This is a genomic window from Pantoea sp. NGS-ED-1003, from assembly GCF_000738765.1.
Classification (GTDB): Bacteria; Pseudomonadota; Gammaproteobacteria; order Enterobacterales; family Enterobacteriaceae; genus Pantoea; species Pantoea septica.
This window is the reverse complement of sequence record NZ_JPQA01000007.1, coordinates 226311-283277: the sequence shown is the minus strand read 5'-3', so window position 1 is coordinate 283277 and position 56967 is coordinate 226311. Positions and strand designations below refer to the sequence as shown.

The window sequence follows — 56967 nt, the reverse complement described above, 5'->3', positions numbered from 1 at the left end:
TGGCGACCGGCAACCTGGTCGTGGCGGCGATCGCGCGGCAGAACCCGCAAAAAGCGCCGGTCGCGCAGTTTATGCTGAAGGATTCGCCCTGCTTTATCGGCCTGAAAAAAGATGAGCCGGCGCTGAAGGCAAAAGTGGACGCGCTGATTGAGCAGGGCATCAAAGACGGCACGCTTAACAAACTGTCGGAAGAGTGGCTGAAAGCGCCGCTGCCCGCCAGCCTCGGCGCATAAGGTCGCGCTATGCTCGGGCAACTTAACTTCCCTGCGCTCTGGCCTTACTGGCCGGAGCTGCTCGCCGGGCTGTGGGTCACGATTCAGCTGACGGTGCTGGCCACCGTCGGCGGCGTCGGGCTGGGGATCCTCGGCGCGGCGCTGCGCAGCGGCAAAGCGAGCTGGGCCAGCCGTCTCTGGGGCCTCTACGTTGAGATCATCCGCAACACGCCCTTTGTGGTGCAGCTCTTTTTTATCGTGTTCGGCCTGCCCAATCTGGGGCTGAAGCTGACGGCGGGCGAGGCGGCGCTGCTGGCGATGCTGATTAATCTCGGCGCCTACAGCACCGAAATTATCCGCGCCGGCATCCAGGTGACGCCGAAAGGGCAGTGGGAAGCGGGACGCGTGCTGGGCCTGACGCGCACGCAAACCTTTCTGCGCGTGGTGTTGCCGCCGTCGCTGCAGCGTATCTATCCGGCGCTGGTCAGCCAGTGCATTATCGTGATGCTCGGCTCGTCGGTGGTGTCGCAGGTCTCCTATGAAGAGCTGACCTTCGCCGCCAACCTGATCCAGTCGCGCACTTTTTTAAGCTTCGAGGTCTACCTGGTGACCACGCTGATCTATCTGCTGTTGTCGATCGCCATGCGCCAGGTGCTGCTGGCGCTGGGCCGTAAATGGTTAGGAGCGCAGGCATGATGACGACCTTTACCGACTGGGACATTCTGCGCAACCTGCTGCTGGCGGCGCGCTGGACCCTGCTGCTGTCGCTGACCGCCTTTGTCGGCGGCACGCTGGTGACGCTGCCGCTGCTTTTTTTGCGTCTGCTGCAGCGCAAGTGGCTGACGCGGCTGATCCGCTGCTACACCGAGCTGTTCCAGGGCACGCCGCTGCTGATGCAGCTTTTCCTCGCCTTCTTCGGCGTCGGGCTGTTCGGCATCGACGTCGCGCCCTGGACGGCGGCCTCGCTCGCGCTGACCTTCTATACCAGCGCCTTTCTGCTCGATATCTGGTTCGGCAGCATTCGCGCGCTGCCAAAAGGGCAGTGGGAGGCGTCGCGCTGCCTCGGCCTCAGCTTCGGCCAGACGCTGTACCGGGTGATCGCGCCGCAGGCGATCCGCATCGCCATCGCGCCGACGGTTGGCTTCGCCGTGCAGGTAATCAAGGGCACCGCGCTCGCCTCGATTATCGGCTTTATCGAACTCACCAAAGCCGGGACCATTTTGAACAACGTGACTTATCAGCCTTTTAAAGTGTTTGGGCTGGTCGCGCTGGGCTACTTCCTGATGTGTTATCCGCTGTCCCGCTACAGCCAGTATCTGGAGAAAAAATTCCATGCCGCTCATCACCATTAATCAGGTGCAGAAGTACTACGGCGACAACCACGTGCTGAAAGGCGTCGACCTCGATATCGAAATGGGCGAAGTGATCTCCATTATCGGCCGCAGCGGTTCAGGCAAAAGCACGCTGCTGCGCTGCATGAACGGCCTGGAAGGCTATCAGGAAGGGAGCATTAAGCTGGGCGGCATGACCATTACCGACCGCGACAGCCAGGCGCGCGACATCAGCCGCTCGGTCGGCATGGTGTTCCAGAACTTCAACCTCTTTCCGCATATGACCGCGCTGGAAAACGTCATGCTGGCGCCGCGCCGCGTGTTGAAAAAAAGCGAGGCGGAGTGCCGCGCGCTGGCCACTCAGATGCTGGAGAAAGTCGGCCTCGGCGAGCGTCTCGACTACTCGCCGGCCAACCTCTCCGGCGGCCAGCAGCAGCGCGTCGCCATCGCCCGCGCGCTGGCGATGAACCCGAAGGTACTGCTGTGCGACGAGATCACCTCGGCGCTTGACCCCGAGCTGGTGGGCGAGGTGCTGAAAGTGCTGGAGCAGCTCGCCGCCGAAGGCATGACGCTGATCCTGGTCACCCATGAAATGAACTTCGCGCGCGACGTCGGCGATCGCGTGGTCTTTATGCATCAGGGGCGCGTCTGGGAGCAGGGCAGCAGCAAAACCCTGTTCGCCGCGCCGCAGACGCCGGAGCTGAAGCAGTTTATCTCCTCGGTGCGACTCTAATTTAGTAAGGAAATCAACATGGAAAACCGCTATCCGCAAATCAATCCGCCGCAGCGCCTGCTGATGGGGCCCGGCCCGATCAACGCCGATCCGCGCGTGCTGCGCGCCATGTCGACCCAGCTGATCGGTCAGTACGATCCGGCGATGACCCATTATATGAATGAGGTGATGGAACTCTATCGCGGCGTCTTCCGCACCGAAAACCGCTGGACGCTGCTGATCGACGGCACTTCGCGCGCCGGGATCGAGGCGATCCTGCTGTCGGCGATCCGCCCTGGCGATCGGGTGCTGGTACCGGTATTCGGCCGCTTCGGCCATCTGCTGTGCGAGATCGCTCGCCGCTGTCGTGCCGAGGTGCACACCATCGAAGTGCCGTGGGGCGAGGTGTTTACCCCGGATCGGGTCGAGGACGCCATTAAGCGCGTGAAGCCGCGCCTGCTGCTGACGGTGCAGGGCGACACCTCGACCACCATGTTGCAGCCGCTGGCGGAGCTGGGCGCCATCTGCAAAAAGTACGGCGTGCTCTTCTATACCGACGCCACCGCGTCGCTCGGCGGCAACGCGCTGGAAACCGACGCGTGGGGGCTGGATGCAGTCTCGGCCGGGATGCAGAAATGCCTTGGCGGCCCCTCCGGCACCTCGCCGATCACCTTAAGCCCGCAGATGGAAGAGGCGATCCGCCGCCGCAAATGCGTCGAAGAGGGGATCCGCACCGCCGCGCATCAGGACGGCGATGAAGAGATGATCTACTCGAACTACTTCGATCTCGGCATGATCATGGATTACTGGGGGCCGGAGCGCCTTAACCACCATACCGAAGCGACCACCGCGCTGTTCGGCGCGCGCGAGTGCGCGCGGCTGATCCTGCAGGAAGGGCTGGATGAAGGCATCGCGCGTCACAAGCTGCACGGCGACGCGCTGCTGAAAGGCATTCAGGGCATGGGGCTGGAAACCTTCGGCGATTCAGATCACAAGATGAACAACGTGCTTGGCGTGGTGATTCCGCAGGGCGTGAACGGCGACCAGGTGCGTCAGCTGATGCTGGAGGATTTCGGCATCGAGATCGGCACCTCGTTCGGTCCGCTGCACGGCAAGGTATGGCGCATCGGCACCATGGGCTTCAACGCGCGCAAAGATTGCGTGATGACCACCCTGTCGGCGCTGGAGGCGGTGCTGACCCATCTCGGCTTCCGTGCGACTCAGGGCGCGGCGATGCAGGCGGCGTGGGACCACTACGGGAGCCGCGTATGATGATGAACGCCGCTGAGGCGCAGCTGGCCGCCGAACGCGTCATGGCGCGCTGCGACGCGCTGGCGGCGATCAGCGAATCGCCCGATCAGCTGACGCGCGTCTACCTCTCGCCGGAGCATCTGCGCGCCAACGCCCAGGTCGGCGAGTGGATGGAGCAGGCGGGCATGCGCGTCTGGCAGGACGAAGTCGGCAATATCTGCGGCCGCTACGAAGGGGCGAGCGACGGCGCGCCCGCGCTGCTGCTCGGCTCCCATCTCGATACGGTGCGCAACGCCGGCCGCTATGACGGCATGCTGGGCGTGCTGACCGCGATTGAGACCGTGCAGTGGCTGCATCAGCAGCGGCAGCGCCTGCCGCTGGCGATTGAGATAGTTGGCTTCGGCGATGAAGAGGGCACGCGCTTCGGCATTACGCTGCTCGGCAGCCGCGGCGTCGCCGGCAGCTGGCCGGAGAGCTGGAGCACCCATCCGGACGGTAACGGCATTACCGTTGCACAGGCGATGGCGGATGTGGGGCTGGACGCCGGAGCGATTCCGCGCGCCGCCCGCGATCTGAATGATATCGTCGCCTACCTTGAACTGCATATTGAGCAGGGGCCCTGCCTGGAGCAGGAGGGGCTGGCGCTGGGCGTGGTCACCGCCATCAACGGCGCACGCCGCCTTCGCTGCCGTTTTACCGGCGAGGCGGGCCATGCGGGCACGGTGCCGATGACCCACCGTAAAGACGCGCTGGCGGCGGCTGCGGAGTGGATGGTGTTTATCGAGGCGACCACGCGCGAGCAGGATCCGCAGCTGGTGGCGACGGTCGGCACCCTGAGCTGCGCGCCCGGCGCGGTCAACGTTATTCCCGGCGAGGTCACGCTGTCGCTGGACGTGCGCGGCCCGCAGGATCTGCCGCTGGAGCGGCTGCTGTCGAGCCTGCTGACTCAGGCCGAAGCGATCGCGCTGCGGCGCGGGCTGCGCTTCGAGTCGGAGGAGTATTACCGCATCAGCGCCACCGCCTGCGACAGCGCGCTGCAGCAGGCGCTGAGCAGCGCCGTCGAGACGGTGCAGGGCCGCACGCTGGCGCTGCCGAGCGGCGCGGGCCATGACGCTATCGCCATCGCCGAGCGCTGGCCGGTCGGCATGCTCTTCGTGCGCAATGAACGCGGCCTCAGCCACCATCCGGCTGAAGCGGTGATGGCCGAAGACGTGGCGCTGGCGGTGCGCGCTTACCTGCACGCCGTGTGCCAGCTGGCGCAGCGAGGCGCACCATGAACCTTGCGACGTTCAACGCGCTGCCAACGTCGGCGGCGCAGGCGGCCATCGCGCACTGCGTGGCGATCCCGCGCTGGCAGCAGGCGCTGGCGGCTGCGCGGCCTTTTGCCTCGCAGGCGGCGCTGCTGGCGGAGGCGGAGCGGCTGGCGCAAACGTGGAACAGCGACGATCTTGAACAGGCGCTGAGCGCGCATCCGCGCATCGGCGAACGTGCCAGCGGCGCGGACAAAGAGGCGGCGCTGTCGCGTCAGGAGCAGGTCGCAATGAGCGACGCCGATGCGGCGCTGAAGCGGGCGATGCAGGCAGGCAACCGGGCCTATGAAGCGCGCTTTGGCCGCGTCTTTTTAATCCGCGCCAAAGGGCGCAGCGGCGAAGAGATGCTGGCGCAGCTTCAGCGCCGCCTGACGAATGACGAACCCACCGAAGCGCGCGAAGCGCTGGAGCAACTGCGGGAGATCACCCTGTTGCGTCTGAAGGAGAGCCTGACATGAGCACCATCACCACCCATATTCTCGACACGGCGCTGGGCAAACCGGCAGTCGGCGTCGCTATCTCCCTGGAGCAGAATAGCCCCGAGGGCTGGTTGCCGGTTGCCGACGGCGAGACGGACAGCGATGGACGCATCGGCGACTTAACGCCGGAGCCGCTGACGCCGGGCCACTATCGGCTGACCGCTGAGATTGGCGACTATTTCGCGGCGGACGGGCGCGATGCGCTCTACGTCTCCGCGCAGATCGATTTCGTTATCGCCGAGGCGGGCAGCCATTTCCACCTGCCTTTTTTAATTTCGCCCTGGTCGTGGTCTACCTATCGCGGTAGCTAATTTTGAAAGCCTGCGGCTATCAAAACCGTCGGTTTAGCCAAATGGTATTCAGGCAAGCGTAACGCTATCGTAGCCGGGTAACCAAAAGCCAACGGAGCCGATAATGAGCACGCCCGAAGATAACAATAACGCCGCAGGTAAATGCCCTTTCCCGCACGGAGCATCGCAAGAGAAAAACCAGAATGAGAGCGGCGTCGATGCCGGTAAATGCCCGTTCAACCACGGCGCCTCTGAAGAGAAAAGCGTGCTGGCGCGCGGCGCCGGCAGCGGCACCACTAACCGCGACTGGTGGCCTAACATGCTGCGCGTCGACCTGTTAAATCAGCACTCCAGCCGTTCCAATCCCCTCAGCGCCGACTTCAACTACCGCGAAGAGTTCAGCAAGCTCGACTATTCGGCGCTGAAAGCGGACATCCGCGCGCTGCTCACCGATTCACAATCCTGGTGGCCGGCCGACTGGGGCAGCTATATCGGCCTGTTTATCCGTATGGCGTGGCACAGCGCGGGCACCTATCGCACCGTTGACGGTCGCGGCGGCTCTGGCCGTGGTCAGCAGCGTTTCGCGCCGCTCAACTCCTGGCCGGACAACGTCAGCCTCGATAAAGCGCGCCGCCTGCTGTGGCCGGTGAAACAGAAGTATGGACAGAAAATTTCCTGGGCCGATCTCTATATCCTGGCGGGCAACGTTTCGCTGGAGAACGCTGGCTTCCGCACCTTCGGCTTTGGCGCCGGACGTGAAGACGTGTGGGAACCGGATATGGATGTGGACTGGGGCCACGAAACCGAATGGCTGGCGCATCGTCATCCGGAAAGCCTCGCCAACGCGCCGCTCGGCGCGACGGAAATGGGTCTGATCTACGTTAACCCGGAAGGCCCGGAAGCGAGCGGCAACCCGGCCTCGGCCGCGCCAGCCATTCGCGCCACTTTCGGCAATATGGGCATGAACGACGAAGAGATCGTGGCGTTGATCGCCGGCGGCCATACGCTGGGTAAAACCCACGGCGCGGGCGCCGCCAGCCACCTCGACGTCGACCCGGAAGCCTCGCCGATTGAAGCCCAGGGCTTCGGCTGGCGCAGCAGCTACGGCAGCGGCGCGGGCGCAGACGCTATTACCTCCGGTCTGGAAGTCGTCTGGACGCAGACCCCGACCCAGTGGAGCAACTACTTCTTCGAGAACCTGTTCAAATATGAGTGGGTGCAGACGAAGAGCCCGGCGGGCGCCATCCAGTTTGAAGCCAGCAACGCCGACGCGATTATTCCCGATCCTTTCGATCCGGAGAAAAAGCGCAAGCCGACCATGCTGGTCACCGACCTGACGCTGCGTTTCGATCCCGAGTTCGAAAAGATCTCCCGTCGCTTCCTCAACGATCCGCAGGCGTTCAACGAAGCCTTCGCCCGCGCCTGGTACAAGCTGACCCACCGCGATATGGGGCCGAAAGCGCGCTATCTCGGTCCGGAAGTGCCGAAAGAAGATCTGCTGTGGCAGGATCCTTTGCCGGCGGCGATCCATCAGCCGGACGCCAGCGATATCAGCGAGCTGAAAGCGAAGATTGCGGCCTCTGGACTGAGCGTGAGCCAGCTGGTTTCCGCTGCCTGGGCATCCGCCTCGACCTTCCGCGGCGGCGACAAGCGCGGCGGCGCGAATGGCGCGCGTCTGGCGCTGGCGCCGCAGAATCAGTGGGCGGTTAACGCCAGCGTGATCCGCGACGTGCTGCCGGTATTGCAGGAGATTCAGCAGGCGTCGGGCAAAGCGTCGCTAGCGGACGTCATCGTGCTGGCGGGCAACGTCGGCATCGAAATGGCTGCTGCGGCGGCGGGCGTAGCGGTGCAGGTGCCCTTTACGGCGGGGCGCGTCGATGCGCGTCAGGACCAGACCGATGTCGAATCCTTTGACCTTCTGCAGCCGCTGGCTGACGGTTTCCGCAACTATCGCCGCGTGCAGGGCGGGTCGTCGACTGAAACGCTGCTGCTGGATAAAGCGCAGCAGCTCACGCTGAGCGCGCCGGAGCTGACGGTGCTGCTGGGCGGTCTACGCGTGCTGGGCACTAACTTCGACGGCAGCGATCGCGGCCTCTTTACCGATCGCCCTGGCGTGCTGAGCACCGACTTCTTCGTTAATCTGCTGGATATGCGCACCGCATGGCGCGCCACCGATGAGAGCGAGGAGCTGTTCGAAGGACGCGACCGTCAGAGCGGGGAAGTGAAATATCATGCGACCCGCGCCGATCTGGTCTTTGGCTCTAACGCCATCCTGCGTGCGCTGGCGGAAGTTTACGCCAGCAGCGATGCGCACCAGAAGTTCGTCACCGACTTCGTGGCCGTCTGGACTAAGGTAATGAACCTGGACCGCTTCGATATCTGATCGCGCGACGCGTAAAAACGAGAAAGCCGCAGCTTAACCGCTGCGGCTTTTTTTTGCCGGGCACAGACTACTGGCGCGCTAACTCAGGGTAAAGCCATCTGCGTCGCGCCAGGCAGGGAAGCGCTCGCGATAAGCGGTCAGCGTCTCCAGCGACAGCGTGGCGTCAAGCCGCGCCTGGGCAAACGGCTCCGCTTCGCTGAGGATCTCGCCCTGCGGCGAAATAATCCGGCTGTCGCCGCTGTACTGATGCTGGTTGCCGTCGCTGCCGACGCGATTGCAGCCCGCGACATAGGCCTGATTCTCTATGGCGCGCGCCAGCAGCAGCGCCTGCCAGTGCAGGGCGCGCGGCGCCGGCCAGTTCGCCACATAGAGCGCCAGGTCGTAGTCGTTGCGATTGCGGGAGAAGACCGGAAAGCGCAGGTCGTAACAGATCTGAGGCAGAATGCGCCAGCCGCGCCACACCAGCACCGCGCGCGTCTCGCCCGGCAGATAGTGGTGATGCTCGTCCGCCATGCGGAAAAGGTGGCGCTTGTCATACTGGTGCAGCGTGCCGTCTGGCTCCACCAGCAGAAAGCGATTTACCGCGCCTTTGTCCGTCTGTATCGCTGCGCTGCCGCCCACCAGCGCGTCGCTCGCCGCGGCGTGTTTGCGCAGCCACGCCACCACCTGCGCCTGCGGCAGCGAACGCTGGGCCGCCTCCATGGCGAAGCCGGTGGTGAACATCTCGGGCAGCAGAATCAGATCGCGGCCCGTCACGCCCTCAAGCACGGCGTCAAAATGGCGCAGGTTCGCTTCGCCATCCATCCAGTGCAGGGTTTCCTGCAGAACGGTAATCTTTAAATCTGACATAAGCGCTCCGCGGCGGCGTCGAGCGTCGCTTCCTGTTTGGCGAAGCAGAGGCGGATCAGCCTGTGCGGGAACGGGTCGGCGCAGAACACCGACAGCGGAATCGCCGCCACGCCCACCTCTTTGGTCAGCCACTGGCAGAAGCTGACGTCGTCGAGATCGGAGATGGCGCTATAATCCGCCAGCAGAAAGTAGGTGCCTTCGCACGGCAGCACTTTAAAGCGGCTCTTCTCCAGCGCCTGCGCCAGACGATCGCGGCGTGCGCGGTAGAACGCGGGCAGTTCGCGGTAGTGAGCAGGCTCGTGGCGCAGCATATCGGCGATCGCCAGCTGGGCAGGCGTATTCACCGCGAAGGTCAGATACTGATGTACCTTGCGGATCTCCGCGCTGATGGCGGCGGGCGCGACGCTGTAGCCTACCTTCCAGCCGGTCATATGAAAGGTCTTGCCGAAGGAGGAGACGGCGATGGCGCGCTCGCGCAGCTGCGGATGCGCCAGCACGCTAGCGTGGCCCGCCTCGTCGAAGCAGATATGCTCGTAAACTTCATCGCTCAGCACGTAAATTTCCCGATCGGCGATCGCCTGCCAGAGCGCCGCAAAATCCGCTTTACGCCAGACGGTGGCGGAAGGATTGTGCGGCGTGTTGAGGATCACCAGGCGGGTTTTGCTGGAGATCAGCGCGGCGAATGCCGTCCAGTCGACGCGAAAGCCCGGCGGCTGTAGCGCGATGCGTTTCAGCACGCCGCCCGACAGTTCGACGGCGGGCGCATAGCTGTCGTAGCTCGGATCGAAGCAGATCACCTCGTCGCCCGGGCGCACCAGCGCGGTGATCGCCGCATAGAGCGCTTCGGTCGCGCCGGCGGTCACGGTGATATCGCTGTTAACGTCGGGGCGGTAGCCATACAGCTCAGCGCTTTTCTCGGCGATCGCCTCGCGCAGCGGCAGCGCGCCGGTCATCGGCGCATACTGGTTGGCGCCCTCGCTGACGTGATGCGCCAGGCGCGCCTGTAAATAGCGCGGTCCGTCAAAGTCGGGAAAGCCCTGCGAAAGGTTGATGGCGTTATGCTGCTGCGCCAGCGCGCTCATCTGGGTAAAGATGGTGGTGCCGAGAGCGGGAAGTTTACTCTCCGGCGTCAGGTTGGGCTGCGTCATGGTTAATGGCCTTAAGCGCGAATGTCATTGCGGAGTAACCCTGTGTTGAAGCCACTATAAACAGGATGTTAATATTTGGCAATCGAGACGCTTAGACGTCTAAAACCTACCTTACAGGATGCCTGATACGCTATGTCTGAACTCTCTCCGCTCGACCAGCTGGTGGCGGCCTGCCACTGGATTGGCGCCAAAGGCTGGGCGCCCGCCACCGGCGGCAATATGTCAGTACGCGAAGATGCCCGCTTCTGCCTGCTCAGCGAGTCGGGCAAGGATAAAGGCAGCCTGACGCGCGACGACTTTATTCAGGTAGAGATCGCCACCAACCGCGCGCCGTCCGGGCGCAGGCCGTCGGCGGAAACCGGATTGCATACCCTGATCTACCGGCTGTTCCCCGAGGCGGGCGCAGTGCTGCATACCCATACGGTGAACGCGACGGTGCTGTCGCGCGTCGAGAAGGGCGCTGCGCTGCGGCTGGAAGGCTATGAGATGCAAAAATCGCTGGCGGGGCAGCGCACTCATCTTGCCAGCGTGGCGATCCCGCTGTTTGATAACGATCAGGATATCGACGCGCTGGCGGGGCGCATTGAGGCGTACGCCCGCAACGCTCCGCTGCGCTATGGCTTTCTGCTGCGCGGTCACGGCTTAACCTGCTGGGGCGAGGACGTCAACGAAGCGCGTCGTCATCTGGAAGGTCTGGAGTTTTTATTTGAATGCGAACGCCAACGTCGCCTGCTGGAGGCCCAATGATCCGCGCCATTGTTACCGATATAGAAGGCACCACCAGCGATATTCGCTTCGTGCATGATGTGCTCTTCCCTTATGCGCGTGAATATCTCGCCGCGTTTATCCGTGCGCAGCATGCGCATCCGGAAGTCCGCGCAGCGCTTGACGCGGTGCGCGCCGAAGCGGGCCAGCCTGAAGCCGATCCTGAGGCGCTCACCGCTATCCTGCTGAGCTTTATGGATGAAGATCGCAAATCCACCGGGCTAAAAGCGCTGCAGGGGATGATCTGGCGCGACGGCTATGTGAACGGCAGCTTTACCGGCCATCTCTATCCCGACGTCGTGCCGGCGCTGCGCGCCTGGCGGGAGCAGGGCCTTGAGCTCTACGTCTATTCTTCCGGCTCGGTTGCGGCGCAAAAACTGTTATTTGGCTACAGTGATGAAGGAGATATTACGGACCTGTTTAGCGGCTATTTCGACACGCGCGTCGGCGCTAAGCGAGAGGTCGCCTCCTACCGCAATATCGCCGAACAAACCGGCCTGCCCGCTGAGCAGCTGCTGTTCCTCTCCGACATTCGTCAGGAGCTGGATGCGGCAGCGGAAGCCGGATGGAATACCGTGCAGTTAATTCGCGGCCCCGCAGACAGCGAAAGCCGCCATCATCAGGTGAACACCTTTTCGGGAGTCGTTTTAGCATGAGCGCATTGACCATTTTTACCGATACCGAAGCCACGCTGCCGGTGTGGCACAGTACCGATGCGGAGATGATCCGCGAGCGGCTGAATGCAAAGAATGTGCGCTTCGAGCGCTGGGCGGCGGATCGCGATTTAGGCGAAAATCCACAGCCCGCCGACGTGATTGAGGCCTATCAGCACGCTATCGATCGGCTGGTGGCGGAGAAGGGCTATCAGAGCTGGGACGTGATCAGCATGCGCGCCGACAACCCGCAAAAAGAGACGCTGCGCCAGAAGTTTCTCTCTGAGCACACCCACGGCGAAGATGAGGTGCGCTTCTTTGTCGAGGGCGCGGGCCTTTTTTGCCTCCATCTCGACGGCCAGGTCTATCAGATCCTGTGTGAAAAGAACGACCTGATTTCAGTGCCGGCGGGCACGCCGCACTGGTTCGATATGGGCTCCTCGCCCAACTTCACCGCTATCCGCATCTTCGATAATCAGGAAGGCTGGGTGGCGCACTTCACCGGCGACGCCATCGCCGACGCCTATCCGCGCCTGCCTTAACCATGCCAGCCGGGCGCGCTCAGCGCGCCCGATCAGGGCTGAAAAATCCCCGCTTCTACCGCCTCCGGCGTCACCACGCCGGTATCCAGCACCCAGCCGCTAATTAGCGCCGCAGGCGTCACGTCGAACGCCGGGTTATAGACGTTTGCCGCTTCCGGCGCCCACTGCACGCTGCCGAAACTGCCCGCCGCGCCGGTTACTTCACTGGCGGCGCGCTGCTCGATAGGAATGTCGCGGCCGCTGACGCACTGGCGGTCCAGCGTGGTGTGCGGTGCGGCAACGTAGAAGGGGATCTGATGGTAATGCGCCAGTACTGCCAGGCTGTAGGTGCCGATTTTGTTCGCCACGTCGCCGTTGGCCGCGATGCGGTCCGCGCCGACCCAGACGGCGTCGACCTGGCCGTTCGCCATCAGGCTGGCCGCCATCGAATCGGTGATCAGCTGAAAGGGGATCGCCAGCTCGCCCAGTTCCCAGGCGGTAAGGCGTCCGCCCTGCAGCAGCGGGCGCGTTTCACCCACCCAGACGTTCGCCACCTTACCCTGCTGATGCGCGCGGGCGATGACGCCCAGCGCGGTGCCGACGCCCGCCGTCGCCAGCCCGCCGGTGTTGCAGTGCGTGATCAGACGGCTGTTCGGCTTCACCAGCGCGCTGCCCGCCTCTGCAATATTGTCGCATAGCTGGCGATCCTCCTCGACCAGACGCAGCGCTTCCTGACTCAGCGCGGCGGCGAAATCCGCCTGCGCCAGCGCCAGCTTCATTCGATCGAGATTATTCATCAGGTTGACCGCCGTGGGACGCGCGGCGCGCAACACCTCCAGCGCCTGCGCCAGCGCGTCGCGGCTGGCGCCCGTCTCGGCCAGCAGCGCCAGCAGCAGCGAGGCGGAGAGGCCGATCAGCGGCGCGCCGCGCACGCGCAGGGCGTGAATATGGCCAACCAGCTGCGCCACGTCGTGCGCCGGCAGCCAGTTTTTTTGCTGCGGCAGCGCCTGCTGATCGAGGATCCAGAGCTGATTGTCACGAACCTGTAAGCTGGTGGTGCGGAGTGTTTGCATTGTCTGTGAAATCCCTGTTGCGTTGTTGTCACGTATTGTGCCAACATGCGGAACGGATGTATAGACGTCTGCACGGCTTATTGTGCTGCCCTGGCGGGGTTTCGTTTCAGTTTGGTATAAGAGGAAAGGCAATGTCGCAATACCGTACCTTCACCGCGGCGGATGCCGTTGAGTATGCCCGGCAGTTTGGCGGCGTGGACGATCCCGCTTCGCTGGTCGAGGCGGAAGAGATTGGCGATGGCAACCTTAACCTGGTTTTCAAAATTTTCGACCGCCAGGGCAACAGCCGGGTTATCGTAAAACAGGCGCTGCCTTACGTGCGCTGCGTCGGCGAGTCCTGGCCGCTGACGCTGGACCGCGCGCGACTAGAGGCGCAAACCCTGATCGAGCACTACAAATATTGCCCTCAGCATACCGTCAGGGTGACGCACTATGACGAGACGCTGGCGGTGATGGTGATGGAGGATCTCTCCAGCCATCGCATCTGGCGCGGCGAGCTGGTGAAGGGCGCTTTCTACCCGCAGGCGGCGGCGCAGCTGGGCGAATATCTGGCGCAGACGCTGTTTCATACCTCTGATTTCGTGCTGCATCCCCATCAGAAAAAAGCGGAAGTGGCGCGCTTTATCAATCCAGAGATGTGCGAAATTACTGAAGATCTCTTCTTTAACGATCCCTATACCGATCACGCGCGCAACAGCTACCCGCAGGCGCTGGAGCCGCTGGTCGCCAGCCTGCGCGACGACGAGGCGTTGCGCATCGCCGTCGCCGGCTTGAAGCATCGCTTTTTCGCCCATGCCGAAGCGCTGCTGCACGGCGATATTCACAGCGGCTCGATTTTCGTCGCCGACAACAGCCTGAAGGCGATCGACGCGGAGTTCGGCTATTTTGGCCCGATCGGCTTTGACGTCGGCACGGCGCTGGGCAATCTGCTGATCAACTACTGCGGTCTGCCGGGGCTGCTCGCTCCGCGCGAGGCGGCGGAAGGGCGCGAGCTGCGTCTCAACGACGTGCGCGAGGTGTGGAATACTTTCGCCGCGCGCTTTCTGGCGCTGGCGCAAGAGAAAACAGCGGACGTGGCGCTGGCTTATCCGGGCTATGCGCAGGCGTTTCTGCGCAAGGTGTGGGCCGATACCATCGGCTACTGCGGCACCGAGCTGATTCGCCGCACCGTCGGCATGTCCCACGTGGCGGATATGAAGCTGATTAAGGATGAAGCGATGCGCACCGAGTGCATCCGCAGCTGCATTACGCTGGGACGCACGCTGATACTGGCGGCGGATCACATCGAGGACGCCGAGGCGCTGCTCGCGCGTATTCGGCAGGCGGGGTAAGGGCAGGCAGGCCGCACGTTAGTTTAGGCGCGGGTGGCAAGGCTCGAAGAGCAAAGCGTCCCACGCCAGGGATGGCGTGGGCCGAGCGAGCAGGGATGCCTTGAGCGACTTTGCGATCGAGCCTTGCCACCCGCGCATGCTCCATGCCTCATGCTCTTTCCACGTCAACCTTACTGTTATTACTGTTACGCCGCCTCGCTCTCCCGCGCCGCCTTCACCGCCGGCTGCTTCACCGGCACCGCCAGCGCATCCGCGGCAAACTCATCGACGTTAATGGCGCGCAGACGGCTCGCTTCGGCGCGCGTCAGCACCTCGGCCTCGGCGGCGTCAATCCAGCCCGCTTTTAATGCCCGCTGCGCCAGCGCGTCCAGCCGGGTGAAAGAGAAGTGCTCTTTCTGCTGTTTGCACAGACGATCGTGGATCACTTCCGCCGCCATCACCTCCTGCAACGCCTGCTCAAGCTGACCGGCCGGGTTATGCTCGCTCGGCGTCAGATACTGACCGCGTCCCAGCCTTGTCCGCGTGGCCGAAGGCACCTGCAGCAGCTTCGCCAGCTTATGATCGAGACGGTCGCTCGGCGCCGGGCAGTGCTTGCCGCCGGCGAAAATCATCATGCGCAGCGCGCCAGCCGCCAGCGGGCTGGGGAAGTTGCGCAGCAGCTCCTCTATCGCCTGCTCGGCCTGATGCAGCGCATCCTGCACGCCCCAGTGCAGCAGCGGCAGATCGGCCTCGTGACGTCCCTCATCGTCATAGCGTTTCAGCGTGGCAGAGGCGAGGTAGAGCTGGCTCAGCACATCGCCCAGGCGCGCCGAAATGCGCTCGCGTCGCTTCAGGCTGCCGCCGAGCACCGCCATCGAGACGTCCGCCAGCAGCGCCAGGTTGGCGCTGAGACGGTTCAGATGCTGGTAGTAGCGGCGCGTGGCGTCGCGCGTCGGCGTGGCGCTGCCGCGTCCGGCCGTCAGGCCGAGCCACAGGCTGCGCACGGCGTTGCTGCCGACATAGCCGACATGGCTGAACAGCGCGGCGTCGAAGGCGTTGAGATTCTGACTGGCCGCCGCCGCCATCTCTTTCAGCACGAACGGATGGCAGCGGATGGCGCCCTGACCGAAAATAATCATGCTGCGCGTCAGGATATTGGCGCCTTCTACCGTAATGGCGATAGGCGCGCCCTGATAGGCGCGGGCGAGGAAGTTATTGTTGCCGAGCATAATGCCTTTGCCGCCCGCAATATCCATGGCGTCCATAATGGCGCGCTGGCCGCGGTGGGTGCAGTGATACTTCACAATCGCCGACAGCACTGCCGGTTTTTCGCCCTGCATAATACCGGTGGTGATCAGCGTCGCCGCAGCGTCCATTACGTAGGCGTTGCCGGCAATACGCGCCAGCGGCTCTTCGATGCCTTCCATCTTGCCGATTGAGACTCTGAACTGACGACGGATATGCGCATAGGCGCCGGTGGCGAGCGCCACGCTTTTCAGGCTGCCGGTGGAGTTCGAAGGCAGGGTAATGCCGCGTCCCACCGACAGGCACTCAACCAGCATCCGCCAGCCCTGGCCGGCCATCTGCGGCCCGCCGATAATAAAATCGATCGGCACGAAAATATCGTTGCCGCGCGTCGGCCCGTTCTGGAACGGCACGTTGAGCGGGAAGTGGCGCTTGCCGATCTCCACGCCCGGCGTGCTGGTGGGGATGAGCGCGCAGGTAATGCCCAGCGATTCGGTATCGCCCAGCAGACGATCGGGATCGAACAGCTTAAAGGCCAGCCCCAGCACGGTCGCTACTGGCGCCAGCGTGATGTAGCGCTTATTCCAGGTCAGGCGCATGCCGAGCACCTGCTTGCCCTGCCACTCGCCCATGCAGACCACGCCGGTATCAGGGATCGCACCGGCGTCGGAGCCCGCTTCCGGGCTGGTCAGCGCGAAGCAGGGGATCTCGTCGCCGCGCGCCAGACGCGGCAGATAGTGATTTTTCTGCTCGTCGGTGCCGTAATGCTGCAGCAGTTCGCCTGGCCCCAGCGAGTTAGGCACGCCGACGGTAATTGCCAGAATGCCGGAGACGCCTGCCAGCTTTTGCAGCACGCGTGCCTGCGCATAGGCGGAGAACTCGAGGCCGCCATACTCTTTCTTAATGATCATGGCGAAGAAACGCTGCTCTTTCAGATAGGCCCAGAGTTCCGGCGGCAGATCCGCCATCTCATGGGTGATGGCGAAGTCGTTCGCCATGCGGCACGCCTCTTCCACCGGGCCATCGAGAAACGCTTGCTCGGCCGGCGTCAGGCGCGGCTGCGGATAGTTGTGCAGCTTCTGCCAGTCCGGCTTGCCCTGAAACAGGTCGCCCTCCCACCAGGTGGTGCCAGCGTCGATCGCCTCTTTTTCCGTGCGCGACATCGGCGGCATTACCTTTTGAAAGCGCTGCAGCGTCGGCTTTGAAAACAGCGAACGGCGCATCGAGGGGAGGTTAAGCGGCAGCAGAAGGATCGCCAGCGGCAGCAGCAGCCAGAACGTCCAGATATGCGCCGCCGCCCAGGCAGCGGTCCACAACAGTAAAATCGCGCTGCTCGCCGCCAGAGAGACGCGGTGATAAAACAGGGCGCTGATTAACACCAGCGTCGCGAGGATCGACACAACCATCATAATCACGGCTCCGTAAGTAGTAAGAGGTCTGACCTGTTATGTGTAGAGGTGTATGCCACCTGCGTTCAATTAGCAATTTGTTTACATCGCAATTACAACCTTACTCACAAAATCGTTAAATCCGCTGTGGAGAGGAGGCGGGCTTTCGCGCGGCGCACGCTTTGCGCCAACCCGCCATTCCGTTAAACTTGAAAAGTCACTCTTTTACTAACAAGGACATCCCTATGTACCAGGACATCATTCGCTCCGAGCTGAATGAAGCAGCGGACACGCTTAATACCTTCCTCAGCGACGAGGCGAATATTCACGCCATTCAGCGCGCGGCGGTGCTGCTGGCCGACAGCTTTAAAGCGGGCGGGAAAGTGCTCTCCTGCGGCAACGGCGGCTCGCACTGTGACGCGATGCACTTCGCCGAAGAGCTGACCGGGCGCTATCGCGAGAACCGTCCGGGCTACCCGGCGATCGCCATCTCCGACGTCAGCCATCTCTCCTGCGTCAGCAACGATTTCGGCTACGACTACGTTTTCTCACGCTATATCGAAGCGGTGGGCCGTCCGGGCGACGTGCTGCTGGGGCTGTCGACCTCTGGCAACTCCGCCAATATCATTAAGGCGATCGAGGCGGCGCGCGCGCAGGGCATGAAGGTCATCACCCTGACCGGCAAAGATGGCGGCAAAATGGCGGGCTCGGCGGATATCGAAATTCGCGTGCCGCACTTCGGCTACGCCGACCGCATTCAGGAGATCCACATCAAAGTGATCCATATCCTGATGCTGCTGATTGAAAAAGAGATGGTGAAGTAACGGTGCTGGCCGCCATCTTGCTGGCTGGCGGCTTTTCTGACTAAGGCGGTAGCTATGTGCGAATTGCTCGGAATGAGCGCTAACGTTCCAACCGATATCTGTTTTAGTTTTACCGGCCTGGTGCAGCGCGGCGGTGGAACCGGGCCGCATAAAGATGGCTGGGGCATCACCTTTTATGAAGACCGGGGCTGCCGCACCTTTAAAGATCCGCTGCCGAGCTATAACTCGCCTGTCGCGCGGCTGGTGCAGGAGTATCCCATCAAGTCCCATTCGGTGGTGGCACATATTCGCCAGGCGAACCGCGGGCCGGTCTCGCTGGAAAACACCCATCCCTTTACCCGCGAGCTGTGGGGACGCAACTGGACCTACGCGCATAATGGCCAGCTAAAAGGTTATCGGCAGCTGGAAACCGGCCACTTCCGTCCGGTCGGCGAAACCGACAGCGAGAAGGCGTTCTGCTGGCTGCTGCACAAGCTGGCGACGCGCTATCCGCGCACGCCCGCCAACTGGCCGGCGGTGTTTCGCTATGTGGCGGAACTGGCGGGAGAGCTGCGGCAGAAAGGGGTGTTCAATATGCTGCTGTCGGACGGGCGCTATCTGATGGCGTTTTGCTCGACCAATCTCTACTGGATTACGCGCCGCGCGCCCTTCGGCAAAGCGCAGCTGCTCGATCAGGATGTCGAGATCGACTTCCAGCAGCACACCACCGCCAACGACGTAGTGACGGTGATTGCGACGCAGCCGCTGACGGCAAATGAAACCTGGCACCGCATCGTGCCAGGCGAGTGGGCGTTATTCTGCCTTGGAGAGCGCCAGAAATGATTTAGAGGCGGCTTCGGGATTGACGATCGCCGGGCTGCCGCTGTTCATCACATAGCTGCCGCTGGCGACGTTGACCGTCGGCGGCTGATGGTATTTCGCAAAGTACGCGTAGCCGGGCTGCAGCTCGCGCCAGAAGCTGGCGTAGGCGGAATAGCGATGGCGCTGCATGTTGGCGTCGGTCATGCGGAACGGGAAGATGCTGATGTTCACCTCTGACTGGCCGTTACGCAGCGCCGCGTTCACATAGGTGAAAATCTCATCCATGTAGGCGTCGGTCATCGCGTAGCAGCCGATCGACTTACAGTCGCCGTGGATCATCAGATAGTTGCCAGTGTAGGCATGCTCGCGATCGTACTGGTTAGGAAAGCCGACGTTGATAGCGCGATAAAAACGGCTGTCGGGCTTCAGCTGGTTGAGCCTGACGCTGTAAAAGCCTTCCGGGCTTTTAAAATCCCCTTCGCGGCGCTTCGGGCCGAGGCCGCCGGAGAAGTTACAGATGCGATAGGTATCAAGCAGGCGAAATTCGTTGCCGATTTTGCCATAGAGCTCCAGCGTGCGTTCTTCCTTAAAAATCTGCAGATAGACCGGGGTACCGAGTAGCTGTTTCTTTAATTCTTTACTCACCGGCGTCGACACTGGCTGCGTCGGCTCGGGAGTCATTGCCATGCTGAGGGCTGGCATCAAAATCATCGCAAACAGAAGTGCGATTTTGCCCATGCTGTGTATACCTTGAGTGAAGAGAACGATGACGCGAGACGCGTCTCAGACTTGCATTATCGGAAAACTCCGCTACCGCAGCGCAACATTAGCATTGTCTGTTTTTTTATCAAGACGCCGCCAGGTAAATTCGCGTTTTCCTCAAGGTATGACGGCCAGAAATTTGTAAACTTTAGTGGCGACGGATGTTAAATCCGTTTTTCGGGCGCGCCTGACGCGGCGGCGCTTTGGTATCTGTACATCTATACAGTATCATAAGGCGTGACGGAAAGCGGATGGCGGGCAAGCGTGAAAATCATACATGTCGATATGGACTGCTTCTATGCAGCGGTGGAGATGCGCGACAATCCGTCGCTGCGCGATATCCCCATCGCCATCGGCGGCAGCCGCGAACGGCGCGGCGTGATCAGCACCGCCAACTATCCAGCGCGCAAATTCGGCGTACGCAGCGCGATGCCTACCGCCATGGCGCTGAAGCTCTGTCCGCATCTGAAGCTGCTGCCGGGGCGCTTCGACGCCTATAAAGAGGCGTCGCAGCAGATCCGCGAAATTTTCCTGCGCTATACCCCCTTAATCGAGCCGCTGTCGCTGGACGAAGCCTATCTCGACGTCACCGACAGCCCGCACTGCCACGGCTCCGCCACGCTAATCGCCCGCGAGATCCGCGGCACTATTCAGCGCGAGACGGGGCTGACCGCCTCGGCCGGCATCGCGCCGATTAAGTTCCTCGCGAAAATCGCCTCCGATCTCAACAAGCCCGACGGCCAGTACGTTATTACGCCGCAGGAGATGCCTGATTTTCTGCTGTCGCTGCCGCTGGCGAAGATCCCGGGCGTCGGCAAGGTGGCGACGAAAAAGCTCGAGGAGATGGGGCTGCATACCTGCGCCGACGTGCAGAAAGCGGACGTGGCGCAGCTGCTCAAGCGCTTCGGCAAGTTTGGCCGCGTGCTGTGGGAGCGCAGCCACGGCATCGACGAGCGCGGCGTGGTGGTGGAGCGCGAACGCAAGTCCGTTGGCGTCGAGCGCACGCTGGCGGAAGATATTCACAGCTGGGAAGCCTGCCTGGAGATTATCGATTTTCTCTATGCGGAGCTGGAGCGCCGCCTGACGCAGGTTCGGCCCGACAGGCAAATCGCGCGGCAGGGCGTGAAGCTCAAGTTCAACGATTTCCAGCTGACGACGCAGGAGCATATCTGGCCGGAGCTGAACAAAGAGGATTTGATCGCGGTGGCGCGCAAAACCTGGGATGAGCGCCGCGCCGGACGCGGTGTGCGACTGGTGGGATTGCACGTTACGCTGCTCGATCCGCAGCTTGAGCGACAGCTGCTGCTGGGGTTGTAGCTGCAAACGAAACCTGATCGTCAGCTAACAGGCAACGCTAAAATCAAGGCGCTGCCAGGCTGGGCCGAAGAGCAAAGCGTCCCGCGGCAGGGATGCCGCGGGCCGAGCGCGCAGGGATGCCTTGAGCGACTTTGCGATCGGGCCAGCCTGGCAGCGCAAATACCTGACAAACAGCCTACGCCCACCTCACTAAACCCACCCGCAATAGCCGCTCAACCCCTTTAAGGCGCCGGATAGGTGTAGCGGCGGTGAATCGCCTCGATCCCTTCCAGCACGTCGGCGTCCAGCGTCAGGTTGAAGCTGTCGATATTGATCTTCAGCTGCTCCATCGTCGTTGCGCCCAGCAGGGTGCTGGCGACGAACGGCTGCTGACGCACATAGGCCAGCGCCATCTGCGACGGATCCAGGCGATGCTTCTGCGCCAGCGCCACATATTCCGCAATCGCCAGCTGTGACTGCTCGCCGCTGTAGCGCGTAAAGCGGCTGAACAGCGTGTTGCGCGCGCCGGCCGGTTTCGCGCCGTTCAGATACTTGCCGCTCAGCGTGCCGAAAGCGAGGCTGGAGTAAGCCAGCAGCTCAACCCCTTCATGCTGGCTGATTTCCGCCAGGCCCACTTCAAAGCTGCGGTTCAGCAGGCTATAGGGATTCTGAATGGTCACGATGCGCGGCAGCTCATGCTTCTCCGCCAGCTGCAGATAGCGCATCACGCCCCAGGCCGTTTCGTTCGACACGCCGATATAGCGAATTTTGCCGGCGCGCACCTGCTCGGTCAGCGCTTCCAGCGTCTCCAGCAGCGTGACGGGAATTGTGGTCTCGCTGTACTGATAGCCCAGCTTGCCGAAATAGTTGGTCTGGCGCTGTGGCCAGTGCAGCTGATAAAGGTCGAGGTAGTCGGTATTCAGGCGCTTCAGGCTGGCGTCCAGCGCCTCGCGGATATTTTTGCGGTCCAGCGCCTGGTTCGGGCGAATCGAGGCATCTGCGCCGCGCGACGGACCCGCGACCTTGCTGGCGAGGATCACTTTATCGCGGCTGCCGCGCGCCTTCAGCCAGCTGCCGATATACTGTTCGGTTAAACCCTGGGTTTCCGGGCGCGGCGGCACCGGGTACATTTCAGCGGTATCGATAAAGTTAATGCCGCTGGCGAGGGCGAAATCGAGCTGCTGGTGGGCGTCGGCTTCGCTATTCTGTTCACCAAACGTCATGGTTCCCAACCCCAGCTGACTCACTTCCAGCGTGCTATGGGGGATGCGGTGATAATGCATAGCCGTCTTCCTTATTTTTATGGAATGTAATGGTGTGTCCTGTGGGACTATAGCGCGTGAATCAGCGGGGAAGGAAGTGGGGAAAATCGGGGAAATCACCTGTCCGGGCAAATTGCGGGACAGGTGAGCTGAAATGGCACTTAACGCTCAATAATGGTCGACACTTCGTCGCCATTTATCTGCACTTCATGGCCTGACTGATCGGTATATTTCACCAGACCGGTCTCTTTATCGATGGTCGGCTTGCCTTCCGTCATAATCATCTGGCCGTTTTTCGTTGCCATTACATAATCTGAACTGCATCCGCTCAGTGTCACGGCGGCAAAAATCAACACTGCTACGCCTGCCAACTCTCTCATCACGCTTATTCCTCTCACTCCCGTCAGCCAGTGGACCGCATCGCCCCGTCAGAAGCCACGCAGCATCAACTGCAAAAAGTGTAGTAATAAATGGTTTTGGCGCTTTGCGTTATCGCATGAATCTGAAAATAAAAGGGCGACCTGAGGCCGCCCTTGACATCTTACGCCGCGCTTTTCTTAGCGCGCATCAGGTTCAGACACTCGACGGCCATCGAGAAGAACATGGCGAAATAAATGTAACCTTTTGGTACATGCACCGCGAAACTCTCCAGAATCAGGGTAAAACCCACCAGAATCAGAAAAGAGAGGGCGAGCATTTTGATCGAAGGATGGCGATCGACAAACTCGCCGATGGCGCGCGCGGCGAACATCATCATCAGCACGGCGATCACTACCGCCGCCATCATAATAAAGAGATGATCGGAAAGGCCCACGGCGGTAATCACCGAGTCCAGGCTAAAGATGATATCCAGCAGCATGATTTGCACGATAGCGCCGAAAAAGGAGTGCACGTTGGTCTTGTGCTCCTCTTCGCCGCCTTCGATGGTTTCATGGATCTCCATGCTCGATTTCCACAGCAGAAACAGACCGCCGCCAAGCAGGATCAGATCGCGCCAGGAGAAGGCGTGATCGAGCAGGGTAAACAGCGGATGGGTCAGACGTGCGACCCAGGCGATAGAGGCCAGCAGGGCGAGACGCATCAGCATGGCGCCCATCAGGCCGAGACGACGCGCGCTGGCCTGCTGATGTTTAGGCAGTTTCGCCACCACCAGCGACAGGAAAATAATATTATCAATACCCAGAACCACTTCGAGGATGGTCAGCGTGCCCAGCGCCAGCCAGGCGTTGGGATCGGTTATCCACTCAAACATGCGCACACTCAATCTTAAACGAAAAGTAAACGGCGATTATACGCATCCACTTTGATGAACTTACAGTAAAAAATGACGCGCCAGCAGCGGCGCGGTGAAGCTCTTTTTCAGGTAAAAACCGCGCGGCAGCGTCATAATCGGCTCGCCGTGTTCGCCGATGCCTTCGGTCAACGCCCTGCTGTTGGCGGCTTTCGGCCGGATCTGCAGCCAGGCGCCGTGGCGCGCGGTAATGCGTTCAACCTGGCCCAGCACGATCATATCCATCAGCTCCTCCCAGTCCTGGCGCAGCATGCGATCTTCCTCTTCGCTCGGGCTCCACAGCAGCGGCGCGCCGACGCGACGCTGGGCGAGAGGAATGGCGCGATCGCCCTCCACCGGGATCCACAGCACGCGCGCCAGTTTATGGCGCACGTGGCTCGTCTCCCAGGTCACGCCGCTGTTGCCGGTCAGCGGCGCCACGCAGACAAAGGTGGTTTCCAGCGGTTTGCCCTGCGCGTCGATGGGAATGGTTTTGAGTTCAATGCCGAGATGAGCGAAATCCTGCTCCGCCTTGCTGCCTGCGCTGGCGCCCAGATAACGCTCCAGCAGCATGCCGACCCAGCCTTTATCGCGTTTCAGATCGGCCGGCATCGGCAGGCTGGCCTGCTCGGACAGGGCCGCCAGCGACTGGCCCGCCAGCGCATGGGCGCGCGCCAGGAGAACGGCTTCATTTTCGGGCGGGGCAGGCAGCTGGAACATAACGAATACTCTGTTGGTTAAAAAATAGGCAACTTTTTTCCTGCAAACTTTTCCCACAGCGGCGTCAGGAGAAAGGGCGCTGATAATAGCATGATTCTGCATGCTTTTTTAATTACGCGCCGTGCCGGCTTGCCACAGCCGTACAAGGTTATCCCGGACTGACGGCAATAATGAACAGGATCTTCGCCTGAGTTATCCACAGATCGGTGGGATAACCCCGCTGCACTCGCGCTACTGGTTCCATTTACAGCCTTGACTTTAGTGAAAAAGGCGCTTTTTTATCCAGTGATGAGCAAGTTTACTGCATTGTCTGTGGATAAAAACGACGTCGCTTGATCTTTAACCAGCTAAAACGCTTTCGCGCCTTCCACCGCAAATGTGGCTGTTTTTATTCTGAATAAGAGTCGGTTAATTTGCTGTTTTTAAACTATAAAAATCATTTGTCACTATGCGGGGCTGATAAGGGACGCAAAAGTTTATTCAGCTAATTCCCGTGTTCTGCACAAAGCTATCCACAGAAAACGTGAATAAGATCGCCTCTTTGCCGCGTTAATTGTTTATAACTCTGGCCAATGCTGTGAGTTATCCAGGTGCGATGCCGCGTTCTTCCCGACAATCCAGTGGTTTACCGCCTGTAAGGAGTGTGAAACAATCAGGCTATTCAAATTTAGCTTTGAGGTAGTCCAGTGATCGATGATGATGGCTACCGCCCGAATGTTGGTATCGTAATCTGTAACAGGCAAGGACAAGTGTTGTGGGCCAGGCGCTTTGGACAGCACTCCTGGCAGTTTCCTCAGGGAGGCATCAATCCGGGTGAAACCGCCGAACAGGCGATGTATCGCGAACTGTTCGAAGAAGTTGGTTTACACCGTAAAGATGTTCGAATACTTGCATCTACCCGAAACTGGTTGCGCTACAAATTGCCAAAACGTTTGGTGCGTTGGGACACAAAGCCGGTGTGTATCGGCCAGAAACAAAAGTGGTTTCTTCTGCAGTTGATGAGCAGTGACGCGGATATCAATGTGCAACACAGCAGCACGCCGGAGTTCGACGGCTGGCGCTGGGTGAGCTTCTGGTATCCGGTGCGTCAGGTTGTCTCCTTTAAACGCGACGTCTATCGTCGCGTGATGAAGGAATTCGCTGGCGTGGTAATGTCGATGCAGGAGAGTGCGGGGCAGCAGCGCAGCGCGCCAGCCCATCGACGGAAAAGAGGATAGGCCACGCCCTTATGCTCACTCAGTTGCGCGAAATAGTAGAAAAGGTGGCGGGCGCGCCGCGGCTTAACGACGCGCTCGACATCCTGGTCAATGAGATCTGCCTGGCGATGGACACGGAAGTGTGCTCTGTTTATCTCGCGGATCACGATCACCATTGCTACTACCTGATGGCCACGCGCGGCCTAAAAAAACCGCGCGGGCGCACCGTTACGCTGGCGTTCGACGAAGGGATTGTCGGCCTGGTGGGACGGCTCGCCGAACCCATCAACCTTGCGGATGCGCAAAGCCACCCCAGCTTCAAATATATTCCCGCCGTTAAAGAAGAGCGCTATCGCTCCTTCCTTGGCGTGCCGATCATCAGCCGCCGGCAGCTGCTGGGCGTGCTGGTGGTGCAGCAGCGCGAACACCGACAGTTCGACGAGAGCGAAGAGTCCTTCCTGGTCACGCTGGCGACGCAGATGGCGACCCTGCTGTCGCAGTCGCAGCTCGGCCAGCTGTTCGGCCAGTTCCGCCAGACGCGGGTGCGCGCTATCGCCGCCGCGCCAGGCGTCGCCGTCGCCCCGGGCTGGGTCGACGAAACGCAGCCGCTGCTGGATCAGGTCTCCGCCGCCTCGACGCTCGATGTGCAGCGCGAACGCGAACGCCTGGTGCTGGCGATGAGCGAAGCCGCCAGCGAATTCCGCCGCTTCAGCAAACGTTTCGCCGCCGGGGTACAGAAAGAGAGCGCGGCGATCTTCGATCTTTACTCCCACCTGTTGACCGATGCCCGCCTGAAAAAAGATCTGTTTGACGAGATCGAGCAGGGATCGGTCGCCGAATGGGCGGTCAAAAAGGTCATCGAAAAATTCGCCGCCCAGTTCGCTAGCCTGAGCGACAGCTACCTGCGCGAGCGCGCGGGCGATCTGCGCGTGCTGGGCCAGCGCCTGCTGTTTCATCTCGATGACTCGCTGGTCGGCACCAACGCCTGGCCGGAACGTTTTGTACTGGTGGCCGACGAGCTTACCGCCACCACGCTGGCGGAGCTGCCGCACGAGCGGCTGGCGGGCATCGTGGTGCGCGACGGCGCCGCTAACTCGCACGCCGCTATCCTGACGCGCGCCATGGGCATTCCCACGGTGATGGGCGCCGATATCCTGCCTGCGCAGCTCAATAAGCGTCTGCTGATCGTCGACGGCTACCGCGGCGAACTGTTAATCGATCCCGAGCCGGTGCTGGTGCAGGAGTATCAGCGCTTGATCAGCGAAGAGAACGCGCTGAGCAAAATGGCGGAAGGGGTGGTCGATCAGCCGGGCGAGCTGAAAAGCGGCGAGCGCATCCAGGTGATGCTTAACGCTGGCCTCAGCCCGGAGCATGAACAGACGCTCGACAGCTGGGTAGACGGCATCGGCCTCTACCGCACCGAAATTCCCTTTATGCTGCAGAACGGCTTCCCGTCCGAAGAGGAGCAGGTGGCGCAGTATCAGGGCATGCTGCAGCTGTTTCACAACAAGCCGGTCACGCTGCGCACGCTGGACGTCGGCGCCGATAAACAGCTGCCCTATATGCCGATCAGCGAAGAGAATCCCTGTCTCGGCTGGCGCGGCATTCGCCTGACGCTCGATCAGCCGGAAATTTTTCTGGTGCAGGTGCGCGCAATGCTGCGCGCCAACGCCGCCTCAGGCAACCTCAGCATTCTGCTGCCGATGATCAGCCATATCGACGAGATCGACGACGCGGTGCGGCTGATCCAGCGCGCCGGACGCGAAGTGGAAGAGATGCTGGGCTACGTGATCCCCAAACCGCGCATCGGCGTGATGATCGAAGTGCCGTCGATGCTGTTTATGATCCCGCAGCTGCAGTCGCGCGTCGATTTCGTTTCGGTCGGCACCAACGATCTGACCCAGTATCTGATGGCGGTGGATCGCAACAACACACGCGTCGCCAACCTCTACGATCCGCTGCATCCCGCGATGCTGCGCGCGCTGCAGGCGATCGCCACCGAAGCCCGTCTGGCGAATCTCGAACTCTGTCTTTGTGGTGAAATGGCGGGCGATCCGATGTGCGTCGCGCTGCTGGTGGGGCTTGGCTATCACCATCTCAGCATGAACGGCAAGAACGTGCCGCGCGTAAAATATCTGCTGCGCCATCTGGATAAAGAAGAGACGCAAAAGCTGAGCGAGCAAGGCCTGAGCGCGCACACCGCGTCGGAGGTCCGCCATCTGGTCGCCGCCTTTATGGAGCGGCGCGGGCTGGGCGGCCTGATCCGCGGCGGGCGCTAGGCGTTATCCTCGTTTACATTTACGCTGCTCTGTAAAAAACCAGGCTGTGCTATCATGCGCAGCCTTTAACATATCCGCCTGGCGCCCCTTTTTCAGGGCTGAAAATTGAATGGTGAATGATGAATAACGGCTATATCGCATTTCCGCAGTTCGATCCGGTGATCTTCTCTATCGGACCGGTTTCGCTGCACTGGTACGGACTGATGTACCTCGTCGGCTTTATTTTTGCCATGTGGCTGGCGGTGCGCCGCGCCAACAAACCCGGCAGCGGCTGGAAAAAAGAGGAGGTTGAAAACCTGCTCTATGCTGGCTTCCTCGGCGTCTTCCTCGGCGGCCGCATCGGCTACGTGCTCTTCTATAACCTGCCGCTGTTTCTGGACAACCCGCTCTATCTGTTCAAAGTCTGGGATGGCGGCATGTCGTTCCACGGCGGCCTGATCGGCGTTATCGTGGTGATGCTGATCTTCGCGCGCCGCACCAAACGTACTTTTTTCCAGGTCTCTGACTTTATCGCGCCGCTGATCCCGTTCGGCCTCGGCGCAGGCCGTCTCGGCAACTTTATCAACGGCGAACTGTGGGGCCGCGTGGCGCCTGATTTCAAATTCGCCATGCTCTTCCCCGGCTCGCGCAGTGAAGATGTGGCGCTGGCGGCGAATAACCCGGGCTACCAGGATCTGCTGAACACCTACGGCGTGCTGCCGCGTCATCCGTCCCAGCTCTATGAGCTGATGCTGGAAGGCGTGGTGCTGTTTATTATTCTCAACCTGTTTATTCGCAAACCGCGTCCGATGGGCAGCGTCTCCGGCCTGTTCCTCATCGGCTACGGCGCGTTTCGCATTATTGTTGAATTCTTCCGTCAGCCGGATGCGCAGCTCGGCCTGTTCGAGGGCGGCGTCAGTATGGGGCAGATCCTCTCCATTCCGATGATCCTGGCGGGCATTATCATGATGGTCTGGGCGTATCGTCGTCGCCCGCAGCAACACACTCGAGAGGTAAAATGAAACAGTATCTGGACCTGATGCAACACGTGCTGAACCACGGCACGCCGAAATCTGACCGTACCGGCACCGGCACGCTGTCGATTTTCGGCCACCAGATGCGTTTCAACCTGCAGGACGGCTTTCCGCTGGTGACCACGAAAAAAGTGCATCTGCGCTCAATCATTCATGAGCTGCTGTGGTTTCTGAAAGGCGAGACCAATATCCGCTATCTGAAAGAGAACAAGGTCACTATCTGGGACGAGTGGGCGGATGAAAACGGCGACCTTGGTCCGGTTTACGGCAAACAGTGGCGCAGCTGGGGCAGCGCGCGCGGCGAAGAGATCGACCAGATTGCGAAGGTTATCGAACAGCTGAAACGCGATCCCGATTCGCGTCGTATTATCGTCTCGGCGTGGAACGTCGGCGAGCTGGACGAGATGGCGCTGGCGCCGTGCCACGCGTTCTTCCAGTTCTACGTGGCGGACGGCAAACTCTCCTGCCAGCTCTATCAGCGCTCCTGCGATATCTTCCTTGGCCTGCCGTTCAATATCGCCAGCTACGCGCTGCTGGTGCATATGGTGGCGCAGCAGTGCGATCTGCAGGTCGGCGATTTCGTCTGGACCGGCGGCGACACGCACCTTTACAGTAACCATCTGGAGCAGGCGCGTCTGCAGCTGACGCGCGAGCCGCGCGCGCTGCCGAAGCTGGTGATTAAGCGCAAGCCCGACTCGATCTTCGACTACTGCTTCGAGGATTTCGAGATCGAAGGCTACGATCCTCATCTCGCCATTAAGGCGCCGGTCGCGGTGTAACATCCCGACCTGCGGTAACAAAGCCCCGGCGTAGCCCTGCTCGCCGGGGCTTTTTTTATCCAGCTTTTGCGCCTTCTGTCGCATTTCCTTGTGGTCACCTGCAACCCGCCCATTTTTGCTGTAAAGCGGCGCGCATGCCCGGCCAGCACCGCTGGCGACGGCACGCGTGGCGCGGCAGAGTAGCGCCATGAAAAAGAGAACAGACCAGGGTTTTACGCTACCGGAACTGCTGTTCGTGCTGGTTATCGTCGGCATCCTCAGCCTCGGCGCGCTGCAGGGCTGGCAGCGTTGGCAGCAGCGACAGCAGCTGCGCGAGACCGCGCAACAGCTGCAGGGCTTTTTACAGCGTCTGCGCGCCCAGGCCAACTGGCAGAACCAGGATCGCGCGCTCTGGCTGATACCGGGCGAGCGCGGCTGTCTGGGCAGCGGCCCGAAACCCGAGGGCCGCTGCGCGCGCGGCGGGCGGCTGCGGTTCGTCGCGCCTTATCCCGGCGTTAGCCTGACTGCGCTGCGCGGCGAGCCGGGCTTTTACGGCCGCCGCAACATGGCGAAGGCGGGCAGCCTGGAGTTCGGCAACGCCAGCGGCAGGCTGCGGCTGATTATCTCAGCGCGCGCGCGCATTCGTCTCTGCCAGCCGGAGGAGCAGGGATGCGACTGAAGATGGCGGGATTCAGCCTGCTGGAGATGCTGGTGGCGATGGCCGTTAGCGCCGTGCTGATGCTGAGCGCGGGACGCTTTTTACCGCTGCTGATCGGAGAGAGTCTGCGCCTGCAGCAACGCGTTCAGCTACGGGAAGATCTGCAGCAGCTGATGCAGACGCTGGAAAAAGCGGTGCGCCGCGCCGGCTACTGCAACGGCGAGTGCAGCGGGACGGCGCTCAGCCTTTCCACCGGCTGCCTGCTGCTGCGCTGGGACGACAACAGCAACGGAAGATGGGAAGGCGTGAGCCACAGCGAAAGCGATTACTACGGCTTTCGGCTGCGACAAAAGCAGCTGGAAACTCAACGCGGCGTGGACGGCTGCGGCGGCACCGGCTGGGAACGCCTGACCGATCCCGCCTTTCTCACTATTGAGCAGTTCAGCGTCGAACGCGCGGGCGCGCTGATTAAGCTGCGGCTGGCCGGTCGCGCCGGTCGCTGGCTGGAAACGCTGGAAAGCTGGATCGAGGGCGAAAATCTGTGAATCAACAAGGCAACAGTGCGCTGGGCATGGTGCTGACGATCCTGCTGGCAGGCAGCCTGACGCTGCACGCCAGCCGGGAACGGCTGGAGCAGAGCATGTCGCTGGTGGCCGACGAGCGGCAGCACTATCGCGATTTCTGGGCGGCGCAGTCGGCGCTGCAGTGGGGGCTGACGCTGAGCTGGACGACGCCGCAGGGCTGTCAGCAGGCGCCGGAGCAGGGCTGGCAAAGCTGTTTGCAGAAGGTAAACGATGAGCGAGCGTTACTTACAGGCCGCGCGGCGGCGAGCGAACTGGCGCTGCGGCGCTGGGTGGCGAGGGAAGGGAGCCGGATCAGGCCGCTGCCGCACGGCTGGATCGACTACTGCCCGCTGGCCGCGGCAACGCTCTGCCTGTAGGCAGCACGGGTTCAGCCTGCCGGAAGCGCTGTTCGCGCTGCTGCTGCTGGCGACGAGCGTCAGCGCGCTGCTGCAGTATCATCGCGCTCTGACGCAGGGCTTCAACCAGCAGTGGCAGCAGCGCGTGGCGGCGCGCGTCGCCGCTCAGCGTCTGATAAGCCACGAGGTCGCGGGCTGGCGTACCTCGCTGCAACGCAGCGGCGCCGTCTCGACCTGCACGCTGGAGCGCGCCGAGGTTAGTGGACCTTACGAGGCGCACGCCATGCTGACGCGTTTACGTTGCTGAGAGGCAAAAGCGCCCCCATGCTATGGGCAACCCCGGCGATACGCGGTAGAGTGACCAGTCTGCCGCTTTGCCGCGCCAGACAGTGTCACCACAGGAGTTTTCATGTTTCACGTTTATCACTCAAACCAGCTCGATGTTCTGAAGATTCTCGCGGCAGCGGTGATAGAACATGACCCCCTTAGCGATCCCTTCGCCGCTGAAACCGTGCTGGTGCAGAGTCCCGGCATGGCGCAGTGGCTGCAGATGGAGCTGGCGCACACCTTTGGCATCGCCGCCAATATCGACTTCCCGCTTCCCGCCTCCTTTATCTGGGATATGTTCGTGCGCGTACTGCCGGATATTCCCGCCGAAAGCGCCTTTACCAAAGCCAGCATGAGCTGGAAGCTGATGCATCGCCTGCCGACCCTGCTGACCGAAGAGGCCTTTGTTTCGCTGCGCCACTATCTGCACGACGACAGCGACAAGCGCAAGCTGTTCCAGCTCTGCTCACGCGTCGCCGATCTCTTCGACCAGTATCTGGTCTATCGCGCCGACTGGCTGAATCGCTGGGAGCAGGGCGAGCTGGTGGAAGGACTGGGCGATGCGCAGCTGTGGCAGTCGGCGCTGTGGCGCGACCTGGTGGCCTACACCGAGGCGCTGGGTCAGCCGAAATGGCACCGCGCCAATCTCTATGCGCGCTTTATTCAGACGCTGGAGCGAGCCGAGCATGCGCCGCCCAGTCTGCCGAAGCGCGTCTTTATCTGCGGCATCTCCGCCTTGCCGCCGGTCTATCTCCAGGCGCTGCAGGCGCTGGGCCGTCATATCGATATTCATCTGCTGTTTACCAATCCCTGCCGCGATTACTGGGGCGATATTCAGGACTACGCCTTCCTGGCGAAGCTGCAGAGCCGCCAGCGTCGTCGCCTCGACAGCGAAGAGGCGCGCGATCTCTTCAGCGATCCGCTCGACGCGCCGGCGCGTTTCAACGCCGAAGGGGAACAGCAGCTCAGCAACCCGCTGCTGGCCTCCTGGGGCAAGCTGGGCCGCGACAACCTGTTCCTGCTGAGTCAAATGGACGAGGCGGATGACGTCGACGCCTTCGTCGAGGTCGAGGAAGACAACCTGCTGCACGCCATGCAGCACGACCTGCTGCATCTGCAGGATAACGCGGTGCTGGGGCTAAACGCGGAAGAGCTCGCCTGGAGCGGCAGCAAGCGTCTGCTCGATCCCGACGATCGATCGATTAGCGTGCAGATCTGCCACAGCGCCCAGCGCGAAGTGGAAGTCTTGCAGGATCATTTGCTGGCGATGATGGAGGCGGATCCCGGTCTTAAACCGCGCGATGTTATCGTGATGGTGGCCGATATCGACAGCTACGCTCCCTTTATTCAGGCGGTCTTCGCTAACGCGCCCGCCGATCGCTATCTGCCCTTCTCTATCTCCGATCGCCGCGCCAGCCAGGCGCATCCGGCGATATTCGCCTTTCTCAGCCTGCTGGCGCTGCCGGACAGTCGCTTTGCGGCGGAAGATGTGCTGGCGCTTCTGGAGGTGCCGGCGCTGGCGAACCGATTTTCGGTGGATGAGAGCGGCCTGCGCCTGCTGCGCCGCTGGGTAGACGAGTCGGGCGTGCGCTGGGGACTGGACGACGACAGCGCCGAAGCCTTGGCGCTGCCGGTCACCGGCCAGCACACCTGGCGCTTCGGCCTGGAGCGCATGCTGCTGGGCTATGCGATGGAGAGCCATCACGGCGACTGGCAGGGCATTCTGCCCTACGACGAGTCGAGCGGCCTGGTCGGCGAGCTGGCTGGCCACCTGGCGGAGCTGCTGATGCGGCTGAACCACTGGCGCGCGCGGCTCAGCGAATCCCGTCCGCTGGAAGGCTGGCTGCCGCTTTGTCGGGAAATGATCAACGACTTCTTCCACGGTGACGCCGAAGCGGAAGCCGCGCTGCTACTGGTTGAAGAGCAGTGGAAACAGCTGATCGAATATGGCCAGGCGGCGCGTTATGAGGCGGCTATTCCGGTGACGCTGCTGCGCGACGATCTGCGCGCGCGTCTCGATCAGCAGCGTATCAGCCAGCGCTTTCTCGCCGGTCAGATTAACTTCTGCACGCTGATGCCGATGCGTTCGATTCCCTTCCGCGTGGTCTGCCTGCTCGGCATGAACGACGGCGTTTATCCCCGCACGCTGCCGGCGCCGGGCTTCGACCTGATGCAGCAGCAGACGCGCAAAGGCGATCGCAGCCGACGCGACGACGACCGCTATCTGTTTCTCGAGGCGCTGCTTTCTGCGCAGGAACGGCTCTATATCAGCTATATCGGCCGCGCCATTCAGGATAATACGGAACGCTATCCCTCGGTGCTGGTCACAGAGCTGCTGGATTACATCGGCCAGAGCTTCTGTCTGCCTGGCGACGAAGCGAAGGAGCTGGACGAGAGCGCGCAGCGCGTACAGCGCCATATTCAGCATCTTCACAGCCGCATGCCGTTCGCCGCCGAGAATTTTCACCCGCAGTCGCGCTGCCACAGCTTTGCGCGCGAATGGCTGCCCGCCGCGCAGGGAAAAGGCGAGGCGCAGCCCGACTTTGTGCAGCCGCTGCCGCTGGCGGAGATGGAATCGGTCTCCTGCGAGCAGTTCCTGCGCTTCTGGCGGCATCCGGTGCGCGCCTGGTTTCATCAGCGGCTCGGCGTCGCCTTCTGGCTGGAAGAGACGGAGCTGTCGGACAACGAGCCTTTCGCGCTCGACAGCCTGGAGCGCTACCAGATCAACGCCGAGCTGCTGAACGCGCTGGTGGAGGGCGAAGATACGCAGCGTCTTTACGCTCTGCATCGCGCGGCAGGCAACCTGCCTTACGGCGCGTTCGGCGAGCTGTTCTGGCAGGCGCAGCAGGAGGAGATGCAAGAGGTGGCGGCGGCGGTCATCGAGCAGCGCAGCGAAGGCGACAGCTGGGAAGTCACTCTGCCGCTCGGCGGCGTCACGCTGACCGGCTGGCTGACGCAGGTCCAGCGTGACGGCCTGCTGCGCTGGCGTCCAGGGGTGCTGAACATGAACGACGGCCTGCTGCTCTGGCTGGAGCACCTTATCTACTGCGCGCTGGGCGGCGACGGGGAAAGCCGCATGATGGGCAGAGAAAACAGCCGCTGGCGCTTTGCGGCGGTGGCGCAGCCGGAGGCGGAGGCGATGCTGACGCGCTATATGCAGGGCTATCAGCAAGGCATGTCGCAACCGCTGCTGCTGCTCAACAAGAGCGGCGGCGCCTGGCTGACGGCAAGTTACGACAAAAAAACGCAGCAGCTGCTGCTGGATGAAGCGACCCAGGTCAAAGCGCGCAATCGCCTGCTGCAGGCCTGGACGGGCGGCTATCAGCAGGAAGGCGAGGGCGGCGATCCCTACCTGCAGCGGCTCTGTCGCGTATTGAACGAGGCGCAGATAGCGCAAATCACCGAGGCTGCGCAGCGCTGGTATCTGCCGGTGTTGCAGGCTCACCTGGATGATGAATAGCAAGCGGCGCGACGAGCTCTGACGCGTCGACGCCCGATAACAAGGTATGTCAGTTTGCACCATTTTCGGCTGCGCCTGCCTGGCAGCGCAGTTTCAAGGGTAACAGAAGGGGTTTACATGCGTAGATACGCTCGCTGGATAGCGGCGCTGATGTTGAGCCTGGCGGCCTGCGCCACGCTGGCGCAAGCCGCGACGGGCTGGACGCCGGTCAATGAAACCATTCGCAAAAGCGAAAAAGATACGCGCCAGTATCAGGCCATCAGGCTCGATAACGGCCTGACCGTGCTGCTGGTTTCCGACGCGCAGGCGCCGAAGTCGCTGGCGGCGCTTACGCTGCCTATCGGTTCGCTGGACGACCCGGATCAACAGCTCGGGCTGGCGCACTTTCTCGAGCATATGGTGCTGATGGGATCGCAGCGTTATCCACAGCCGGACAATCTGGCGGAGTTCCTGAAAAAGCATGGCGGCAGCCACAACGCCAGCACCGCTTCCTACCGCACCGCCTTCTACCTTGAGGTGGAAAACGATGCGCTGGAGCCAGCGGTGGATCGTATGGCGGACGCGCTGGCCGCGCCGCTGCTCGATCCGGTCAACGCCGATCGCGAACGCAACGCCGTCAACGCCGAGCTGACGATGGCGCGCTCGCGCGACGGTCTGCGTATGGCCCAGGTCGGCGCGGAGACGCTCAATCCGGCGCATCCCGGCTCGCGCTTCTCCGGCGGCAACCTCGACACGCTAAAGGATAAGCCGGACAGCAAGCTGCTTGACGCGCTGTCGACGTTCTACCATACCCACTACTCCGCCAACCTGATGAAGGCGGTGCTCTACAGCAATAAACCGCTGCCGGAGATGGCGCAGATCGCCGCCAACACCTTTGGCCGCATCGCGAATCACGACGCGACGGTTCCCGCTATCGACGTGCCTGTGGTGACCGAGGCGCAGCAGGGCATCGTGATCCACTACGTTCCGGCGCAGCCGCGCAAGCAGCTGAAGATTGAGTTCCGCATCGCCAATAACAGCGATCGCTTCCGCAGCAAGACCGATACGCTGATCGGCTACCTGATCGGCAACCGCAGCAAAAACACCCTGGCCGACTGGCTGCAAAAGAGGGGGCTGGCGGACGGCGTCAATGCCGGCGCCGATCCGATGAGCGAACGCAGCAGCGGCGTCTTCGCCATTACCGCCTCGCTCACCGACAAAGGGCTGGCGCAGCGCGACGAGGTGGTGGCGGCCATTTTCAGCTACATCGCCATGCTGCGCGAGCAGGGCATCGACAAACGCTACTTTGACGAAGTCTCGCACGTGCTGGCGCTCGATTTTCGCTATCCCTCGCTGACGCGCGATATGGATTACATTGAGTGGCTGGCGGACACCATGCTGCGCGTGCCGGTAGAGCATACGCTGGACGCGCCATACCTGGCCGACGACTATGATGCCGCCGCCATTAAAGCGCGCCTCGACGAGATGACGCCGCAGCATGCGCGCATCTGGTATATCAGCCCGCAGGAGCCGCACAACAAAGAGGCCTACTTCGTCAACGCGCCCTATCAGGTCGATCGCATCAGCGACCAGACCTTCGCCGACTGGCGCCAGCGCGCCAGCCAGATCCAGCTCTCGATGCCGACGCTGAATCCCTATATTCCTGACGATTTCACCCTGATCCCGCAGGATGGCAAAAGCTACAGCCATCCGGTCGCGCTGCCCAACGACTTCGGCATGCCGATCTACTGGATGCCGAGCCGTTTTTACGCCAGCGAGCCGAAAGCCTCAGTGACGCTGGCGCTGCGCAACCAGCACGCCATCAGCGATGCGCGTCAGCAGGTGCTGTTCGGCCTCAACGACTATCTCTCCAGCCTGGCGCTGGATGAGCTTAACTCGCAGGCGTCGGTCGGCGGCATCAGCTTCTCCACCAGCGAAAACGACGGGCTGGTCTTCAGCGCCAGCGGCTTTACCCAGCGGCTGCCGACGCTGCTGAAAAAACTGGTGGAAGGCTATGCCACCTTCCAGCCTACGCCGCAGCAGCTGGAGCAGGCGAAATCCTGGTATCTCGATCAGCTGGACGCGGCGGACAAGGGCAAGGCGTTCGAACTGGCGATCCAGCCAATGCAGATGCTGTCGCAGCTCCCCTATACGCAGCGCGAGACGCGCCGCGCGCTGGTAAAGGCGATCGCTCTCGACGAGGTAGTGGCGTATCGCGACAATCTGATCCATCATGCGACGCCTGAACTGCTGGCGGTGGGCAACCTCAGCGCCGAAAGCGTGACCCAGCTTGGCCGCGAGCTGAAGCAGCAGATGCAGACGCAGGGCACGCAGCTCTGGCGCAGCAACTACGTCTCTTTCGCTAAGCCGGTAAAAGCCAACCTGCAGAAAGCGGGCAGCAGCACCGATTCGGCGCTGGCGGCGCTCTACGTGCCGCTCGGCTACGACGAATATCAGGGCATGGCGAACAGTTCGATGCTGAGCCAGATCGTGCAGCCCTGGTTCTACAACCAGCTGCGCACCGAAGAGCAACTGGGCTATGCGGTGTTCGCTTTCCAGATGCCGATCGGCCGTCAGTGGGGCATCGGCTTCCTGCTGCAGAGCAACAGCAAGCAGCCCGCCTATCTGCTGCAGCGCTATCAGGCCTTCTATCCGCAGGCGGAGAAACGGCTGCGCGCCATGCCGCAGGAGGACTTCGCGCAGTATCAGCAGGCGATGATCAACCAGCTGAAGCAGCGGCCGCAGACCCTTGACGAAGAGGCGTCGCGCTATAGTCGCGACTTCGATCGCCAGAACTACGCTTTCGATACGCGGCAGAAGGTCATCGCGCAGATCCAGCAGCTGACGCCGGACGCGCTGGCAGACTTCTTCCATCGCGCCGTACTGCAGAAAGAGGGCATGGCGATGACGTCGCAGATTGCTGGCAACAGCGCGGATAAAGCGGCTTTTGCCCAGCTGCCCGGCTGGAAAACCTGGAATGAGGTGGCGAAACTGCAGCAGTCGCTACCGGTTAAGAGTGAGACGCAATGAGTTACCCTGAATCGCTGAATCCGTTGACGCTGCCGCTGCGCGGCGAGCGTCTGATCGAGGCTTCGGCGGGCACCGGCAAAACCTTTACCATCGGCGTGCTCTATCTGCGCCTGCTGTTAGGGTTGGGCGGCGAAAACAGCTACAGCCGTCCGCTGTCGGTGGAAGAAATACTGGTGGTGACCTTTACCGAGGCCGCCACCGCCGAACTGCGCGGGCGCATCCGCGAAAATATCCACGAGCTGCGCCTGGCCTGCGTGCGCGGCGCGAGCGGCAATCCGATGCTGGCGCTTCTGCTGGAGCAGATTGACGATCTCTCGCAGGCCGCTTCGCTGCTGCTGGCGGCGGAGCGTCAGATGGACGAAGCGGCGATCTTCACCATTCACGGCTTCTGCCAGCGCATGCTTAACCTGAACGCCTTCGAGTCCGGCATGCTGTTCGAGCAGGAGCTGATAGAGGACGAGGCGGCGCTGTTTAAGCAGGCGACCGCGGATTTCTGGCGACGCCACTGCTATCCGCTGACGCTGGATGTGGCGCGCGCCATCGTCGCCGAGTGGAACGGACCAGAGAGTTTGCTGACGACGCTGCGGCCCTGGCTGCAGGGCGAATCGCCGCGGCTGAAACGGCCGCCGACCGACGATGAAACCCTGGCGACGCGCCACGCCGCCAACCTGGCGCGCATCAGCGAGATGAAGCGCCAGTGGCAGGCGGTAAGCGACGAAGTCGAAGGCATCGTCAGCCAGTCCGGCGTGGATAAGCGCAGCTACAGCAGCAAATATCTGCCGCTCTGGGTGGCGAAAATCTCTCAGTGGGCCAACAGCGAAACAACCGACTATCTCTTCCCGAAAGAGCTGGAGCGTTTCGCCCAGCGCGTGCTGGTGGAGAAGACCAAAAAAGGCGAGCCGCCGCAGCATCCGCTGTTCCAGGCGGTAGAGGCGTTTCTCGCCGAGCCGCTGTCGCTGCGCGATCTGGTTATCGCCCGCGCGCTGGTGGAAGTGCGCGACGCGGTGCGTAAAGAGAAGCGCCTGCGTGCGCTGCTTGGCTTCGACGATCTGCTGAGCCGTCTCGACGAGGCGCTGCAGCAGCCGGGCGGCGCGCTGCTGGCCGACACCATTCGCGCCCGCTATCCGGTGGCGCTGATTGACGAATTTCAGGATACCGATCCGCAGCAGTATCGTATTTTCCGCACGCTCTATCTGAACCAACCCGAGCTGGCGCTGCTGCTGATCGGCGACCCTAAACAGGCAATCTACGCCTTTCGCGGCGCGGATATCTTTACCTATTTACGCGCCCGCAGCGAGGTCGCCGCGCACTATACGCTCGATACCAACTGGCGATCGTCGCCGGGCATGGTGCAGAGCGTGAACCGTCTTTTCGCCCGCATGGATTCGCCGTTTCTCTTCGAGGCGATTCCGTTTCTGCCGGTTCATCCCGCCGCGCCGAATCAGCAGCTAACGCTGGTGAAAGATGCGCAGCCGCAGCCGGCGCTGCGCTTCTGGCTGCAGCCCGGCGACGGCGTCGGCGTCAGCGACTATCAGCAGTTTATGGCGCAGCAGTGCGCCGCCGATATCAGCCGCTGGCTGGTCGCTGGCCAGCAGGGGCGCGCGCTGCTGGGAAAAGGCGATAATCTGCGGCCGGTGCAGGCGTCCGATATCACCGTGCTGGTGCGCAGCCGCAATGAGGCGGGGCTGATCCGCGACGCGCTGAACGGGCTGTCGATTCCGTCGGTCTATCTCTCTAACCGCGACAGCGTCTACACCACGCCCGAAGCGCGCGAGCTGCTGTGGCTGCTGCAGGCGGTGCAGGCGCCGGAGCAGGAGCGGCTGCTGCGCAGCGCGCTGGCCACCTCCATCTTCGCCATTGACGCCGCCTCGCTGGATACGCTAAGCCAGAACGAGCGCGAGTGGGATGCGCTGGTCGAGCAGTTCGCCGGCTGGCAGCAGCTCTGGCACCAGCGCGGCGTGTTGCCGATGCTGCGCGACGTCATGAATCAGCGGCAGCTGGCGGAAAATATGCTCGCCTCGGAGAACGGCGAGCGCAGGCTCACTGACCTGATGCATCTGGGCGAGCTGTTGCAGGAGGCGTCGACCCACCTCGACAGCCCGCATGCGCTGGTGCGCTTTCTCGCGCAGCAGATCGCCCGGCCCAATATCCAGGCGGCGGAGCAGCAGCTGCGGCTCGAGAGCGATCGCCACCTGGTGCAGATTGTCACTATCCACAAATCCAAAGGCTTGCAGTATCCGCTGGTGTGGCTGCCTTTCGCCGCCGGCTTTCGCGAGGCGGCCAGCGCGCTCTATCACGATCGGGAGAGCTTCGCGACGCTGCTCGACGTGCAGGGCGATGAAGAGAGTCTGGCGCTGGCCGAGCAGGAGCGTCTGGCGGAAGATCTGCGCCTGCTTTACGTCGCCTTAACCCGCTCGGTGTTTCACTGCAGCGTCGGCATTGCGCCGCTGTTTAAGGGCGCGCGCAAAAAAGAGGGCGACAGCGATCTGCACAAGAGCGCGCTGGGCTATCTGGTGCAGCAGGGCGAAAGCGGCGACGCCGACCGCCTGCGCGCCTGCCTGGCGACGCTGGCGGATGCGGACACCGAGGTGCTGCGCGACGATCTGATCCCTGGCGAAAACTGGCGCGAACAGGCGCAGCCCGACGATGCGCTCAGCAGTCGTCAGGTGACGCGCGACCTGCGCGACGCCTGGCGCGTTACCAGCTATTCCGGGCTTCAGCAGCACAGCAGTTCGCCGCTGCTGGAGGCGATGCCCACGTTCGATATCGACGCCGCGGGCGAAGAGGGCGGCGAGGCGGAGAGCGCCCTGACGCCGCATCACTTTCCGCGCGGCGCCGCGCCGGGCACCTTTCTGCACGGCCTGTTTGAATCGATCGATTTTACCCGGCCGCCGGACAGGACGCTGCTGGAAACGCAGCTGGAGCAGAACGGCTATCCGCCGCACTGGCTGCCGGTGCTGGAAGCCTGGATCGCGCGCGTGCTGCACACGCCGCTTAATCGCGACGGCCTGACGCTGGGCGCGCTGCAAAACCAGGACCGGCTGGTGGAGATGGCTTTTTATCTGCCGCTGGAGCGCATGTTGAACGCTTCGGAGCTGGATGCGCTGATGCGCCAGCACGATGCGCTGTCGGCGCGCGCGCCGAAGCTGGAGTTCCACCAGGTGCAGGGCATGCTGAAGGGCTTTATCGATCTGGTGTTTCGCTGGAACGGTCAATATTATCTGCTGGATTACAAATCCAACTGGCTTGGCGACAGCGAAGCGGCCTATACCCCGGAGGCGATGGCGCAGGCGATGGTGGATCACCGCTACGATTTGCAGTACCAGCTCTACACGCTGGCGCTGCATCGCTATCTGCAGCATCGCCTGCCCGATTACGATTATCAGCGCCACTTTGGCGGCGTGTTTTATCTGTTTTTACGCGGCGTCGATGGCAGTTCGCCGCAAAACGGCATCTTTACCGCGCGTCCGTCGGCCTCTTTCGTCGCCGGACTGGACGCGCTGTTTCGTCGCCCGAAAGAGGAGGAAGTATGACGGAAATCGTGTCATTGCTCGATCAGGCGGTAGAGAAACGTCTGCTGCGGTCGCTCGATCTTCAGTTCGCGCGGCTGCTGGCCGACGCCTCGCAGCCGGCATGGCTGCTGGCGGCCGCCTGCGTCAGCGCCGAAGCGGGCGATGGTCACGTCTGCCTGCCGCTGGCGCATCTGACCCCCGAGACGCTGTTCGCCGGACGCCATCCCGAACTGGCGCAGGCGCTATGGCGCGCAGCGGGCGCGCCGTCGTGCTGGAAAACGGCGCTCGCCGGCTGGCCTGCGCTGAGCGACGGCGGCATCGCCACGCCGCTGGTGCTCAATCATGAGCGGCTCTATCTGCATCGTCTGTGGCAAAGCGAAGGTCGGGTGGCGCACTTTTTCACCCGGCAGGCGGAGATGGCGGAGATGGATGTCGCCGCCGCGCAGAACGTGCTGAGCGCGCTGTTCGGCGATCGGCCCGACGACTGGCAAAAAATCGCCGCCGCCGTGGCGCTGACGCGCAAAACCGCCGTGATTTCCGGCGGCCCCGGCACCGGAAAAACCACCACCGTGGCGAAGCTGCTGGCGGCGTTGATCCGCCTCAGCCGCAGCAATCTGCGCATCCAGCTGGCGGCACCGACCGGCAAAGCGGCGGCGCGCCTCACTGAATCCCTCGGTCAGGCGCTGCAGGCGCTGTCGGTCAGCGACGAAGAGCGGGCGCGTTTTCCCAGCGAAGCGACGACGCTGCACCGTCTGCTGGGCGCGCAGCCCGATACGCAGCGGCTGCGCTATCACGCCGCCAACCGGCTTCATCTCGACGTGCTGGTGGTGGACGAGGCCTCGATGGTCGATCTCTCGATGATGGCGAAGCTTATCGCCGCGCTGCCCGACCATGCGCGCGTGATTTTCCTCGGCGATCGCGATCAGCTGGCGTCGGTAGAAGCGGGCGCGGTGCTGGGCGATATCTGCCGCTGCGCGGAAACGGGCTACAGCCTGTCGCGCGCGCAGCAGCTCGCGGCATTGACCCAGTGCGCCCTCGACGGCGCGGATGACGCGGGCGCGCCCGACGTGCGCGACAGCATCTGTCTGCTGCGCAAAAGCTACCGCTTTGATGCGACGTCGGGCATCGGCCAGCTGGCGCGGGCGGTCAATCTCGGCGACGCGCGCGCCGTCGAGTCGGTGATTAACGCCGCCTTTGAGGATATCGATTTTCAGGCGCTGCAGAGCGGCGAGGCCTATCAGACGATGCTCGACGCCGTCGCGGAAGGCTACCGGCCTTTCCTGAAGCTAGTGCAGGCGCGCGCGCCGGTGGAGGAGATTCTGCTGGCCTTCAGCCGCTATCAGCTGCTTTGCGCCCTGCGCGACGGGCCGTTCGGCGTGCAGGGGCTGAACCAGCGCATCGAGCAGCGCCTGGTGCAGCTACAGCGCATCCGGCGGCCGGCGATCGGCAGCCGCTGGTATGCGGGGCGGCCGGTGATGGTGACGCGCAACGACAGCGCGCTGGGGCTGTTCAACGGCGATATCGGCATTACCCTGCGCGATGCGGAAAACCAGCTGAAGGTCTTTTTCCCGCTGCCGGACGGGTCGGTGAAGGCGGTGCAGCCGAGCCGTCTGCCGCCGCACGATACCGCCTGGGCGATGACGGTGCATAAGTCGCAGGGATCGGAGTTTGAGCATACCGCGCTGGTGATGCCGGCCCAGTTCTCGCCGGTGCTGACGCGCGAGCTGGTCTATACCGCCATTACCCGCGCGCGCAAGCGGCTGACGCTCTACAGCGAACCCGGGGTGTTTCAGCGCGCGGTACAGCTGCAAACTCAACGCCGCAGCGGGCTGGTGGAAAGGCTAAGTCTGGTGAGCTAACCGGTTTCAGCCGCAAACGGCTCGGTACGTCACTGCGCAGGCTACTGAGGCTGCGGAACAAAGCGTCCCGCGACAGGGACAAAAACGCCGGGAGCGTTTTTGAACAGCGCAAAGCGCTGGCCCGTTTACGGGCGCACCTCAGGGACGAGGTGCGTATGTGTGCGGGACGAGCGAGCATGGATGCCTTGAGCGACTTTGTGGAGCAGCCCCAGTTGCCTGCGCCTACTCGGTTATTTAGCCTGGAACGGCTTTCAATCAGGTCAGGTCCGCCATCAGCACCTTTGAGCGCCGCTGATAGTTATACATCTGCTTTTTGCTCTCCGGCAGCGACTCGATATCCACCGGCGTAAAGCCGCGCTCCTGAAACCAGTGAATGCTGCGCGTCGTCAGCACGAACAGCTTCTCCAGCCCCATCTGCCGCGCCTGAAGCGCGACGCGCTGCAGCAGCATCTCGCCGCGCGACGAGCTGCGATAGTCGGGATGCACCGCTACGCAGGCCATCTCGCCGATTTTCTCATCCATAAACGGGTAGAGCGCCGCGCAGGCGATAGTCAGGTTGTCGCGAATAATAATGGTGAACTTGTCGATCTCCATCTCCAGCTGCTCGCGCGAGCGACGCACCAGAATGCCCTGCTGCTCCAGCGGGCGAATAAGCTCCAGGATGCCGCCGATATCGTTAATGGTGGCGCGGCGGATCTGCTCGCTCGACTCCATCACGATCTGCGTGCCGATACCGTCGCGCGAGAAGAGTTCCTGCAACAGCGCGCCATCTTCCTGGTAGCTAATCAGATGGCTGCGGCGCACGCCGCTGCGGCAGGCCTTCACCGCGCCGCGCAGGAAGCGCACCGTGCCGGAAAGGTAGTCGCCGTCGCTCTCCATCTCGTCGATGCGCGCCTGCGCGTCGTTCGGGAACAGCTCAGAGATAATGGTGCCGTCGCGGCGGGTCACGCCCTGCTCGGAGCAGAAGCCGATCATCTTCTCCGCCTTCAGCTTAATCGCCAGCTGGGTGGCGACCTCTTCCGACGTCAGATTAAAACTCTCGCCGGTCACGGAGACCGCCACCGGACCGAGCAGCACAATCGCATCGTTATCCAGCTGCCGATGAATCGCCTCTTCGTCAATGCGGCGAATGCGTCCGCTGTGGCAATAATCGACGCCGTCGTCCACGCCCAGCGGCTGCGCGATAATAAAGTTGCCGCTGACCACGTTGATATGCGCGCCCTGCAGCGGCGTGTTATTCAGGCTCATTGAGAGTCGCGCCGTGATGTCGAGCTGCAGCCGTCCCGCCGCCTGCTTCACCAGCTCCAGCGACTGCGCATCAGTCACGCGGGTATATTTGTGGTAAACCGGCTCCAGCTGGTTCGCCGCCAGGCTGGCGTCGATCTGCGGACGCGCGCCATAGACCACCACCAGGCGAATGCCGAGACTGTGCAGCAGGCCGATATCGTTAACGATGCTGGAGAAGTTCTCATGCTCAATCGCTTCGCCGCCCAGCATGATGACAAAGGTCTTGTCCCGGTGGGCATTGATATAGGGAACGGTGTGGCGAAAACCCTGAACCAGCTCAGTACTACGTTCCTTCACGGCAAACCTCAATGAATGATTATTCGTAATTTTTGTATTTTTATTCTTTTAGGGCGCTATTTGCAAGCGTTAAACCTGACGTAAATTTACGTTTTTTCGGGTGCGCTCGCTGCTAAGAGCCTGCATTATTTAGCTTTTCCTGGATGACTTCGCCAAAGGGATGGGCTAAAGTTTTCAGCGCCGTTTATTAAAGTGGCGCTTTTTTAGACAGAACAGAGCAGCTGGAGCGGCATGTCAGAATCAAATCCCCTAATTTCCCGCAGAAGGCTCCTGCAGGGAACCGGCGCATTATTGCTGCTGAGCGTCAGCCGCACAGGCCTGGCGGCAAAAAACCATATCGTCGCGGTACGCATCTGGCCATCTTCGACCTATTCGCGCATGACGCTGGAGTCCAGCGTGCCGCTTCACTATAAGCAGTTCGCGCTTTCGCATCCGGATCGGCTGGTTATCGATATCGAGAATATGCATCTTAATCCGGTGCTGAAGGGCGTCGACAAGCTGGTGCGCGTCAACGATCCCTTTATTAAAAACGCGCGGGTCGGGCAGTTCGACGCTAATACCGTGCGCATCGTGCTGGAGCTAAAGCGCAACGTCGCGCCGAAAACCTTTACCCTGGCGCCGGTGGCCGGCATCAAACACCGGCTGGTGGTGGATCTCTATCCGAGCCAGGAGAGCGCTGAAGACGATCCGCTGCTGGCGCTGCTCAAGGATTACAACAAGGGCGATCTGGAGCGTAACGAGCCGGCGAGCGCGCCGCTGCCCGGCAAGGCGGGGCGCGATCGGCCGATGATCGTGATGATCGATCCAGGGCACGGCGGCGAAGATCCCGGCGCGCACGGCAAATACAAAACGCGCGAAAAAGATATCGTGCTGAAGATAGGGCGACGGCTCAAGGCGCTGATCGACAAAGAGCCGAATATGAAGGCCTATATGACGCGCAACGAGGATGTGTTTATTCCGCTGCGGGTTCGGGTGGCGAAAGCGCGCAAGCAGCGCGCCGATCTCTTTGTCTCGATACACGCCGACGCCTTTACCAGCCGCAGCGCGCGCGGCTCCTCGGTGTTCGCGCTCTCCACCAAAGGCGCCACTTCGGCGGCAGCGCGTTTCCTGGCGCAAACGCAGAACGAATCGGATCTTATCGGCGGGGTCAGCAAGAGCGGCGATCGCTATCTCGATCACACCATGCTGGATATGGTGCAGCGCCAGACCATTCACGACAGCCTGGCGTTCGGCAAAGAGGTGCTGCATCGTATGGGGCGCATCAACCATCTGCACAAACGCACCGTCGATCAGGCGGGCTTCGCGGTGCTGAAGGCGCCGGATATTCCATCGATTCTGGTGGAAACCGCCTTTATCAGCAACGTGGAGGAGGAGCGCAAGCTACGCACCAGCCGCTATCAGCAGCAGGTGGCGGAGGCAATTTTCCATGGCATAAAGGCTTACTTCGACAAGGGCGGGGCGCGACGCTAAAGCGAGGAGAGGGGATGGCGCAGGCCGTCCCGGTTTCACACGGCACAAAAACAAAAAAGCACCCTTTCAGGTGCTTAAATGTTGGTTGCGGGAGCCGGATTTGAACCGACGACCTTCGGGTTATGAGCCCGACGAGCTACCAGGCTGCTCCATCCCGCGTCCGTAGTGCGCATTGCGTCTTTTTCACATTGTCTCTTCAAAAGAAGAGTTGGTTGCGGGAGCCGGATTTGAACCGACGACCTTCGGGTTATGAGCCCGACGAGCTACCAGGCTGCTCCATCCCGCGTCCGTAGTGCGCATTGCGTCTTTTTTCACATTGTCTCTTCAAAAGAAGAGTTGGTTGCGGGAGCCGGATTTGAACCGACGACCTTCGGGTTATGAGCCCGACGAGCTACCAGGCTGCTCCATCCCGCGTCCGTGGATGCGCACTATACCTCCTGGAGCTGATGATGCAACCCCTTTTTAGCGCGAAGCGTCAAATTAGGGATTGTTTGCTGAATATTTTCTCCATCTGGCTAATTATCACACAGCCGCGCGCGCGGAAGGGGCAGGCGGATTTCAATCTGCCAGACGCTTTGCTATCGTCGCGGGGCGAACACTGATGAATAAAAGAGACGGCGATGAATAAAGGACACTGGGCGAAGTACGCACTTACTGGTGCAATGTTTGCGCTGCTGGCGGGTTGTAGCTCGAAGCCGACCGATCGCGGGCAGCAATATAAAGATGGCAAGCTGGAACAGCCGCTGGCGCTGGTTAACCAGCCTAATGCCAAAGGCCGACCGGTGAACGGCAGAGACTTCGGCGAGCAGGTTCGACAGATCCAGTCCGCCTCTTCCGCCCTGTATGGACGCCACACCGGCACCTACAGCGCGATTGAAAGCTGGCTGATGGCGGGCGCCGATACGCGTCAGCTGCGCCAGTTCGGCCTGAACGCCTTTCAGATGGAAGGCACCGACAACTACGGCAACGTGCAGTTTACCGGCTACTACACGCCGGTGGTGCAGGCGCGCTATACGCGTCAGGGCGAATTCCAGTACCCCATCTACCGCATGCCGCCGCGCAAGCGCGGCGCGAAGCTGCCGAGCCGCGCCTCTATCTATAGCGGCGCGCTGGACGAACGCTACGTTATCGGCTGGAGCAATTCGCTGATCGATAACTTTATTATGGACGTGCAGGGCAGCGGCTACGTCGACTACGGCGACGGCCGTCCGATGACCTTCTTCGGCTACGGCGGCAAAAATGGCTGGGCCTATCACAGCATCGGCAAAGAGCTGATCGATCGCGGCGAGGTGAAGCGCGAGGATATGTCGATGCAGGCGATTCGCGACTGGGCGGCGTCGCACTCTGAGCAGGAGGTGCGCGCGCTGCTGGAAACCAACCCGTCGTTCGTCTTCTTCAAGCCGGAACCTTACACCCCGGTGCGCGGTGCCAGCGCGGTGCCGCTGGTGGCGAAGGCCTCTGTGGCGTCGGACCGTTCGCTGATCCCGGCGGGAACCGCGCTGCTGGCGGAAGTGCCGCAGCTGAACGAAAAAGGCAAGTTTAACGGTAAGTATGAGATGCGCCTGATGGTGGCGCTGGACGTCGGCGGGGCCATCAAGGGCCAGCACTTTGACATCTATCAGGGCATTGGGCCCGACGCGGCGCACCTGGCGGGCTTCTATAACCATTACGGCCGCGTCTGGGTGCTGAAGGCTGCGCCGGGCGCCGGACAGCCGCTGTTCAGCAACCCGCAAAACGGCGATAATGGCTCTCTGTTACTGGGTTCAAACTGATTTCTCGGCGGGCCGCGCGGCCCGCACGAGGCGACAAGGTTAATTATGAGTGTGGTTAACGACGCCTGGCGTCAGCGTTTTGGCGGCACGGCACGTCTTTATGGGCAGGATGCGCTGTCGCGTTTCGCCGCGGCGCACTTCTGCGTGATCGGCATCGGCGGCGTCGGCTCCTGGGCGGCGGAAGCGCTGGTGCGCACCGGCATCGGCAAAATTACCCTGATCGATATGGACGATGTCTGCATCACCAATACCAATCGGCAGATCCACGCGCTGAACGGCAACGTCGGCAAGGCGAAAACCGAGGTGATGGCTGAGCGGCTGCGCGCCATCAATCCCGACTGCGAGGTGATCTGCATCGACGACTTCATCACGCCGGACAACACCGCCGAGCTGATGGCGGCGGGCTACGACTACGTGATTGACGCCATCGACAGCGTGCGTCCGAAGGCGGCGCTGATCGCCTGGTGCCGCCGCAACAAGATCCCGCTGATCACCACCGGCGGCGCGGGCGGCCAGATCGATCCGACTCAGATCCAGGTGGCCGATCTGGCGAAGACGATTCAGGATCCGCTGGCGGCCAAGCTGCGCGAGCGGCTGAAGGCGCTCGGTGTGGTGAAAAACAGCAAAGGCAAGCTGGGCGTCGACTGCGTCTTCTCGACCGAAGCGCTGATGTATCCGCAGCCGGACGGCAGCGTCTGCGCCGCGCGTAGCACCGCTGAAGGGCCGAAAAGAATGGATTGCGAAGCGGGATTCGGCGCGGCCACCATGGTGACCGCCACCTTCGGCTTTGTCGCCGTTTCCCATGCGCTGAAGAAGTTTCTGGCGCGCGCGGCGCGTCAGGCGGCGTAGAACCTCAGGCGCGCGCCGCGCGTGCGGCCTGATGTACCGCCTCCGCCAGCGCTTTCAGTCCGCTGCTGCGCGAGGCGCTGAGCTGGGCGCGCAGCCCCAGTTCGTCAAACAGCTGCAGCGGATCGTCCGCCAGCAGCGCCTGCGGCGTTTTTCCCTCCACGGCGGTCAGCAGCACCGCCAGCAGACCACGCACGATGCGGCCTTCGCTGTCGCCGTAGAAATGCAGCGTGCCGTCGTGGCGCAGCTGGCTGCCGAGCCAGACGCGGTTTTCGCAGCCGGTCAGCTCGATATCGGCCGTTTTCAGCGCCTCCGGCAGAGCAGGCAGCTGACGGCTGAGCTGGATCAGCTGGCGATAGCGATCCTCCCACTGCTGAAAATGGGCAAACTTCTCTTTCAGGCCGTCCAGGGTAATCAGATCGCCAAACGGGTGCGGGCCAGTCAGAGCCTGACTCATGCTTCCTCCTCAGAGAGCAGATCGAGCGCGGTGTAGACGGCGCGCGTCAGCGCGTCGACATCCTGTAAATTATTATAGGGCGCGAAAGAGGCGCGCAGCGTGCCGCTCACGCCCAGCGCCGCCATTAGCGGCTGCGCGCAGTGCTGGCCGGCGCGCAGCGCAATGCCCTGTTCCGCCAGCAGCGTGACGATGTCGCTGTGGTGCACGCCCGCGAAATCAAACGCCAGCACGCTCGTCCGGCCCGCGCGGTAGCTGCGAAAACCGGGAAACTCGCCCAACTGCTCTTCAGCCAGGCTGGCAAGCTGCTGGCTCCACATCTCCGCTTTCAACCGGTCGTGCTGCTCAAACCAGCTTAGCGCGGCGCTCAGTCCCACTACGCCCGCCACGTTCGGCGTGCCGGCCTCGAAGCGCCAGGGCGCGGGCTGCGGCGTGAAACCGTTAAAATCGACGTGGGTCAGCATCTTACCGCCGCCTTGCCACGGCGACATCTCTTCCAGCAGCTCGGCTTTGCCATAGAGCGCGCCGATGCCGGTCGGGCCGTAGACTTTATGGGCGGAGAAGGCGTAGAAGTCGATATCCAGCGCCTGCACGTCGGTTGGGCAGTGCGCCACGCCCTGCGCGCCGTCAACCATCACTTTCGCGCCGACGCCGTGCGCCAGCGCGATCGCCTGCGCCAGATCGGGACAGCCGCCGGTGACGTTGGACATCTGGCCGATCGCCAGCAGCCGGGTGCGCGCGTTAAGCAGCGACGGCAGCAGCGCGATATCCGGCAGGCGATCGGCGCCGACAGGCCATTTCACCACCTTCGCGCCGCGCGCCTGCGCCGCCATCAGCCAGGGCACCAGATTGGCGTGATGCTCCGCCTCGCTCACCAGGATCTCGTCGCCGGCCTTCAGCCGCGGCAATAGCCAGCCGTTGGCGACCAGATTGATCGCCTCCGTGGTGCCGCGCGTCCAGACGATCTGGTGGCCGTGCGCCGCATTCAGCAGGCGCGCCACCTGATGCCGTGCCTGTTCATAACGTTCGGTAAGCTGACGCGCCGCGCCATACTGGCTGCGATGCACGGTGCCGCCGCTCAGGCTGTAAAACTGTTGCGTGGTATCAATCACCACCTGAGGCTTGAGCGTCGTGGCGGCGCTGTCGAGATAAACACCGGCGTCGCTCAGCGCGGGAAACTGCTGGCGGAAGGCGGTGGGATTGAATGCGGTCATGCTTTGTCTCGTCATACAAATAAACAGGGCCAGATCAAAAGCCTGGCTCTCTCCTGGCAAAGCTGTAAAAGCGCGTTATGCTGATTAATGCAAGGTTTAAACCAAAACCCGCACAAGGAGCAACCTTCTTTAGTCGATTTGACTAGGGTTAGCCAACGCGGGCGGTTTGATGCAATCATCTACAAGGAGATAGAAAATGAAAAAACTTTCAGCAGTGCTGGCTGTCTGCGCTATGGCTTTTACTCTGGCCGCGTGTTCAAGCAATTATGTTATGCATACCAACGATGGTCGCACCATTGTCTCAGAAGGCAAGCCTTCAGTAGACAGCGATACCGGTATGATCAGCTATAAAGACGCTAACGGCAACAAGCAGCAGATTAACCGCTCCGACGTTAAAGAGATGGTTGAGATGCAGTAAGCGCTCCGGCGTCTGCTGCAGGCAAAAAAAAAAGCACCGCAATTTGCGGTGCTATTCAAAATCACTATGGACAGACAGGGTAAATCTACAGGAATTAAAAGCTTGATCTGCAAGCGTCAGATCAAAATGCAAACACAACATCACGACCACAAGCCAAAAGCTTCCCGGAAATCTGCGAACTCACTCACAAATCCTGAAATCTTTTCGTTCCGGCTCAGGAAGTGCGGCAACTATAGGTATTTGCTGGAGCTTCCTCAACGGACAATTTATAATGCCTCGGATTACTAAAACTAATATGTGACCGCTTTTTATAAGCGCACCTATATTGCCCCTGATCCGAGCACGGAAAACCATGTCGAAACGCCTTCCTCCTCTTAATGCACTCCGCGTGTTTGACGCTGCGGCGCGTCATCTCAGCTTCACCAAAGCCGCCGAAGAGCTGTTCGTCACCCAGGCAGCCGTCAGCCATCAGATAAAATCGCTGGAAGATTTTCTGGGACTTAAGCTGTTTCGCCGGAGAAATCGTTCGCTGCTGCTGACGGAAGAGGGGCAAAGCTACTATCTCGATATCAAAGAGATTTTCACCGCGCTCAATGACGCGACGCGCAAACTTCAGGCGCGTAGCGCAAAAGGCGCCTTAACCGTCAGCCTGCTGCCCAGCTTCGCCATTCAGTGGCTGGTGCCGCGGCTCTCCAGCTTTAATATGGCTTATCCGGGCATCGACGTGCGTATTCAGGCGGTCGACCGCGATGAAGAGAAGCTGGCCGACGACGTCGACGTGGCGATTTTCTACGGCCGCGGCAACTGGCCGGGACTGCGAGTGGAAAAACTTTATGCGGAATATCTGCTGCCGGTCTGTTCGCCCGCGCTGATGACCGGCGACAATCCGTTGAAAACGCCCATGGATCTGTCGCGCTTCACACTGCTGCATGACGCTTCGCGGCGCGACTGGCAATCCTATATCCGGCAGCTAGGCTTGCAGCATATTAACGTCCAGCAGGGGCCGATTTTCAGCCATAGCGCCATGGTGCTGCAGGCCGCGATCCATGGCCAAGGCGTGGCGCTGGCGAACAACGTAATGGCGCAGAGCGAAATAGAAGCGGGCCGATTGATCTGTCCGTTCAACGACGTGCTGGTAAGTAAAAACGCTTTTTATCTGGTTTGTCATGACAGCCAGGCAGAACTGGGTAAAATAGCCGCCTTTCGACAGTGGATCATCGCGAAAGCCGCCAGCGAACAAGAAAAATTCCGCTTTCGCTACGATCACTAACTAATTGATTTCTGTAGCCTGATGTACAGATGCACCTTGAGGATAGTCAGATGTCCAGTCGTGCCATGTTTATTTTTGCCGCCATCAGCGGGTTTTTGCTGGTGGCGTTTGGCGCTTTTGGCGCCCACGTTTTAAGCCGTTCTCTGGGGCCAACGGAAATGGCCTGGATCCATACCGGGCTAGAGTATCAGGCGTACCATACGCTGGCGGTCATCGGCCTGGGCGCCGCGATGCTGCGCCGCGCTAATCTCTGGTTTTACTGGAGCAGCGCCTTTCTGGCCCTCGGCGTCGTGCTGTTCAGCGGCAGCCTCTACTCTCTGGCGCTGTCGCATCTGAAGTTTTGGGTTTTTGTTACGCCGGTCGGCGGCCTCTGTTTCCTGGTCGGCTGGTTTCTGATGTTGATTGGCGCGCTGCGTCTTAAACGAAAGGCAGATCGCCATGAATAAAGTTTTACTCTATTGCCGTCCCGGGTTTGAAAAAGAGTGCGCCGCGGAAATCGCCGCCTGCGCCGCCGAGCGTGAAATCTACGGTTTCCCGCGGGTTAAAGAGAACAGCGGCTATGTGCTGTTCGAGTGCTATCAGCACGAAGATGCCGACCGCCTGGCGCGCGATCTGCCTTTCGATACGCTGATCTTCGCCCGCCAGATGCTGGTGGTCGGCGAGCTGCTGAAAGATCTGCCGCCGGACGATCGCATCGCGCCGATTGTCGGCATGCTGACCGGCGTGGTGGAGAAGGGCGGCGAACTGCGCGTCGAGGTGCCGGATACTAACGAAGCGAAAGAGCTGACGAAGTTTTGCCGCAAGTTTACCGTGCCGCTGCGCGCCAGCCTGCGCGAAGCGGGGATCCTGCTCAACTACGAAAGCCCGAAGCAACCCGTGGTGCACGTCTTCTTTATCGCGCCTGGCGCCTGCTACGTCGGCTACTCTGTCGTCGGCAACAATTCGCCGTTCTATATGGGCATTCCGCGCCTGAAATTCCCGGCTGATGCGCCGAGCCGCTCGACCCTGAAGCTGGAGGAGGCGTTTCACGTTTTTATTCCCGCCGACGAGTGGGACGAGCGCCTGGCGGGCGGCATGCACGCGGTCGATCTCGGCGCCTGTCCCGGCGGCTGGACCTATCAGCTGGTGAAGCGCAGCATGTGGGTTGACGCGGTGGATAACGGCCCGATGGCGCCGAGCCTGATGGATACCGGGCAGGTCACCCACTGCCGCGAGGACGGCTTTAAGTTTCGCCCGACGCGCAACAACAACGACTGGCTGGTGTGCGATATGGTAGAGAAGCCGGTGCGCGTCGCCAGCCTGATGACCGAATGGCTGGTCAACGGCTGGTGCCGCGAGGCGATCTTTAACCTTAAGCTGCCGATGAAAAAGCGCTACGAAGAGGTGACGCAGAACCTGGCGATGATCGATGAGGCGCTGAAGGCGCAGGGCATCAACGCGCAGATCCGCGCTCGCCAGCTCTACCACGACCGCGAAGAGGTCACGGTGCATATTCGCCGCATCTGGGGCGCCATACCGGGCCGCCGCGACGAACGTTAAGCCTCAGGCCGGGCGCTGCGGTGCCTGGCCTTCGTAGCGCAGCGTTTTCAGATTTCCCTGCAGCACCAAATCCTGCTTCAGCATCGCAACCTGTCGGCTGATTAAGGCGGACTCGCGCCCGGCCTCCAGCTTCGCGCGCCACTTCTCCGGCACCTCATCAAGCCGCGCATAGATCGCCTCCAGCGAACCAAACGTCTGCAGCAGCGTTTTCGCGCTTTTCGGGCCGATGCCCGTCACGCCGGGGATCTTGCTGCTGCTGATGCCGCACAGCCCCCAGTAATCGGGCAGCCGCTGCGGCGCAACGCCGAACTCGTTTTCGATAAAGGGCAGATCCAGCCAGCGCTTTTGAAAGTAGTCGCGGATGCGGATCTGCGGCGCCAGCAGCTGACAGTAGCCTTTGTCGGTAGAGACGATGGTCGCCTGATGGCCCGCCTGCGCCATTTTTACCGCCAGCGTAGCGGCCAGATCGTCCGCTTCATCCGACTCGGCGATCCAGCAGCTGACGCCGACGCGGCGAAACGCCTCCTGCAGCGCGGGCAGTTCGGCATGCAGATCCTCCGGCATCGGCGGTCGACCGCTTTTATAGTCCGGCAGCAGCTGATGCCGCCAGCCCTGGTGACGCTGTTCGCTGTCGAATACCGCCACGACGTGGGTCGGCTGCGTATGCCCCAGAAGCTGGCGCAGCGCCGCGACGCAACCCTCGACGCAGGGCGATCCCTGTACCGCGTGCAGACGACGTATCAGATTGAGCGCGTCCACGATAAGAAGGTGAAATGACATAAGCTAAACGGCAGCCCGAGAGGACTGCCTTCCTTGCGGTTTATTTAATGATTTCGTAGCAGGGGATATAGGCGGTGCCCGGCAGCTTCATGCGGTGCTGAGCGACGAAGCCCTGCAGCAATTCATCCATGCGGCGCATAATGTCCGGCTCGCCGTGCAGCTTATAGGGCCCTTTTTCGCGGATTTCCCGTATGCCGATCTCTTTCACGTTCCCGGCGACAATGCCGGAGAAGGCGCGACGCAGATCCGCCGCCAGCTGCTCTGCCGGCTGGCTGGTGTAGAGATTGAGGTTGGCCATATTTTCATGGGTCGGCAGAAACGGCTTCTGCAGATCGGGCGAGATGCGAATCGACCAGTTGAAACTGTAGGCGTCGCCGGTTTCGCGGCGATATTCCTTCACCTGCGGCATCGCTTTCTTCATCAGGCGCGCCACTTCGGCGGCGTCGTCGATAATGATCTTATAGTGACGACGGGCCGCTTCGCCCAGCGTGTTGACGATAAAATCGTCCAGCACGTGGAAGTAGTCGGCGCTTTCCTGCGGGCCGGTAAGGATCAGCGGCAGCACCTGCTCCTGGTTCTGCGGGTTCATCATAATGCCCAGCAGGTAGAGCAGCTCTTCCGCCGTACCCACGCCGCCCGGGAAAATAATGATGCCGTGCGCAATGCGCACAAAGGCTTCCAGGCGTTTTTCGATATCCGGCATGATGATGAGTTCGTTCACCAGCGGATTCGGCGGCTCGGCGGCGATAATCGACGGCTCGGTCAGGCCGATAAAGCGGCTGTCGCGGTAGCGCTGCTGCGCATGGCCTACCGCCGCGCCTTTCATCGGCGCCTCCATCACGCCCGGCCCGCAGCCAGTGCAGATATTCAGCTCGCGCAGGCCCAGCTGGGTGCCGACGTTGCGGCAGTACTGATACTCCACCGCGTTGATGGAGTGGCCGCCCCAGCAGACCACGGTATTCGGGTATTCCCCAATGTGCAGCGCGCGGGCGTTGCGCAGAATAGAGAAAACCTGGTTGGTGATATGCGCCGAATCATCCGGCGGCGCCTCTTCCATGCCGGCGATCGCCAGCTGGCCGTTAACAAACAGAATGTCGCGCAGCACGGCGAACAGGTTGGCCTGCAGCGAACGGATAATGCGTCCGTCGACAAACGCCTCTTCCGGCGGATTGATCAGTTCCAGCTTGACGCCGCGCTCGCGGCGCAGCACGTTGATATCGAAATTTTCAAAGCGGGAAAGCAGTTCGTGGCTGCTGTCGGTCTGGCTGCCTGAATTCAGGACGGCAAGGGAGCAGTTGCGAAACAGCTGGTAAAGGTCGCTGCTCGCGGTGCGCTTGAGCATGTCCACTTCCAGCTGAGAGAGCAGATCCATCGAGCCAAGAGGGCTGATATGCGTAATCAAATGAACTCCGTTACACCCGCCTGGGTGACTAATGACACCGCCGTTGCGGTGGCGAAAATCCCTGGTCGGCGATCCTCCGATCGCCGCCTTCACCAGAGTGCCTTGTCGACCCTCAATGCTCAAGGGGAACGCAACCTCTGACGCGCAGGCTGCGAGAGGCCTCGCAAAGCTACTGACGCGCCAGACGGGAATATCCCGGCGTAAAAGGCACGTTGCTGCGCCACGGATTGATATCCAGGCCGCCGCGGCGCGTATAGCGCGCATAGACGGTAAGCTGCTGCGGCTGGCAGAAGCGCAGCAAATCGTTAAAGATGCGCTCTACGCACTGCTCGTGAAACTCATTGTGCTGGCGGAAAGAGATGAGGTAGCGCAGCAGCGCTTCGCGGTCGATGCGCGGGCCTTTGTAGCGGATCATCACCGAACCCCAGTCGGGCTGATTGGTGATCAAACAGTTGGATTTCAGCAGATGGCTGACCAGCGTCTCTTCCACGACTTCGCCGCCCGCCGCACCGGCAAGGTAGTCGGCATTAAAGCTGTAGTCCGTGATGGCGATATCCTGCTCGTCGATGCAGTAACCGCTAAACTGACCGATGGGCTGGCCTTCGATTTCGCTCAGGCGGAACAGCGCGACGCTCACCTCGCCCTGCGCGCAGGCGCTGAGGTCGCGCTCCAGCGTCTGGCGCACGTCGCCCCAGTTGGCGAAGCGCGTCTGGTTAAAGCTGTTAAGGTAGAGCTTAAAGCTCTTCGACTCGATAAGATGTTCGCTGGTGGCGTTCAGCACCACTTCGCCCAGCGCCACCTGCGGCACGCCCTTGCTGTTAAGCCAGGAGAGTTCGTAAAGCGTCCAGATATCCGCGCCGGTAAAGGGCAGGGAATCGAGCGTCAGACCCAGCGGCGCGCGGTTCAGGCTGCGCGGTACCGCCTGCAGCAGGCTGGGATCGTATTGATCGTGATAGGCTGTGGGTTTGCCCAGGGTCAGGTTGCTCAGCGCCTGATCCTTTTCATATAAAGACATAGCGGTTACCCGTGATACAAAACAAAGTGGATAAGTGTAACCCATCAGACGTGAGAAAAAGAGTAATGCAACAGACTGTGGATGCCCTGCGCGAATTTACCGCCCGTTACTGCGACGCCTGGCAACAGCGCACTGGCCACGCGCCCGCCAGCCAGGCGCTTTATGGCGTGCCGTCGCCCTGCATTATCGCCACCCAGGCTGATGAGGTATGGTGGCAGCCGCAGCCCTTTACCTTGCCCGCTACGCTGGAAGCGGTGGAGCGCGCGCTGGAGATCACGCTTCAGGAGGATATCGCCGCCTTTTACACCGCGCAGTTCGCGGGCGATATGACGGCACGCTGTGCGCACCTTGAGCTGAC

51 protein-coding genes and 3 tRNA genes (2 of these 54 running past the window's edge) are annotated in these 56967 nt (G+C 61.6%); 36 read left to right on the top strand and 18 right to left on the bottom strand.

Annotated elements, in window-relative coordinates:
* The 9 genes from JS46_RS15830 to katG form a co-directional block, all read left to right on the top strand.
* Positions 1 to 233, top strand: the end of a protein-coding gene (locus JS46_RS15830; protein ID WP_033752865.1) for a transporter substrate-binding domain-containing protein. Its footprint begins 553 nt before the window's first position; 233 of the gene's 786 nt are visible here — the last part of the coding sequence; the start codon falls outside the window, past its left edge; the stop codon is at positions 231 to 233.
* Positions 234 to 242: 9 nt separating this feature from the next.
* Positions 243 to 908, top strand: coding sequence for an amino acid ABC transporter permease (locus tag JS46_RS15825; protein WP_033752864.1), 666 nt, complete (start codon positions 243 to 245; stop codon positions 906 to 908).
* Positions 908 to 1564, top strand: coding sequence for an amino acid ABC transporter permease (locus JS46_RS15820; protein ID WP_033752863.1), 657 nt, complete (start codon positions 908 to 910; stop codon positions 1562 to 1564). Before JS46_RS15825 ends, JS46_RS15820 begins: the two co-directional genes overlap by 1 nt.
* Complete coding sequence (locus JS46_RS15815) at positions 1545 to 2276, top strand: amino acid ABC transporter ATP-binding protein (RefSeq protein ID WP_033752862.1); 732 nt, start codon at positions 1545 to 1547, stop codon at positions 2274 to 2276. Before JS46_RS15820 ends, JS46_RS15815 begins: the two co-directional genes overlap by 20 nt.
* A gap of 18 nt (positions 2277 to 2294) precedes the next feature.
* Positions 2295 to 3527 (top strand): alanine--glyoxylate aminotransferase family protein, encoded by a 1233-nt coding sequence (locus JS46_RS15810; protein ID WP_033752861.1) that lies wholly within the window; start codon positions 2295 to 2297, stop codon positions 3525 to 3527.
* Complete coding sequence (gene hpxK, locus JS46_RS15805) at positions 3524 to 4783, top strand: allantoate amidohydrolase (protein ID WP_033752860.1); 1260 nt, start codon at positions 3524 to 3526, stop codon at positions 4781 to 4783. Before JS46_RS15810 ends, hpxK begins: the two co-directional genes overlap by 4 nt.
* Entirely contained in the window at positions 4780 to 5274 is a 495-nt protein-coding gene (gene uraD / locus JS46_RS15800; protein ID WP_033752859.1) for a 2-oxo-4-hydroxy-4-carboxy-5-ureidoimidazoline decarboxylase, read from the top strand. Before hpxK ends, uraD begins: the two co-directional genes overlap by 4 nt.
* Entirely contained in the window at positions 5271 to 5606 is a 336-nt protein-coding gene (gene uraH, locus JS46_RS15795; protein ID WP_033752858.1) for a hydroxyisourate hydrolase, read from the top strand. Before uraD ends, uraH begins: the two co-directional genes overlap by 4 nt.
* Before the next feature lie 103 nt (positions 5607 to 5709).
* On the top strand, positions 5710 to 7968 hold the full coding sequence (gene katG, locus JS46_RS15790; RefSeq protein ID WP_072010451.1) for a catalase/peroxidase HPI: 2259 nt from the start codon (positions 5710 to 5712) through the stop codon (positions 7966 to 7968).
* Between the two features lie 78 nt (positions 7969 to 8046).
* On the opposite strand, the gene JS46_RS15785 is transcribed toward katG, so the two are convergent.
* Both JS46_RS15785 and JS46_RS15780 read right to left on the bottom strand, forming a co-directional pair.
* A complete protein-coding gene (locus tag JS46_RS15785; RefSeq protein WP_033752857.1) occupies positions 8047 to 8817 on the bottom strand; it encodes an amidohydrolase in 771 nt (256 codons plus the stop codon).
* Positions 8805 to 9965, bottom strand: a complete 1161-nt coding sequence (locus JS46_RS15780; protein ID WP_033752856.1) for a pyridoxal phosphate-dependent aminotransferase — start codon at positions 9963 to 9965, stop codon at positions 8805 to 8807. The genes JS46_RS15785 and JS46_RS15780 overlap by 13 nt, the downstream gene beginning before the upstream one ends.
* A gap of 132 nt (positions 9966 to 10097) precedes the next feature.
* On the opposite strand from JS46_RS15780, the gene JS46_RS15775 reads away from it, so the two are divergent.
* The 3 genes from JS46_RS15775 to JS46_RS15765 are packed head-to-tail and all read left to right on the top strand — an operon-like array spanning position 10098 to position 11925.
* Entirely contained in the window at positions 10098 to 10712 is a 615-nt protein-coding gene (locus JS46_RS15775; protein ID WP_033752855.1) for a methylthioribulose 1-phosphate dehydratase, read from the top strand.
* Positions 10709 to 11386 carry an acireductone synthase gene (gene mtnC / locus JS46_RS15770; protein WP_033752854.1) on the top strand — a complete coding sequence of 226 codons (678 nt, stop codon included), beginning with the start codon at positions 10709 to 10711 and terminating at the stop codon, positions 11384 to 11386. The genes JS46_RS15775 and mtnC overlap by 4 nt, the downstream gene beginning before the upstream one ends.
* A complete protein-coding gene (locus tag JS46_RS15765) occupies positions 11383 to 11925 on the top strand; it encodes an acireductone dioxygenase (RefSeq protein WP_033752853.1) in 543 nt (180 codons plus the stop codon). The genes mtnC and JS46_RS15765 overlap by 4 nt, the downstream gene beginning before the upstream one ends.
* Before the next feature lie 32 nt (positions 11926 to 11957).
* Here JS46_RS15765 and mtnA read toward each other — a convergent pair whose 3' ends face one another.
* Positions 11958 to 12977: an S-methyl-5-thioribose-1-phosphate isomerase gene (gene mtnA / locus JS46_RS15760; protein WP_033752852.1), complete on the bottom strand. Its 1020-nt coding sequence runs from the start codon at positions 12975 to 12977 to the stop codon at positions 11958 to 11960.
* Between the two features lie 131 nt (positions 12978 to 13108).
* Between mtnA and mtnK the strand changes: the two genes are divergently transcribed.
* Positions 13109 to 14308, top strand: a complete 1200-nt coding sequence (gene mtnK / locus JS46_RS15755; RefSeq protein ID WP_033752851.1) for an S-methyl-5-thioribose kinase — start codon at positions 13109 to 13111, stop codon at positions 14306 to 14308.
* A gap of 185 nt (positions 14309 to 14493) precedes the next feature.
* Here the strand turns inward: mtnK and fadE are convergent, their stop codons facing one another.
* Positions 14494 to 16941, bottom strand: a complete 2448-nt coding sequence (fadE, locus tag JS46_RS15750) for an acyl-CoA dehydrogenase FadE (protein WP_033752850.1) — start codon at positions 16939 to 16941, stop codon at positions 14494 to 14496.
* Between the two features lie 224 nt (positions 16942 to 17165).
* Between fadE and lpcA the strand changes: the two genes are divergently transcribed.
* Positions 17166 to 17744: a D-sedoheptulose 7-phosphate isomerase gene (gene lpcA, locus JS46_RS15745; RefSeq protein WP_033752849.1), complete on the top strand. Its 579-nt coding sequence runs from the start codon at positions 17166 to 17168 to the stop codon at positions 17742 to 17744.
* A gap of 54 nt (positions 17745 to 17798) precedes the next feature.
* Complete coding sequence (locus tag JS46_RS15740) at positions 17799 to 18566, top strand: class II glutamine amidotransferase (protein WP_033752848.1); 768 nt, start codon at positions 17799 to 17801, stop codon at positions 18564 to 18566.
* Here the strand turns inward: JS46_RS15740 and dpaA are convergent.
* A complete protein-coding gene (gene dpaA / locus JS46_RS15735) occupies positions 18537 to 19283 on the bottom strand; it encodes a peptidoglycan meso-diaminopimelic acid protein amidase (RefSeq protein ID WP_033752847.1) in 747 nt (248 codons plus the stop codon). The two genes, JS46_RS15740 and dpaA, sit on opposite strands and share 30 nt — an antisense overlap.
* Before the next feature lie 288 nt (positions 19284 to 19571).
* On the opposite strand from dpaA, the gene dinB reads away from it, so the two are divergent.
* A complete protein-coding gene (gene dinB / locus JS46_RS15730; RefSeq protein WP_227741469.1) occupies positions 19572 to 20624 on the top strand; it encodes a DNA polymerase IV in 1053 nt (350 codons plus the stop codon).
* Between the two features lie 221 nt (positions 20625 to 20845).
* On the opposite strand, the gene JS46_RS15725 is transcribed toward dinB, so the two are convergent.
* The 4 genes from JS46_RS15725 to mutH form a co-directional block, all read right to left on the bottom strand.
* Positions 20846 to 21886: an NADP(H)-dependent aldo-keto reductase gene (locus JS46_RS15725; protein ID WP_033752846.1), complete on the bottom strand. Its 1041-nt coding sequence runs from the start codon at positions 21884 to 21886 to the stop codon at positions 20846 to 20848.
* Between the two features lie 140 nt (positions 21887 to 22026).
* Positions 22027 to 22245 (bottom strand): YgdI/YgdR family lipoprotein, encoded by a 219-nt coding sequence (locus JS46_RS15720; RefSeq protein WP_033752845.1) that lies wholly within the window; start codon positions 22243 to 22245, stop codon positions 22027 to 22029.
* A 161-nt stretch (positions 22246 to 22406) separates the two neighbouring features.
* Positions 22407 to 23117 carry a TerC family protein gene (locus JS46_RS15715; protein WP_033752844.1) on the bottom strand — a complete coding sequence of 237 codons (711 nt, stop codon included), beginning with the start codon at positions 23115 to 23117 and terminating at the stop codon, positions 22407 to 22409.
* A 60-nt stretch (positions 23118 to 23177) separates the two neighbouring features.
* Positions 23178 to 23855, bottom strand: coding sequence for a DNA mismatch repair endonuclease MutH (gene mutH, locus JS46_RS15710; protein ID WP_033752843.1), 678 nt, complete (start codon positions 23853 to 23855; stop codon positions 23178 to 23180).
* Between the two features lie 686 nt (positions 23856 to 24541).
* Between mutH and rppH the strand changes: the two genes are divergently transcribed.
* The 12 genes from rppH (at position 24542) to recD (ending at position 42845) form a co-directional block, all read left to right on the top strand.
* Complete coding sequence (gene rppH, locus JS46_RS15705; RefSeq protein WP_033752842.1) at positions 24542 to 25072, top strand: RNA pyrophosphohydrolase; 531 nt, start codon at positions 24542 to 24544, stop codon at positions 25070 to 25072.
* Positions 25073 to 25083: 11 nt separating this feature from the next.
* Entirely contained in the window at positions 25084 to 27330 is a 2247-nt protein-coding gene (gene ptsP / locus JS46_RS15700; protein WP_033752841.1) for a phosphoenolpyruvate--protein phosphotransferase, read from the top strand.
* Positions 27331 to 27449: 119 nt separating this feature from the next.
* Positions 27450 to 28331 carry a prolipoprotein diacylglyceryl transferase gene (lgt, locus tag JS46_RS15695; RefSeq protein ID WP_033752900.1) on the top strand — a complete coding sequence of 294 codons (882 nt, stop codon included), beginning with the start codon at positions 27450 to 27452 and terminating at the stop codon, positions 28329 to 28331.
* Entirely contained in the window at positions 28328 to 29122 is a 795-nt protein-coding gene (thyA, locus tag JS46_RS15690; protein ID WP_033752840.1) for a thymidylate synthase, read from the top strand. Before lgt ends, thyA begins: the two co-directional genes overlap by 4 nt.
* Before the next feature lie 187 nt (positions 29123 to 29309).
* Positions 29310 to 29780: a prepilin peptidase-dependent protein gene (locus tag JS46_RS15685; protein ID WP_033752839.1), complete on the top strand. Its 471-nt coding sequence runs from the start codon at positions 29310 to 29312 to the stop codon at positions 29778 to 29780.
* Positions 29771 to 30304: a prepilin peptidase-dependent protein gene (locus JS46_RS15680; RefSeq protein ID WP_033752838.1), complete on the top strand. Its 534-nt coding sequence runs from the start codon at positions 29771 to 29773 to the stop codon at positions 30302 to 30304. Before JS46_RS15685 ends, JS46_RS15680 begins: the two co-directional genes overlap by 10 nt.
* Positions 30301 to 30699 (top strand): DUF2509 family protein, encoded by a 399-nt coding sequence (locus JS46_RS24645; RefSeq protein WP_033752837.1) that lies wholly within the window; start codon positions 30301 to 30303, stop codon positions 30697 to 30699. Before JS46_RS15680 ends, JS46_RS24645 begins: the two co-directional genes overlap by 4 nt.
* Before the next feature lie 16 nt (positions 30700 to 30715).
* Positions 30716 to 30985, top strand: coding sequence for a prepilin-type N-terminal cleavage/methylation domain-containing protein (locus JS46_RS24640; protein WP_235213013.1), 270 nt, complete (start codon positions 30716 to 30718; stop codon positions 30983 to 30985).
* 102 nt (positions 30986 to 31087) lie between these two features.
* On the top strand, positions 31088 to 34465 hold the full coding sequence (gene recC / locus JS46_RS15665; RefSeq protein WP_033752836.1) for an exodeoxyribonuclease V subunit gamma: 3378 nt from the start codon (positions 31088 to 31090) through the stop codon (positions 34463 to 34465).
* A gap of 117 nt (positions 34466 to 34582) precedes the next feature.
* Positions 34583 to 37474 (top strand): pitrilysin, encoded by a 2892-nt coding sequence (ptrA, locus tag JS46_RS15660; protein ID WP_033752835.1) that lies wholly within the window; start codon positions 34583 to 34585, stop codon positions 37472 to 37474.
* Positions 37471 to 41007 (top strand): exodeoxyribonuclease V subunit beta, encoded by a 3537-nt coding sequence (recB, locus tag JS46_RS15655; RefSeq protein ID WP_033752834.1) that lies wholly within the window; start codon positions 37471 to 37473, stop codon positions 41005 to 41007. Before ptrA ends, recB begins: the two co-directional genes overlap by 4 nt.
* The gene (gene recD, locus JS46_RS15650) at positions 41004 to 42845 is read left to right on the top strand and encodes an exodeoxyribonuclease V subunit alpha (protein WP_033752833.1); all 1842 of its coding nucleotides are present in this window, start codon (positions 41004 to 41006) and stop codon (positions 42843 to 42845) included. Before recB ends, recD begins: the two co-directional genes overlap by 4 nt.
* A gap of 255 nt (positions 42846 to 43100) precedes the next feature.
* Here the strand turns inward: recD and argA are convergent, their stop codons facing one another.
* Positions 43101 to 44429, bottom strand: a complete 1329-nt coding sequence (gene argA, locus JS46_RS15645) for an amino-acid N-acetyltransferase (protein ID WP_033752832.1) — start codon at positions 44427 to 44429, stop codon at positions 43101 to 43103.
* Between the two features lie 231 nt (positions 44430 to 44660).
* Between argA and amiC the strand changes: the two genes are divergently transcribed.
* On the top strand, positions 44661 to 45899 hold the full coding sequence (amiC, locus tag JS46_RS15640; protein ID WP_033752831.1) for an N-acetylmuramoyl-L-alanine amidase AmiC: 1239 nt from the start codon (positions 44661 to 44663) through the stop codon (positions 45897 to 45899).
* Positions 45900 to 45981: 82 nt separating this feature from the next.
* Here the strand turns inward: amiC and JS46_RS15635 are convergent.
* The 3 genes from JS46_RS15635 to JS46_RS15625 form a co-directional block, all read right to left on the bottom strand.
* A tRNA-Met gene (locus JS46_RS15635) sits at positions 45982 to 46058 on the bottom strand.
* A gap of 50 nt (positions 46059 to 46108) precedes the next feature.
* A tRNA-Met gene (locus JS46_RS15630) sits at positions 46109 to 46185 on the bottom strand.
* A 51-nt stretch (positions 46186 to 46236) separates the two neighbouring features.
* Positions 46237 to 46313, bottom strand: a tRNA-Met gene (locus JS46_RS15625).
* Between the two features lie 206 nt (positions 46314 to 46519).
* Between JS46_RS15625 and mltA the strand changes: the two genes are divergently transcribed.
* Positions 46520 to 47671, top strand: coding sequence for a murein transglycosylase A (mltA, locus tag JS46_RS15620; RefSeq protein WP_033752830.1), 1152 nt, complete (start codon positions 46520 to 46522; stop codon positions 47669 to 47671).
* A 45-nt stretch (positions 47672 to 47716) separates the two neighbouring features.
* Positions 47717 to 48520, top strand: a complete 804-nt coding sequence (gene tcdA / locus JS46_RS15615) for a tRNA cyclic N6-threonylcarbamoyladenosine(37) synthase TcdA (protein WP_033752829.1) — start codon at positions 47717 to 47719, stop codon at positions 48518 to 48520.
* A gap of 4 nt (positions 48521 to 48524) precedes the next feature.
* Here tcdA and csdE read toward each other — a convergent pair whose 3' ends face one another.
* Together csdE and csdA are read right to left on the bottom strand one after the other, a co-directional pair.
* Entirely contained in the window at positions 48525 to 48974 is a 450-nt protein-coding gene (gene csdE, locus JS46_RS15610; protein ID WP_033752828.1) for a cysteine desulfurase sulfur acceptor subunit CsdE, read from the bottom strand.
* Positions 48971 to 50185 carry a cysteine desulfurase CsdA gene (gene csdA, locus JS46_RS15605; RefSeq protein WP_033752827.1) on the bottom strand — a complete coding sequence of 405 codons (1215 nt, stop codon included), beginning with the start codon at positions 50183 to 50185 and terminating at the stop codon, positions 48971 to 48973. Before csdA ends, csdE begins: the two co-directional genes overlap by 4 nt.
* Before the next feature lie 196 nt (positions 50186 to 50381).
* Here csdA and JS46_RS15600 point away from each other — a divergent pair, with 196 nt between their 5' ends.
* The 4 genes from JS46_RS15600 to rlmM all read left to right on the top strand — a co-directional run bounded on the left by JS46_RS15600 (position 50382) and on the right by rlmM (position 53412).
* Positions 50382 to 50603: a YgdI/YgdR family lipoprotein gene (locus tag JS46_RS15600; RefSeq protein WP_033752826.1), complete on the top strand. Its 222-nt coding sequence runs from the start codon at positions 50382 to 50384 to the stop codon at positions 50601 to 50603.
* 352 nt (positions 50604 to 50955) lie between these two features.
* Positions 50956 to 51873: a transcriptional regulator GcvA gene (locus JS46_RS15595; RefSeq protein ID WP_033752825.1), complete on the top strand. Its 918-nt coding sequence runs from the start codon at positions 50956 to 50958 to the stop codon at positions 51871 to 51873.
* A 50-nt stretch (positions 51874 to 51923) separates the two neighbouring features.
* The gene (locus tag JS46_RS15590; RefSeq protein ID WP_033752824.1) at positions 51924 to 52319 is read left to right on the top strand and encodes a DUF423 domain-containing protein; all 396 of its coding nucleotides are present in this window, start codon (positions 51924 to 51926) and stop codon (positions 52317 to 52319) included.
* Complete coding sequence (gene rlmM, locus JS46_RS15585; protein WP_033752823.1) at positions 52312 to 53412, top strand: 23S rRNA (cytidine(2498)-2'-O)-methyltransferase RlmM; 1101 nt, start codon at positions 52312 to 52314, stop codon at positions 53410 to 53412. The genes JS46_RS15590 and rlmM overlap by 8 nt, the downstream gene beginning before the upstream one ends.
* Positions 53413 to 53415: 3 nt before the next feature.
* On the opposite strand, the gene xni is transcribed toward rlmM, so the two are convergent.
* The 3 genes from xni to queF all read right to left on the bottom strand — a co-directional run bounded on the left by xni (position 53416) and on the right by queF (position 56609).
* A complete protein-coding gene (xni, locus tag JS46_RS15580; RefSeq protein WP_033752822.1) occupies positions 53416 to 54192 on the bottom strand; it encodes a flap endonuclease Xni in 777 nt (258 codons plus the stop codon).
* A gap of 40 nt (positions 54193 to 54232) precedes the next feature.
* Positions 54233 to 55594, bottom strand: coding sequence for a nucleotide 5'-monophosphate nucleosidase PpnN (gene ppnN, locus JS46_RS15575; protein ID WP_033752821.1), 1362 nt, complete (start codon positions 55592 to 55594; stop codon positions 54233 to 54235).
* A 169-nt stretch (positions 55595 to 55763) separates the two neighbouring features.
* A complete protein-coding gene (gene queF / locus JS46_RS15570) occupies positions 55764 to 56609 on the bottom strand; it encodes an NADPH-dependent 7-cyano-7-deazaguanine reductase QueF (RefSeq protein WP_033752820.1) in 846 nt (281 codons plus the stop codon).
* A gap of 65 nt (positions 56610 to 56674) precedes the next feature.
* On the opposite strand from queF, the gene syd reads away from it, so the two are divergent.
* Positions 56675 to 56967, top strand: the 5' portion of a protein-coding gene (syd, locus tag JS46_RS15565) for a SecY-interacting protein (RefSeq protein WP_033752819.1). The gene runs 271 nt beyond the window's last position; 293 of the gene's 564 nt are visible here — the first part of the coding sequence; the start codon lies at positions 56675 to 56677; the stop codon falls past the right edge of the window.

Bases quoted from the DNA above. Each gene is read 5' to 3' on its own strand.
- JS46_RS15825 (WP_033752864.1), top strand. From the start codon at position 243: ATGCTCGGGCAACTTAACTTCCCTGCGCTCTGGCCTTACTGGCCGGAG.
- JS46_RS15820 (WP_033752863.1), top strand. From the start codon at position 908: ATGACGACCTTTACCGACTGGGACATTCTGCGCAACCTGCTGCTGGCG.
- JS46_RS15815 (WP_033752862.1), top strand. From the start codon at position 1,545: ATGCCGCTCATCACCATTAATCAGGTGCAGAAGTACTACGGCGACAAC.
- JS46_RS15810 (WP_033752861.1), top strand. From the start codon at position 2,295: ATGGAAAACCGCTATCCGCAAATCAATCCGCCGCAGCGCCTGCTGATG.
- hpxK (WP_033752860.1), top strand. From the start codon at position 3,524: ATGATGATGAACGCCGCTGAGGCGCAGCTGGCCGCCGAACGCGTCATG.
- uraD (WP_033752859.1), top strand. From the start codon at position 4,780: ATGAACCTTGCGACGTTCAACGCGCTGCCAACGTCGGCGGCGCAGGCG.
- uraH (WP_033752858.1), top strand. From the start codon at position 5,271: ATGAGCACCATCACCACCCATATTCTCGACACGGCGCTGGGCAAACCG.
- katG (WP_072010451.1), top strand. From the start codon at position 5,710: ATGAGCACGCCCGAAGATAACAATAACGCCGCAGGTAAATGCCCTTTC.
- JS46_RS15785 (WP_033752857.1), bottom strand. From the start codon at position 8,817: ATGTCAGATTTAAAGATTACCGTTCTGCAGGAAACCCTGCACTGGATG.
- JS46_RS15780 (WP_033752856.1), bottom strand. From the start codon at position 9,965: ATGACGCAGCCCAACCTGACGCCGGAGAGTAAACTTCCCGCTCTCGGC.
- JS46_RS15775 (WP_033752855.1), top strand. From the start codon at position 10,098: ATGTCTGAACTCTCTCCGCTCGACCAGCTGGTGGCGGCCTGCCACTGG.
- mtnC (WP_033752854.1), top strand. From the start codon at position 10,709: ATGATCCGCGCCATTGTTACCGATATAGAAGGCACCACCAGCGATATT.
- JS46_RS15765 (WP_033752853.1), top strand. From the start codon at position 11,383: ATGAGCGCATTGACCATTTTTACCGATACCGAAGCCACGCTGCCGGTG.
- mtnA (WP_033752852.1), bottom strand. From the start codon at position 12,977: ATGCAAACACTCCGCACCACCAGCTTACAGGTTCGTGACAATCAGCTC.
- mtnK (WP_033752851.1), top strand. From the start codon at position 13,109: ATGTCGCAATACCGTACCTTCACCGCGGCGGATGCCGTTGAGTATGCC.
- fadE (WP_033752850.1), bottom strand. From the start codon at position 16,941: ATGATGGTTGTGTCGATCCTCGCGACGCTGGTGTTAATCAGCGCCCTG.
- lpcA (WP_033752849.1), top strand. From the start codon at position 17,166: ATGTACCAGGACATCATTCGCTCCGAGCTGAATGAAGCAGCGGACACG.
- JS46_RS15740 (WP_033752848.1), top strand. From the start codon at position 17,799: ATGTGCGAATTGCTCGGAATGAGCGCTAACGTTCCAACCGATATCTGT.
- dpaA (WP_033752847.1), bottom strand. From the start codon at position 19,283: ATGGGCAAAATCGCACTTCTGTTTGCGATGATTTTGATGCCAGCCCTC.
- JS46_RS15725 (WP_033752846.1), bottom strand. From the start codon at position 21,886: ATGCATTATCACCGCATCCCCCATAGCACGCTGGAAGTGAGTCAGCTG.
- JS46_RS15720 (WP_033752845.1), bottom strand. From the start codon at position 22,245: ATGAGAGAGTTGGCAGGCGTAGCAGTGTTGATTTTTGCCGCCGTGACA.
- JS46_RS15715 (WP_033752844.1), bottom strand. From the start codon at position 23,117: ATGTTTGAGTGGATAACCGATCCCAACGCCTGGCTGGCGCTGGGCACG.
- mutH (WP_033752843.1), bottom strand. From the start codon at position 23,855: ATGTTCCAGCTGCCTGCCCCGCCCGAAAATGAAGCCGTTCTCCTGGCG.
- ptsP (WP_033752841.1), top strand. From the start codon at position 25,084: ATGCTCACTCAGTTGCGCGAAATAGTAGAAAAGGTGGCGGGCGCGCCG.
- lgt (WP_033752900.1), top strand. From the start codon at position 27,450: ATGAATAACGGCTATATCGCATTTCCGCAGTTCGATCCGGTGATCTTC.
- thyA (WP_033752840.1), top strand. From the start codon at position 28,328: ATGAAACAGTATCTGGACCTGATGCAACACGTGCTGAACCACGGCACG.
- JS46_RS15685 (WP_033752839.1), top strand. From the start codon at position 29,310: ATGAAAAAGAGAACAGACCAGGGTTTTACGCTACCGGAACTGCTGTTC.
- JS46_RS15680 (WP_033752838.1), top strand. From the start codon at position 29,771: ATGCGACTGAAGATGGCGGGATTCAGCCTGCTGGAGATGCTGGTGGCG.
- recC (WP_033752836.1), top strand. From the start codon at position 31,088: ATGTTTCACGTTTATCACTCAAACCAGCTCGATGTTCTGAAGATTCTC.
- ptrA (WP_033752835.1), top strand. From the start codon at position 34,583: ATGCGTAGATACGCTCGCTGGATAGCGGCGCTGATGTTGAGCCTGGCG.
- recB (WP_033752834.1), top strand. From the start codon at position 37,471: ATGAGTTACCCTGAATCGCTGAATCCGTTGACGCTGCCGCTGCGCGGC.
- recD (WP_033752833.1), top strand. From the start codon at position 41,004: ATGACGGAAATCGTGTCATTGCTCGATCAGGCGGTAGAGAAACGTCTG.
- amiC (WP_033752831.1), top strand. From the start codon at position 44,661: ATGTCAGAATCAAATCCCCTAATTTCCCGCAGAAGGCTCCTGCAGGGA.
- mltA (WP_033752830.1), top strand. From the start codon at position 46,520: ATGAATAAAGGACACTGGGCGAAGTACGCACTTACTGGTGCAATGTTT.
- tcdA (WP_033752829.1), top strand. From the start codon at position 47,717: ATGAGTGTGGTTAACGACGCCTGGCGTCAGCGTTTTGGCGGCACGGCA.
- csdE (WP_033752828.1), bottom strand. From the start codon at position 48,974: ATGAGTCAGGCTCTGACTGGCCCGCACCCGTTTGGCGATCTGATTACC.
- csdA (WP_033752827.1), bottom strand. From the start codon at position 50,185: ATGACCGCATTCAATCCCACCGCCTTCCGCCAGCAGTTTCCCGCGCTG.
- JS46_RS15600 (WP_033752826.1), top strand. From the start codon at position 50,382: ATGAAAAAACTTTCAGCAGTGCTGGCTGTCTGCGCTATGGCTTTTACT.
- JS46_RS15595 (WP_033752825.1), top strand. From the start codon at position 50,956: ATGTCGAAACGCCTTCCTCCTCTTAATGCACTCCGCGTGTTTGACGCT.
- JS46_RS15590 (WP_033752824.1), top strand. From the start codon at position 51,924: ATGTCCAGTCGTGCCATGTTTATTTTTGCCGCCATCAGCGGGTTTTTG.
- rlmM (WP_033752823.1), top strand. From the start codon at position 52,312: ATGAATAAAGTTTTACTCTATTGCCGTCCCGGGTTTGAAAAAGAGTGC.
- xni (WP_033752822.1), bottom strand. From the start codon at position 54,192: ATGTCATTTCACCTTCTTATCGTGGACGCGCTCAATCTGATACGTCGT.
- queF (WP_033752820.1), bottom strand. From the start codon at position 56,609: ATGTCTTTATATGAAAAGGATCAGGCGCTGAGCAACCTGACCCTGGGC.